The sequence below is a fragment of the Enterocloster citroniae genome, from assembly GCF_040545455.1.
Taxonomy (GTDB): domain Bacteria; phylum Bacillota; class Clostridia; order Lachnospirales; family Lachnospiraceae; genus Enterocloster; species Enterocloster citroniae.
The window spans coordinates 1-57,671 of record NZ_JBEPLZ010000001.1; the positions used below are offsets into that span (position 1 = coordinate 1).

Here is a 57,671-nt window from a genome sequence, read left to right on the forward strand (position 1 = left end):
TGCAGACCTACATCTAGTTTAGCACAGGAGTTGCTTTTATCTGAAGATATTCCCTCCACCTGCAGAGCAGGTGGTTTATTTTTACTGTGACACAATAAAACAGAGCAATCAGAATCAACGATCCTGATCACTCTGTTTTATGCTCATTGCATTATTTCATCGGCGCATGATAATGTCATCCCGTCCCGGTCCATTGGAAACCATGGAGATAGGAGCCTCAATCTCCTTTTCCACGAACTCGATATACTTACGGCAGTTCTCAGGAAGGTCCTCATACTTCCTGATTCCCCGGATATCGCACTTCCAGCCCGCAAGCTTGGTAAGTACAGGTTTTGCCTTTTCCAGCCTGGCTGTGGTGGGGAAATCCCTGGTTACCTGGCCATCGATCTCGTACCCTACACATACCGGCACCTCATCCAGGTATCCCAGCACGTCCAGCACGGTGAACGCCACCTCCGTGGTGCCCTGGATCCGGCATCCGTACCTGGTAGCCACGGCATCAAACCAGCCCACACGCCTTGGGCGGCCTGTGGTTGCGCCATACTCTCCGCCGTCTCCTCCGCGGTGTCTCAGCTCCTCGGCCTCATCCCCGAAGATCTCGCTTACAAAAGCGCCTGCTCCCACTGCGCTGGAATAAGCTTTTACAACCGTGGTGATATCCTTGATCTCATAGGGAGGTATTCCTGCTCCGATTGCTCCGTAAGCAGCCAGTGTGGAGGAAGATGTAACCATGGGATAGATACCGTGGTCCGGATCCTTAAGGGAGCCCAGCTGTCCCTCCAACAGAACCTTCTTTCCCTCTCTGATGGCCTCATACAGATATGCGGAGGTGTCGCACACATATGGCTCGATCATGCCGCGGTAGCTTAAAAGTTCATTGTAGATCTCCTGGGGATCCAGAAGGGGCTTATGATACAGGTGCTCCAGCAGCACATTCTTCTGCTCGCACACCCTGTATGCCTTTTCCTTTAAAAGCTCCTGGTCAAAGAGTTCACTGACCTGGAAACCGATCTTTGCGTATTTATCTGAATAAAAGGGAGCAATGCCCGATTTTGTGGAACCAAAGGACTTGCCGGCCAGGCGGGCTTCCTCATAGGTGTCAAACAGCACATGGTACGGCATCAGGATCTGGGCCCTGTCGGAAACCAAAACCCTGGGCTTTGGAACGCCTCTGTCCACCAGTGCCTGGATCTCATTCACCAGATATGGGATGTTAAGCGCCACACCGTTGCCGATGACACTTGTGGTGTGCTGGTAAAACACTCCGGATGGAAGAAGATGAAGGGCAAATTTGCCATAGTCGTTGATAATGGTATGACCTGCATTACTTCCGCCCTGAAAACGTACTATAATGTCAGATTCCTTGGCAAGCATGTCTGTGATCTTGCCTTTTCCTTCATCGCCCCAGTTAGCGCCTACAATTGCTCTGACCATACTAAAATCCTCCTTCGGGTATCTCCCGTACATGCTCATTAAAAAACAATAATTACTTTACTACATCATGCGTTATAAGTAAAGACGTTCTTTATTATGATTCCCATAATGACTACTTATACCCATCTGAGACTAGAGCGTGTTTTGCGGGAATGAATTTTCACGCGCTCTAATGTAAGATCCCGTTTTCATCCATTTTCTGTCCTGTTATCATCTCCAGTAGTTTTCGCCCGGGCATGGAGATCAGGCCGGATTCCCCTGTCACCACACAGATATGGCGGGAAGGCATCTCCATGTTGAATTTCAGTTCAAACACATCCCCTGCATCCACGGCATCTCTGGCAAACCCTTCCATCACGCATCCCACTCCCATGTTGCGCTTTGCAAACTGCACGATCATGTCACTGATCGCCAGCTCAAACTCCGGCTTCAGTTCAATCCCCTGCTTTAAAAGGAAATCATCCATAAAAGTCCTGGTGCTGGTATTTTTTTCCAGAAAAATACAGGGCAAGCCGGAGAGGGCATGGTAATCCAGGATCTTCCCTTTGAGTCCGCTGAAACTGTTGCCTGCAATAAAAACGTTCCGTATGGCTTTTACCGGAATCTGGTTCATGGTTCCCCTGCACTCACAGGGCGTGGTCACCACCCCAAAATCAATCTTCCCCTCCTCCAGGCTTTTTATGGTTTCCGGCGTGGGGGCATTGGATACATTCACTTTGATTTTGGGATACTCTTTGTGAAACTCCTCCAGATATGGAAGCAGGAAAAATTGCAGCGTCATATCACTGGCACCGATCCGCACTTCCCCCATATCCATGCCGAGCACGCGTTCCACCATCTTTTCCCCCTCCAGAAGGCTCTCCACTCCCGCTTTCACGTAGCGGTACAAAAGTTCTCCTTCCTTTGTGAGCTGAACCCCTTTTGAGGTGCGCAGAAACAGTTTGATGCCGGTTTCCTTTTCCAGCTGCCGCACAGCCTGGCTGACCGCCGGCTGGGAAATGCACAGCTGCCTGGCCGCCGCGGTCAGGCTTCCGTGGGCGCACACATAATAAAACACTTTATAGTATTCCAGATTTACATTCATCCATTCCTCTCCTTCCAATGGAATCCTTTTAGCATCCATTTTCAGCAACACGCGTATCCTGATTCAACTATACCATTCTTCCATTTTAACCACAATACCAAGATTGGGTCACGCTAAGGAAACAAACTGATGCGGATCCACTTTCACATCATACGGCAGCACAGCCGGAAACCGGTCCGCCGCCAGCATTTGCTGACCCTGCGCCCCTGTTTCCGGCTGTGTATTGTATTATATCACTGGTGGGGCCTACACATTGATCTCAGCCCGCATTCCCAGCTCGTCCGCATTTTCTGACAGGATCGGGGAAATGACCTCCTCCAGAAATTCCTCCACCTGCCTGGGTGAACGGCCCACGTACCGGGACGGATCCATGGCTGCCTTCAGATCATCCGGTGAAAGGTTAAAGGCCGGGTCAGCTGCGATCAGCTCCAGCAGATTGTTATCCAGCCCCTTTTCCTTTACATTCCTGCCTGCTTCCATGGACAGCTCCCTGATCCTCTCGTGAAGCTCCTGGCGGTCTCCCCCTGCCTTTACCGCATCCATCATGATATTCTCCGTTGCCATGAAGGGAAGTTCGGCCATCAGGTGCTTTTCGATCACCTTGGGATACACCACCAGACCGTCCACCACGTTCAGATAAAGGTCCAGGATACCATCGATTGCCAGGAATCCCTCGGGAACGGAGAGACGCTTGTTGGCGGAATCATCCAGCGTTCTCTCAAACCACTGGGTGGATGCCACCAGCATGGGATTCATCATGTCGCTCATCACATAGTTTGCCAGTGAGGCGATGCGCTCACTGCGCATGGGGTTGCGCTTGTACGCCATGGCCGAGGAACCGATCTGCTTTTTCTCAAACGGCTCTTCCACTTCCTTCAGGTGCTGGAGCAGGCGGATATCGTTGGAAAACTTGTGGGCGCTCTGGGCAATGCCGGCCAGCACGCTTATGACGCGGCAGTCGATCTTTCTGGAATAGGTCTGCCCCGACACAGGATAGCATCCCTCAAATCCCATTTTCTCGGCAATGCGCTGGTCCAGCCTGCGGCACCTTTCATGGTCTCCGTCAAAAAGCTCCAGGAAACTGGCCTGGGTGCCTGTGGTGCCCTTGGAGCCAAGCAGGCGCATGGAACGGATCACATAGTCCAGATCATCCAGATCCAGCTTCAGTTCCATCATCCACAGGGTGGCCCTCTTGCCTACCGTGGTGGGCTGGGCCGGCTGGAAGTGGGTGAAGGCCAGGGTTGGAAGATCCTTATAGTTATCGGCAAAGCGTGACAGCTCAGAGAGCACATTGAGCAGTTTTTTTCTCACCAGCTTCAGTGCTTCGGTCATAATGATGATGTCTGTGTTGTCCCCCACATAACAGGAGGTAGCCCCCAGATGGATGATGCCCTTTGCCTTTGGGCACTGCGTCCCGTAGGCATAGACATGGCTCATGACATCATGGCGTACTTCCTTTTCCCGTGCCTTTGCCACATCATAGTTAATATCCCGGGCATGGGCTTTCAGCTCTTCAATCTGCTCATCCGTGATCCCCAGTCCCAGCTCCTTCTCGGTCTCAGCCAGGGCAATCCATAGACGCCTCCAGGTCCTGAACTTCATATCCGGTGAAAAGATATACTGCATCTCCCTGCTGGCATAGCGCTCGGAAAGAGGGCTTACGTATCTGTCTGTGTCACTCATGTCATTTCCTCCATATTCAATCATTTCGTGGTCTTTATCTTATCATAACAGGGGCCTGTATTCAACTGCTGTTTACTTTTCGTAGGTTCCCCTGATGTCTGCGGAAGGCGGTTCTATGGGATAAACACCGTTAAAGCAGGCCATACATACGGGCTTTCCGGCCGCCATCTCATGAAGGCGTTCTGTCTGTAAAAAGGAAAGGGAATCCGCCCCTATGATCCTTCGTATCTCATCCACCGTATGTCCATGGGCGATCAGCTGGTCCTCCGATGGAATATCCGTGCCGAAATAGCAGGGATGCAGAAAAGGCGGCGCGCTGATGCGCACATGGACCTGGATGGCGCCGGCGTCCCTGAGCATGTTCACGATCAATGCACTGGTCGTGCCCCGGACAATGGAATCATCGATCATGATCACCCGTTTTCCGGCCACCGCTTCCCTGAGCACATTCAGCTTAATGCGCACTGCCGATTCCCGGCTGCTCTGCTTGGGTTTTATAAAGGTGCGTCCCACATAGGAATTCTTTACAAACGCAGTTCCGTAAGGGACCCCGGATTCCATGGAATAGCCCAGGGCAGCGCCGTTTCCGGATTCCGGAACCCCTACCACCAGGTCTGCCTCCACAGGTGCATCCATGGCCAGGAAACGGCCCGCCTGGATCCTGGCATGGTACACGCTCACCCCGTCAAAGACACTGTCCGGCCTTGCAAAATAGATATACTCAAAAATGCATCTGGCCTCTCTGGCGGGATCCTTGGGACACATCTCCCGGTCGGACACGATCCCGTCCTTTGTGATGGTAACGATCTCCCCGGGTTCCACATCCCGGACAAACTCCGCTCCAATGGTATCCAATGCGCAGGTCTCAGATGCCAGTATATAGGCATTGTCCCGCTTACCGATACACAGAGGCTTAAAACCAAAGGGATCCCTTGCTCCTATGAGTTTTCGCGGGCTCATGATCACCAGGGAATAAGCGCCCTTCAGTTTCTTCATGGCCAGGGACACGGCGCTCTCCACACTGGGGGTGTTCACCCTGGCTCTGGCAATATGGTAGGCAATGACCTCAGAGTCAATGGTGGTCTGGAAAATGGCTCCCGTGTACTCCAGTTCATGGCGCAGCTGCGGTGCATTGACCAGATTTCCGTTATGCGCCAGGGCCAGGGTGCCTTTTATATAATTGAGCACCAGAGGCTGCGCATTCTCCCGGGTACTGCTGCCCGCCGTGGAATACCGCACATGTCCTACCCCGATGTTGCCGTGCATCTGTTCCAATATTTCTGTGGTAAATACCTCATTGCAAAGGCCCATGCCTTTGTGTGTGCCCACCTTCCCCTTTGGTCCCTGTGTATCGCTTACCGCGATCCCGCAGCTTTCCTGCCCCCTGTGCTGCAGGGCAAACAGCCCGTAATAGATCGTAGATGCCACATCATTCCCATCAAAATCATATATACCAAAAACCCCGCACTCTTCGCGCAGCTTGTCTGCCCCAATATCAAAGTCCATCTGATTCTGATCCATGAAGTCATGTCCCTTTCTCTTCCTATGTCCATCGGTTCACGCTGTTAAAGAAGGTAACGCCTGGGTATCAGCCCAGGCGTTATATGTAAATTGATTACTGGATACCCAGTCTGCGGAAAACTTCCTCATAGGCATCCTCTACATTGCCCATGTCCCTTCTGAACCTGTCCTTATCCAGTTTCTCATGGGTGTCCTTATCCCAGAGGCGGCAGGTATCAGGGGAAATCTCATCGGCAAGGATCACCTTTCCGTGGTAACGTCCAAATTCGATCTTAAAGTCGATCAGGTCAATGTTCAGACCGCCGAAATATTCCTGAAGTACTTCATTTACCAGGAATGCATATCTGGTGATATCATCAATCTCTTCCTGGGTTGCAAGGTCCAGCGCCAGCGCATAGTAGCTGTTGATGAAAGGATCTCCCAGATCATCGTTCTTGTAGCTGAATTCCAGGGTGGGGCATTTGAACTTGATCCCCTCCTCCATTCCCATCTTCTTGGCAAAGCTGCCTGCGGAATAGTTGCGGATGATTACCTCCAAAGGTACGATCTCAACCTTTTTCACAACCGTCTCCCTGTCGTTTAACTCTTCAACCAGGTGGGTGGGTACTCCCTTTTCTTCCAGCTTCTTAAAGATAAAGTTTGTCATGCGGTTATTGATAGCGCCCTTACCTACAATGGTTCCTTTTTTTAATCCGTTGAATGCCGTAGCGTCATCCTTATAGGATACGATCAATAAATCCGGATCCTCGGTTGTATAGACTTTTTTAGCTTTTCCTTCATAGAGCATCTCTTTCTTTTCCATGGGTATCCACCTGTCCTTTTCTTTTATTCATATGGTTACGTAGATATAGATTTATAAGCTGACGCTATAAAAGAATACCATTTCAGAAGAAATTATAATACAATATGAATATGAATACAAGCAGGACAATCATTAAAATTCCTAATGAATTCTTTCTTCCCAGCTAATCACTCCCTGATTCCTCATAGGTCCGGACCCTGAAAATAGTGAAACTTCCGTCCTCCAAACGAAAGTTCAGCCCTGTTTTTACCGTAGGCTCCCCTTCCCGGAACATGTCTCCGCCTGTAACACGTTCCTCAATGATATGGAACCCTGTCATATCCTTAAGGATTAAACCAATATATCCCCCTTTGTAAATCCCCCACATGACTCCGCCTGCCGCCAGAAAAAGCAGCCCCCGGCGCATGGCCTGTTTCCCGGGTCCCCGCTCCCTTTTACAGAGTTTCAGCCTCTTAGCCCACCCTTTCACAGCCTGGCGCCTGGCAAAACGGATTCGTACCCCATTAACATAATACAACAGCCTCATCTGCAGTTATTTCCCCCATAACTTTTATGGACTCATTATAATTCAAACCGCACCGGGCCGCAAGACCAAAAGACCAAATGGACCCTTTCCTGGCCTCACCGGCTGAGAAAGGGTCCTCTTTGTATTCACCGCCATATACTCTTTATATTATCGTGTAGCCTCTGTGGTGGATGTGTTGGTGGTTGACTCAGACATGTTGCCTGATTCACCTGTGATGTCCTTAACGCCGTTGCCTACGTCATCCACACCCTTCTCCACATCATCTACAAGTCCATCGATAATGCCCTCATTGGTCTCTGCAGAACCGGACATACCGCTCTCTGCCCCAGTGGTAGAGGTGGCTGCTGATGAGGAAGACTGGCTGGTACCTGTCGTGGACTGGGTCTCGTTATTACTGCTTCCACAGGCCGTAACAGATAAAACCATGACTAACAGTAACATAGCTAAGATAGCAGGTCTGATTTTTTTCATAATCGCATTCTCCTTTCGATTTCTATCTTTATTATGTGCGTTTCGAGAATAGATTATGGTGGAACATCCTGCCATCTATGGAATTAAATGTAAAAATGCAGCTAATCAGAGCCGGACCACATCCGCCATGGTGTAAAGCCCGGGACCCTTGCCTGCCAGGAACTTGGCCGCTTCCAGGGCCCCCTTGGCGAAAATAGCCTTGGAATAAGCCGTATGGCTGAATGTCACCACCTCATCCCTGCCCGCAAATATCACATCATGCTCCCCTACTATGGATCCGCCTCTGACAGCGCTGATCCCAATCTCTTTGGGGCTGCGCTTTTCCCGCTTCCCGCTTCTGTCATAGACATATTCATAGGAATCCCCCATGGCTCCATTCATAGAGTCGGCCAGGGCAATGGCAGTGCCGCTGGGGGCATCCATCTTCTGGTTATGGTGCTTTTCCACGATCTCAATGTCAAAGCCGGAACCAGCCAGCACTCTGGCGGCGTCCTGGACCAGCTTAAGGAGCAGGTTGACGCCCAGGGACATATTGGCTGAACGCAGTACAGCCGCACTGGCGCTGGTCCTCTTTACAGCCGCAAGCTGTTCCTGGGAAAGTCCCGTGGTACACAGGACCACCGGGGTCCCTGTCTCGGCGCTGAATTTTAAAAGCCCGTCCACCGCTTTTGCGGATGCAAAGTCCACGATCACGTCCGCGCTTACATTGCATTCCCCAAGGGAGGTAAATACGGGATAGCCGCAGTCTGTTCCCTGGCGCAGGTCAATGCCTGCCACGATCTCAATGTCCTTGTCATCTGCTGCAAGGCCTGTTATCACCTGGCCCATGGCCCCGTTGCAGCCGTGCATTATCATCCTGACCATTTATCTTACCGTCCTTTCTTAACTGTCTTACAGAATGCCGTAGGCGATCATGGCCGCTCTCAGCTTCGCCTGGTTCTGAGGCTCCATCTCAGTTAGAGGCATGCGCATGGGTCCCACATTCTTCCCCATTATGTTCATGGCCGCTTTAACGGGAATGGGGTTTACCTCGCAAAACAGTTCTGTGATCAGAGGGATCGCAGCCAGCTGAAGTTCTGCGCTGCGCTTTACATCCCCGGACAGATAGGCTGCGCAGATATCGTGGGTCTGGCGGGGCGCCACATTGGATAAAACTGAGATAACGCCCTTTCCGCCCAGGGAAAGGAGGGGCACGATCTGGTCGTCATTGCCTGAATACAGGTCCACTTTGCCATCGGACAGGTTCATCAGGGTGGCGATGGCTGAAAAATTGCCGCTGGCCTCCTTCACTCCCACAATATTATCCACCTCCTTGCAAAGGGTGGCGATGGTCTGGGGAAGAATGTTCACGCCTGTTCTTCCCGGTATATTATAAAGAAGGACCGGAATCTTTACCGCGTCCGCAACCGCCGTGAAATGGGCCATAAGCCCTTTCTGCGTGGCCTTGTTATAATAAGGGGACACCACCAAAAGCCCGTCAGCCCCCCTGCGCTCAGCCTCACCTGAAAGATAGACCGCCGTCTCCGTACAGTTTGAACCTGTTCCTGCAATTACAGGAACCCGCTTATTGGATACCTTGCACACATATCCGATCACATCCAGGTGCTCCTCATGGGACATGGTGGAAGCCTCTCCCGTGGTCCCACAGGCAATGATGGCATCTGTGCCTCCTGCGATCTGCTCCTCCACGATTTCCTCCAGCTTCTCATAATTCACTTCCCCATTTTCCTTAAACGGTGTGACCAGCGCAACACCTGCTCCTTCAAAAATAGCCATACTTTTATTCTCTCCTTTTTTCTTGATTCAATCACAGTATGCTTCCCTTCCCGTAAAAACCATTCACAGCCATGTTCCCAGAAAAGCTGTGCCAGAATAGCAAAAAAGAGCTGAGGTAAATGTCAGCCCTTCCCATGCGTTTCAACTTCGCACTACTGCGAATCCACGTTCTTTGGTAGCTCTCCATCCACCCGGATGACAGTCACATGGTTGTTCACCATGTGCCCAGAAGGATAACTGATTCAGGCGTTCTCCTTCTTCGGCGTCTTTCCCTTTCATCAAACCCTCCCCTGTGCCTGCCACATCGGGCTTGATTACTCTTGATCAACGCAACCTCTACTCTATGATTGTTGGTATTATATTATCATCCCCTGAGGAGGATGTCAACAGGAAATCCCGGGTATTACACCCATTTCCCATTACTGCTCATATCTGGTTTGGATCTTGGTGATCTCATCCACATAAGGGTCCAGTGTCTGGGGATATACATTCCCGGTGAGGATCAGGCGTATCTCGGACTGCCTGGCCTGACTGATCAGATTACACAGCTCTTCCTGCGTGATCACTCCCTCATCCAGGATTCCCAGGATCTCATCCAGGATCAGAATATCACATTCGCCCGTAACCAGGACCTTTTTCGCAAAATTGATTCCGTTGCGGATGCAGATCCTTGCCTCTTCCTTTTCTTCCTCTGACAGCTGATTAAAGAAGACAGGCGATTTCTCAAATCTAAAAATCTTGAATTCCGGCTCCAGACGCTTTATGATCTCCATGTTATCCATATCCATGGAACCCTTTAAAAACTGTACCATGATTACATTGCTGCCCTTGGTCAGCGCACTGATTCCCCTGCCGATCGCACTTGTTGTCTTACCCTTGCCTGGCCCGCAGATAACCTGTATCATGCTTTCTTTCATCATCATGCACCTCATGCTTTATTCGCTTTTTCTTCTGAATGGTCTGTCATTCATAGACTTCGCTCATAATAGCATAGTTTGAACAACTTTGCAAATATTTCTTACATCTTCCGAAAGATTTTCCAAAGAGATTCAAAAAAATCAGGCTTCATCGCATTCCAGTTTACTGATGGAAACTTCATAGGCAATGCGCTTCTCACACTCGGTTTCAGAGAGTTTTTTCGTGTACTCCCTGCTCTGTACGCGTCCCCAGACCCGCACCCTTGCGCCCACCTCAAAGCTGGACGCAAACCGCGCATTGCGGCCCCAGCTGATGCAGGGTATGTAATCAGATTTCCCATAGGGACGGTTTACAGCCAGCAGGATATCGGCAATCTCACGGCCCAGAGGAGTTTTTCGGTAAATTGGCGGTTTGCAGATATAGCCGTCCAGGAATATCTGGTTTGTTTTTGTGTAGTCCGTAAATTCTTCCAGGAAATGGACCTCCCTGACAAAGATGGACAGCATCAGCCTGTTCTTGACGCCCTCGTGACGGTTGTAGGAGCGGAACTGTCCAAGAGCCTCAATGGTGTTACCCGTATAGTCCTGATGGATATCCAGAAGGCGTTCCGACACCATAAGCGGTATGATATCAGCCTGCTCACTCAATCTGTTCACAGCAACATCTACCATATAAAAGCCTTCTCCAAATACCTCGTGGCTAAAGGTAAAGCCTGATACAATCTCACCAATAACGCTTACCTTGTTGTTTTCGATCATTTTTTCTGACATAGTACATCTCCTCTTCGCTTCTTATAAATTCTCATTTTGCCGTTTTATGTTTTTTATCCTGTTTATGCTTGCTTTTGTACGGCACATTGATAGTTTATGAGGAGATTTACCATAATAGACCAAAAAAACAGGCGATTCCCGCCAGAACATTTCGACAGGAATCGCCTTTTGTGTTTAAAATTGTCGTTTTTTACTTCTTAAAGGACGCCCTTTTACGCATGGTGGGATCCAAAATCTTCTTACGGATCCTAAGGCTTTCAGGGGTTACCTCCAGCAGTTCGTCCGTATCAATAAAATCCAGCGCCTGCTCCAGGCTCATGATCTTGGGCGGTGTCAGCTTCAGCGCTTCATCTGCGCTGGAGGAACGGGTGTTGGTCAGCTTCTTGGTCTTGCAGACATTGATCTCAATGTCCTCCGCCTTGGGGCTCTGTCCCACGATCATACCGGAATACACTCTTGTTCCCGGTCCGATGAACAGGGTTCCCCTCTCCTGTGCATTAAACAGGCCGTAGGTAATGGCTTCCCCTGCCTCAAAAGCGATCAGGGAACCGGTCTGGCGGTAGAACAGGTCACCCTTGTACTCCGCATACTCATCAAAGATGGTGTTGAGGATACCATTCCCCTTCGTATCTGTCATGAAATCACCGCGGTATCCGATCAGTCCCCTGGACGGAATGGAGAATTCCAGACGGGAGTAGCCGCCGGCTGCCTGGCTCATGCCCTGCAGGGCTCCCTTGCGGCTGGTAAGCTTCTGGATAACCACACCTGTGTATTCCTCAGGGACATCCACATATGCCAGTTCCATGGGCTCTAATTTGCGGTTTCTCTCATCATATTTGTACAATACCTCTGCCTTGCTCACCGCAAACTCAAAGCCTTCCCGGCGCATGTTCTCAATGAGCACGGACAAATGCAGCTCGCCTCGTCCGGACACCTTAAAGCAGTCGGCGGAATCCGTCTCCTCCACGCGAAGGCTTACATCGGTGTTCAGCTCCCTGAACAGCCTGTCACGCAGATGGCGGGAAGTGATGAACTTTCCTTCCTGTCCTGCCAGCGGGCTGTCATTTACCATGAAATACATGGCAATGGTGGGCTCGGAGATCTTCTGGAACGGGATCGCGTCCGGATTCTCAGGGGAACAGATGGTATCCCCAATATGGATCTCGGCAATGCCGGATATGGCCACAATGGAGCCCACAGACGCCTCCTGTACCTCCACGCGCTTCAGTCCGTCAAACTCATAGAGTTTTCCTATCTTGATCTTTTTAAATTTGTCAGGATCATGGTGGTTCACCAGCACGCATTCCTGATTCACCTTAAGACCGCCGTTGTCGATCTTTCCAATGCCGATACGGCCCACAAATTCATTATAGTCGATCGTACTGATCAGCACCTGGGTATCTGCCTCAGGATCGCCCTCCGGGGCCGGTATGTGCTCAATGATGGTCTCAAACAGGGGACTCATGTCCATGTTCTCATCATTCATATCATATCTTGCAAATCCTCCCCTGGCGGAGGCATAGATAAAGGGACAGTCCAGCTGCTCATCAGAGGCGTCCAGATCCATCATCAGTTCCAGGGTCTCATCGATCACCTCTGCGGGACGGGCCTCGGGCCTGTCGATCTTGTTAATGCACACAATGACAGCCAGATCCAGTTCCAGCGCCTTCTGGAGCACGAACTTAGTCTGAGGCATGGGACCCTCATAGGCATCCACAACCAGAACAACCCCGTTCACCATCTTGAGCACACGCTCCACCTCACCGCCAAAGTCGGCATGGCCTGGCGTATCGATGATGTTTATTTTTGTATCTTTATAAAATACAGCCGTATTCTTGGACAGAATGGTAATGCCGCGCTCCCGCTCGATGTCGTTGGAATCCATCACGCGCTCCTGAACCTCCTGGCCCACACGGAATACGCCGCTCTGCCTTAACAGCTGGTCTACCAATGTTGTTTTGCCATGGTCTACATGGGCAATGATAGCGATATTTCTTACATCTTCTCTTTTCATCTTCATAGTGATTACTCTTCCTTAATTATATATGCATTGGTTCACGTCTACAGCCACGGTTTTATAGTATAGCATTGCTATTTACAGATTGCAAGGGCTTTTGACGGAAAATACAGGCTGTACAGGCATTTTCCGTTAAAAAACAATCAGTTCCCCCTGTCCCATGCCATAGTATACCTCGTCCACTTTCTTTATATGGGCACGTCCGCTGGTTCCCTCCGTGATCTGGGACCGGAAGCGCCCTTCCTCTGATACGGGCACAAGAAACACAAAAACCACCTTGTCCGTGTACTGCACATCCAATGTGTCCATGCCTGCCTGGGCTGCAATGTACTGTATTTTCCCGGAACCATTATAATCAGTCGTCACTTCCAGACGGACCGCCAGCTTTTTTTCCACGATCACACAATCCTCCAGGCCTGCCTTGACCGCTCCCGAATAGGCCCGCACCAGTCCGCCCGTGCCCAGCAGGGTTCCCCCAAAGTACCTGGTTACCACGGCGCATACGTCATGAAGGCCCTCCCCTGCCAGCACATCCATCATAGGCTTTCCCGCTGTCTGTGACGGTTCCCCGTCATCGCTGCACCTGGCTGTCTGCCCCCTGTCTCCTATGATATAGGCAAAACAGTGGTGCCTTGCATCCCAGTATTTTTTCCGTATCTCCTCCACAAAGGCCAGGGCCTCCTCCTCGCCGGACACCGGCCTTATGTCTGCTATGAACCTGGATTTCTTCTCCACCAGCTCTCCGCTTCCGCCTTGATACACGATTTTGTAACTCTCTACCACTTCTGTTGCTCCTTTGCCATGTTTTGTGGACAAGCTTCCCCACAATCCGACCTGTTTCCGCCTGTTTTTTATCATAATATAGAAAAGCGGCGATGGCAAGGCAATATTTAAACCTTTTCATTTTTACAAAACTGGTGTATAATCTACAGGATAAGCTTACCCTCAGTGGACAAGGGTAGACATTACTTGAATAAAGGAGAATCTATGAACTATGGTAAGTACGAGACGGAGCGCAGGCTTAAGTCTCTCCACTCCAAATCAGGCAAATACGCCTCGCGGCTTTTCCTTAATATCTTTAAGGCCCTGTTTGTCCTGTGTTTGTTTTTAGCAGTAGTGGGTGCATCCATCGGTTTTGGTATGGTTAAGGGCATCATTGACAATGCCCCGTCCGTAGATATTTTAAACATTCAGCCCGACCGCTTTGCTACCACTGTCTATGACGCGGCGGGCAATCTGACCGATACCCTGGTGACCAGCGGTTCCAACCGCGAATCGGCCACTTATGATGAATTGCCCCAGAACCTGGTCAATGCCTTTATCGCCATTGAGGACTCCCGTTTCAGGAGCCATAACGGCATTGATATCCGTTCCATTGCCCGTGCCGTGCGGGGCGTGATCAGCGATGATTATGCGGGCGGAGGAAGTACCATTACCCAGCAGCTGATTAAGAACAATGTGTTCTCCGGCGGTATGGAATCCGGATGGGGCGCCAAGATCGAGAGGAAGCTGCAGGAGCAGTACCTGGCCGTCCAGCTGGAGAAAAACTCCGGGATGAGCAAGGAGGAAACAAAGAACCTGATCATCACCAACTACCTGAACACCATTAACCTGGGCAACAATACCCTGGGTGTCAAGGTAGCTGCCAAGCGCTATTTTAATAAGAATGTCTCCGACCTGACCCTCTCCGAGTGCGCGGTGCTGGCATCCATTACCAAGAATCCGTCCAAGCTCAACCCTATCTCCGGCAGGGAGAACAATGCGGAGCGGCGCAAGATCGTGCTCCAGTACATGTATGACCAGGGTTTTATTTCAAAAGAGGAGCAGGAGGAAGCCCTGGCGGATGATGTCTATGACAGGATCCAGAATGTGGACACGGCTACCAAGGAGAGCAATACCCATTACAGCTATTTTACGGACGAGCTCATTGAACAGGTGATTTCCTCCCTGATGGAAAAGCTGGACTATTCGGAAAGCCAGGCCAGCAACCTGCTGTATTCCGGCGGACTTCAGATCTACACCACCCAGGACCCTGACCTGCAGGCCATTGTAGATGAGGAGATCAACAACCCGGACAACTATTCGGCTGCCAAGTACTCCGTTGAATACAGGCTTTCCGTGACCCATGCGGACGGCAGTACCCAGCATTACTCTGAGGAAAACTTAAAGACCTTCCACAAAACAGAACTGGGCAATCCTTCCTTTGACGGCCTTTATAAGACCGAGGAGGCAGTCCAGGCAGATATCGATGCGTTCAAGGCCTGGCTGTTAAAGGACGGGGATGAGATCATCGGTGAACGGCAGAACCTCATCCTTCAGCCCCAGACCTCTTTTGTGCTCATGGATCAGCATACAGGTGAGATCAAGGCCCTTTGCGGCGGCCGCGGCGAGAAAAAGGCCAGCCTTACCCTAAACCGTGCCAGCAACGTATACCGCCAGCCCGGTTCCGCCTTTAAGGTCATCTCAGCCTTTGCACCGGCCATGGATGCCTGCGGCGCCACCCTGGGAACCGTGTACTATGACGCTCCCTACACCATCGGGACCAAAACCTTCAGGAACTGGTGGAATAAAGGGTATGGGTTTGTGGGCTACCACAATATCCGTGACGGCATCATCTACTCCATGAACATTGTGGCCGTAAGGACCCTGATGGAAACCGTTACTCCCCAGCTGGGCATCGAGTACGCGGAAAATATGGGCATCTCCTCCCTGGTCAAGGATGACCTGGGCGCGGCAACCGCCCTGGGCGGACTTACAAAGGGCGTGTCCAACCTGGAGCTGACCGCTGCCTATGCTTCCATTGCAAATGCGGGTGTTTACACAAAACCACGTTTCTTTACAAAGATACTGGACCACAACGGCAAGGTGCTCATAGATAATGAACCGGAAACCAAGCAGGTATTAAAGGATTCCACCGCCTTCCTTTTAACAGATGCCATGTCAGAGTCCATGAAGAGCAACCGGCTGTTTGCACGGTCGGGGATCTCCATCAACTCCACCAGTACAAGGGCTGCCCTCACAGGCATGTCCGCAGCAGGTAAAAGCGGTACCACCACTGCCAACAATGATGTGTGGTTTGTGGGATATACCCCCTATTATACGGCAGGAATCTGGGGCGGATGCGACAGCAACCAGAAACTGAGCAACGGAAACGGAGGCACCAGCTTCCACAAGGACATCTGGAGAAATATTATGAACCGTGTCCACAATGGAATGTCGGATCCCGGCTTCACCATCCCGGACAGCATAGAGACGGCGGAGATTTGCCGCAAGTCAGGGAAACGTGCCGTTGCAGGCGTATGTACGGCTGACCCAAGAGGCAACGCGGTGTACACCGAATACTTTGCAAAGGGCACAGCTCCCACCGAGGTATGCGACAAGCATGTGGCCGTGACCGTGTGCGCTGAATCAGGCATGCGCCCAACGCCCTACTGCCCCACTAAGACAACCCGTGTGTGCATGGCGCTCCCGGACGGTGAAAATGATGCCACGGATGATTCCGCATTTGCCATCCCGGGCTACTGCCCCATCCACACCGATGTGTCCACCATCATTAACCCCAATCCCGATGAGTCTGGCGGCGATGGTCCTGTGGTGACCCCCATTGGACCAGGATACCAGTCCCCCACCTCCCCATCCCCTACAACCGAAGGGTATGGACCGGGTAATATCCCATATTAAGAACGCAATAACAGCCGGAAACAAAGCTGCGGGCCATAACCATCTGGCGGCAGCTCCCCGTTTCCGGCTGTTTTGATATCCGGGCATACCACACCCTACTTCATCTTAGGTTTAAACACAAGGGAAGCCAAATATCCAAACACCAAAGCTCCGCAGATTCCGGCGGAACTGGCCGTAAGTCCTCCCTTAAAGATCCCCAGGATCCCGTCTTTTCCAATGGCCTCCTTGACACCCTTCCACAGCGTGTTTCCAAATCCCAGAAGAGGGACTCCTGCCCCGGCTCCGGCCCATTTTGCAAAGGGCTCATAAATTCCGACCGCTCCCAGTATGGTTCCGCTTACCACCAGCAAAACCATGATACGGCCCGGCATCATCTTGGTTTTTTCCATGAGGATCTGGACCAGGGCGCAGATCAGGCCTCCGATCAAAAATGCTTTTACATAATCCATGACCTCTACCTCCTTAATCGTCAATGTGTTCAATGATGACTCCGTGGGCTATCCCCGGGATGCTCTGTCCCTCATTGAAGCTTACGGTTGATAAAAGGGCTCCTGTGGGCACGAACAGCACCCGCTTCCATGTACCGTCCTGGACCCTGGGCAATATATAGGAGCACAAGGTAACGGCACTGCACCCGCAGCCGCTTCCGCCTGCATGGGTGTCCTGCTGGTCCTTATCATAGATCTCAATGCCGCAGTCCATATGGATCTGGCTTAAATCCCTGCCCTTATTCTTCATAAAATCCAGCAGAATGGTCCTTCCGATCTCGCCCAGGTCACCGGTTATGATCTTATCGTACCATGTCTCATTGACCTGGAAGTCCTCCAGGTTCTGTTCAATGGTATGAAATGCAGCCGGAGCCATGGCAGCTCCCATGTTCATGGAATCCTTGGTTCCCATGTCCACCATCCGTCCCGTTGTAATGCCCGCAATCCTGGCCAGGCCGTCCTTTCTGTTCCCGGCTATGACCACGGCTCCGCAGCCTGTTACGGTCCAGGTAGCGGACATGGGTCTCTGGTTGCCGTAAGCCAGTGGAAAGCGGAACTGCTTTTCAGCCGTGGCAAAGTGACTGGATGCCATGGACATGACCTGATCGGCATATCCTCCGTTCACTGCCATGGCCCCAAGGCTTAAAGCCTCCCCCATGGTGGAGCAGGCTCCATACAGGCCAAAAAGGGGGATCTCCAGATCCACGGTGCCAAAGGAGGTGGCGATCAGCTGCCCCAGCAGATCACCGGCAAACAGATACCGCAGGTCGCCTTTTCTGACGCCCCCTTTTTCGATCACCAGGTCCGCCGCCCTTTTCTGCATGGCGCTTTCCGCCTGCTCCCAGTTGTCCTTGCCAAACATGTCGTCCTGCTCCACCTGGTCAAACATCTGCCCCAGCGGACCATCACCTTCTTTTTTTCCCACTACGGAACCCGCGCTGATGATCACCGGCGGATGTTCAAATTCAATACTAGCCTTTCCTTTCATCTGTCCCATCTCTTGCATTCTCCTTCCTCTGACAGGATATATTCATTAACAGTATCTCTCATTTCCTGAAAATTAGTCATGATCATCCATGAGATGCCCAAAGGATATTCCAATGGCTTTAGGAAATTGACAGAACCGGGAATATCTGATAGTATGGGATTTTAGAAAGACGAGGTATCATAACCGTGAATTCCCATTGGAAACAGACCACTGCGCGCTTTTTGACCGCGCAGACCATATCGCTTTTCGGCTCCTCCCTGGTGCAGTACGCCATTGTATGGTACATCACGCTCTCCACCTCCTCGGGCAGGATGCTGACCATCTCCACCATCTGCGGCTTTGCGCCTCAGATTATCATCTCCCTGTTTGCCGGGGTATGGATTGACCGGTATGACCGCAAAAAACTGATCATGGTATCGGACGCGGTGATTGCCCTTGCAACCCTTGCCCTGGCTGCGGCCTTTTTATCCGGCTGCCGGGAAATACGGCTGCTTTTTATCGTGCTCTTTGTGCGTTCTGCGGGCACAGGGATCCAGACACCGGCAGTGAATGCCGTTATCCCCCAAATTGTTCCGCCGCGGCATCTGATGCGCGTGAACGGTATCCAGAGCACCTTAACCTCCCTTATGATGTTCCTCTCCCCGGCTGCCAGCGGTGCCATTCTGTCCGCAGCCGGTCTGGAGGCCACCCTGCTCATCGATGTGGCCACCGCGCTTATAGGCGTGGGGATCACATCCACCCTGACAATTCCCATGTACCGTAAAAATACGGTTGAGGGAAATGCACAAATTGACAGTTTAAAGGAAGGATTCCGGTATCTGCGCTCCAATACATTTGTGCGCCGGCTGCTGATGTTCCAGATTGCAATCCTTTTCCTCATCAGCCCCTCCGCCTTTCTCACCCCCCTGATGGTAAGCCGTACATTCGGCTCCCAGGTTTGGCGGCTGACCGCTTCTGAAATGACATACAGCATTGGTACCGTACTGGGAGGGCTTCTCATCACTTCCTGGGGCGGGTTTAAAAAGCGGCTGAACACCACCCTCATGGCCGGTGCGGCTTACGGCATACTGATGCTGGGGCTGGGGACAGCTTCCGCCTTCTGGGCCTATCTGGCGCTCAACACCATGATCGGTATCACCGCCCCCTGCTATCAATCTCCGGTCACCGTGTCCATCCAGGAACGGGTAGAGCCCTCCATGCAGGGAAGGGTATTCAGCTTCATGCAGATATCCACCTCCTGTGCCCTTCCCCTGGGCATGATGGTGTTCGGCCCTCTGGCTGATGCGGTCAGAATCCAGTACCTGCTCATAGGCGGAGGCCTGGCTGTTATGGCATGTACGGCCGGTGTGGCTTTAAAGGGCGGCTTAAGCAGCATATAGACAAAAAAACAAGACAACCAAACGTACTCCGTCCCATTGTCTTGTTTCAACCGCCATATCTATTGTTATAGCTGGAAAATCCCCATCCATCCGCCAACCCAGTAGATCAGTCCCAATACCCAGCTGGTAAGGACCCCATATAAGATCACCGGTCCGGCAATTGTAAATATCTTGCAGCCCACGCCAAACACCTCCCCCTCTGCATGGAACTCAATGGCTGGTGCCACCACTGAATTTGCAAATCCTGTAATGGGAACCAGTGCACCGGCACCGCCGAATTTTACGATCTTGGGATAAATATTCAGCCCTGTGAGCACAATGCTTAGAAAGATCAGGGCCAGCAGATTCCATATGGCTGCCGGCTCCTGCTCCATCCCCATCCGGTTCATCAGAAAATTGGTGATAAACTGCCCGATCACACAGATGACGCCTCCCACCAAAAAGGCGCATGCCATGCTTTTAGGCAGGTTGTGGACCGGTGTGATCTCCTTTACATATTCCCCATATTTTTGCTTATCAATTTCCATCGCTTCCCACTCCTTTTCATCACATTCACTTTGGTGCACTCTCTGAGACTCCGGGAGTACGCTTTATCCCATGGAGGCCATACGGAACCAGAAATAGACCAGGGATCCTGTAAGTTTTCCGGCGGCCAGGGCAAAGATCAGGTACTGAAGCCCCACGGCCAGATGGATCCTCCGGCTGATGACCGGCAGCGCCTTCAGCGTCTCCGCCAGGGACATAACCAGGCATCCCACAAAGATCCCCACGCACACGCCGGCCACTGCCAGGAAAATGGTGCCTATAAAGCTTCCCATATAGATGGGAAACTCATAGATATCCACAATATTTCCCAGCACGCCTCCCAGCACGATCACTGTCTCATACAGTATAATATGTTTTCTGGTGCCTGTCTTTCCCATAAGGCGCACGAATACACCGATAATAGCCAGAAAAGCATATACGCCGGCTGCAATGACGCCGCCGGCGCACAGGCCGAAAAAAGCCAGCAGAATCTTTTTAAGTAATATCAATTTTGGACTCCTTTCTGCCGTCCTCGGCAATCAGGGTCTTACTGATATTATCCTCATAAAGACGCATTTCCACCTCCAAAGGAGTGGGATCCGTATTCAGCTTTATAGAAGCAAAATGGTTAAAGAACCCGATGATCCCCACTGCCAGGCCTATGCTGTAGCTGGCCTCCAATACGGTGAATCCTCCTGATTCATATCCCATAACAAGCTTAAAGATCTCGCTGAACACGTCAGTCACGCTGACGTCATTGTTAAAAGTCATGATCGCAAAGGCTGCGCCGAAAAAGCAGATGCCGCAGACAAAGATTGTTTTCGTCCATTCCCAGACATAGGTGGGAGGTGCTGGCGGCTTATATGCAATGATAAAGTCCACTTCCCCCACATGGTTTACATCCAGGGTGGAATCCATCTCAATCAGTTTGCGTGTCACATCCAGGGCGCTCATAATATAGCGCCTTTTTTCATCCAGCTTTACAGTCATGACCTTCATGGAATTGCACTTGTTCATTACGTTCTGGTCATCACAGTAGACCTGGGCCACATCCTTTAAAACCACATCCTTGTGTGTCAGTTCTGTTATCTGACTAAGTTTTACATAGACTGTGTGCTTCATAATCCCCGTCCGCTCCTTGACAGTTCCTGCTCCCCGTACATCCTGGATGCAGGGTCTGTCACAAAGGCCGGATAAGCCTCCTCTTCCGGTACCGTATTCTGCTCCTCCCACACAAGGGTTCCTTCCTTTTCATATCCCCTGTCACCCATGGCGGATGAAAGATACCACACCAGGACCCCTATCAGGACAAGCGCCCCGACAACTGCCAGAATTTCACATACTCGCTTACCAAAACCCATATAGATCACATCCTTTTCGTAAACTGGTTTGATTGGTTCTGATAACTAGTATGGTTTGAAAAATTAAATTTATACTTTTTTATTTTTCATAGCGCATTCGCATTTCTTTTAAGATCCGCTTTTCGAGACGTGAAACCTGTACCTGGGAAATCCCCAGTTCCTTGGCAATCTGGGTCTGGGTCTGGTTGTAAAAATACCTTCTGACAATGATCTCCCTCTGCTCCTCGTTCAAGCCTTCCATGAGCTCCTTTAGCACCATGCGGTTTAGCAGTTCCTCATGGTCATTGTTCTCCTCCTCCAGCCGGTCCATCAGGAACGTGGTATTGTCATCCCCATTGCCCGCGGGCCGGTACAAAGATTCCACCTCGGCGCCTGCCTCCAGGGATGCCGCCACTTCCTCACGGCTGGTATCCAGATGCCTGGCGATCTCCTCAATGGTGGGTTCCCGTCCCAGGCTGTATGTCATCTCCTCCCTGGCAGCCCTGACCCGTATCCCCATTTCCTTGATCGAGCGGCTTACTTTGATCATTCCGTCATCCCTGAGAAAGCGCTTGATCTCCCCGGTTATCATGGGCACCGCGTAAGTGGAGAATTTTACGTCAAATCCCGTGTCAAATTTATCAATGGCCTTTATAAGCCCAATGCTTCCGATCTGGAACAGATCCTCCATCTCGTAGCCCCGGCCTGTAAAACGCCTTACAATGCTCCATATGAGCCCTACATTGTCCATCACCAGCTGATCCCTGGCTGCTTTATCCCCTTCGTGAGCCATACCTATTAATTTCATGGTCTCATCCATCTGCGTCACCTGCCGATGAATTTCTTCATTGATACCAGGGTTCCCTTACCCGGTTCTGACTGTACATCCACCTGATCCATAAATGCCTCCATAAAGGAAAATCCCATGCCGGAACGCTCGCCCTCAGGATCCGTGGTAAACATTGGCTCCATGGCTCTTTTTACATCCGCGATCCCTACCCCGGTGTCCTTTACACACACCTCCAGCACATTTTCCTGTGTATCGGCCGTGATTTCCATATGGATAACCCCTCCCCGGCCCTGGTAGCCGTGGATGACCGCATTGGTCACTGCCTCGGACACAGCGGTCTTCACATCATCCACTTCCTCCAGGGTAGGATTCAGCCTGCTCATGAAAACAGCGGTCACGACCCTGGCAAACTCCTCGTTCTGGGAAAGGCTGTCCATCTCCAGCCTCAAATGTTCCTTACAGTTCCCTGATTGATTGAATCGGGGACTTTCCATCATTGATTCCATTTTCTTATCCTCCATTCTTCCTTCTTCCCTTTCATCCCTTAAGGGCCGATTCCCTGTCGTCATAGCCCTGTATCAGACGGTTCATCCCGCCCATTTCCAGTATCCGCCTCACCTGGGCTCCCGCCCCATAGTAAGCCACCTTCCCCCTGCTTGCGGCCATCTGTTTGTAACGGCTCAGCAGCACTCCGATCCCCGAGGAATCCATAAAAGATGTGTGTGTAAAATCAAACACGATCCTGTTAATATAATTTTCGTCAAGAAGCAGATCCGTATCGCTTTTCAGATTCCTGCAATTGTGGTGGTCCAGTTCCTTTGGAAGATGGATGACCAGCGTCTGTTCCCTGGCTTCATAGGTAAACATTGTATGATCCATGCTCTCATACTCCTTTCTTATGCGATGTAATAATAAAAAAAGATACTACAAAAGACGTATAAAACTTATCTTCTGTAGTATCTTACTGTGTTAATATCCTCTGGCGTTCCTTGCCCTGTCCACATAATCAGAACTGGGGAATTCATTTACCACTTTGTCAAACATGGTATTGGCATTGTCCATATCACCGGCATCCTGGTACAGACGGCCCACATAGAAAAGAGCCTCCGGGTTGTCCGGCCTGATGGTAAGGCTGGCCTGGAAATAATCCATGGCCTCTGTCTTCTTGCCCGCGTTCCAAAGGGTAAGGCCGCGTTCCACCAGGGTCTGATAGATATTGGCCGTCATATCCTGGCGTATGCTTTCCACAATGGCCTGTATGTTCTCATCCTCGATCAGGTCAAAGCTGGCTTCAGCAAATGATTTGGCCGCCGTCACCATATCCCCTGTCCTGTAATTCTGGAGGATCCATATAAGCCCCTGGTACTGGGCCATGACACTGGTATTGCCGTTGGTCAGCTCATCCAGCCTTGACTGCACTTCCTTGGCCTGGGCATCCAGCTTATCATACTCTGATTTCAGCATATCGTACTGCTGGTTGGCATTGCCCAGCTTCTGGCTGTAGGCAATGATCTCCTGATTCTTCTCGCTGTTAAGAGCCTTTGTCCTGGCCGGAAGGATCAGGACAAAGAAGACCGCCACCCCCAAAAACAGGCCTATAATAATATGGAGGATGGTGGAAAGCCCGGTGCTCTCCTTGTAGCTGTTAGGGATGATCACATCATCATCCTCCATCTGCCTGTGGGAAAACGCTTTTACCATCTTCCTCTTTTCCGCGTCCGCCCTGCCCGTGTTCTGCTTTACAATGGACATATAATAAAGGGCTTTCTGATTGCTTTTGTCAATCTGAAGGATCTTGTACAGGGAGCGGCCCGCCTTGTTGTAATCCTCCCTGCTCATATACAGCAGGGCCAGCAGCAGATGGGCCTTCACAAAATGGGGATTCGACTCCACCACCCTTGCCAGCTGCAGGATAGCCAGGTCATCGCTTCCATTCTGTGCGTGCCACAGGGCCTGGTTAAATGTCTTCACATTCTGGCTCTCGCGCTCCAGCTGTCCCGGTTTTCTCTGGATCTCATCCAGATAATGGTCGGCCAGGTTTCCCTCAGGCTGGAGGTTAAGGCTGATGACCCACTGTACCAGGGCATCGGCCACCTCCCCGTTCTCGTAGTATATAAGGCCCAGCAGATTACGGGCGTCCGTCTGAAATTTATTAAAATGAAGGCTTTTCTTCAGACACTGGGCCGCGCCGGACAGATCCCTGATCTTTGCCTTTTCCAGGCCCAGATTATAGAAGCTGTTGGCGATCTGCTGGTTCTTTCTTCCATAGTCTATATTCACCGCTTACTTTTCGCCTCTCTCTTTAATCAGTTCCATCATGATGTCAGTCATATCCGTTAAATCACTTTTTACAATGGCGTCCTCCACTTCCTCCACATCCAGGCTCGGCTTAAAACGCTCAATTTCCTCTTCAAAATCAATCATGTATGTTCAACTCCTTTCAGGCGCCCTTCTGTTTCAGGCGCTCCAAAGCTGCTTTGATCTCCCCGATCAGGTACAGGGATCCTGCGCAGAACAATACCCCTTCCCCGCTGATCTCCCTCATCCTTCTCACCGCTGTCCCTGTGTCCTCAAAGGACAGGACGGGACAATCCGTGTCTTTCTCAAATTCCCTGGCCAGCGCTTCCGAGGACAAGCCACGGTCACTGTTCATATGAACCACTCCAATGGTCTCCCAGGCAATTCCTTTGGAGAGCTGGGACACCATCTCCCCGTAATCCTTGTCCGACACAGCCGCAAACAGTAGATAGGGATGTTTCCCCAACCGCTTTGCTATCTCCCGGGCAGTCTGTATAAAAGCTCCGATCCCTCCCGGGTTATGCGCCCCGTCCAGATAGACGCCCGGGGCCGCCTGCTCCATTCTCCCCGGCCACATGGTCTTTTTGATCCCCCGGACGATCTGCTCATCCGTAATATTCCACGTAATGGCTCCGGCCGCTCCCTCAGGTTTATGGCCTAAAACCCGGCTGTGCTTCCTGCACCTCATCCCCGTGTGTCTCAGCACATCCAGGGTACGCACGGCAAGCATGGCGTTTTCCGCCTGATAAAACGCCTCAAAAGGGATCTGGATCTTTAACCGCTTATCATCCTTCATCCTGGCACTGACCGTAAGCCCGTCCTCCCCCACACCTTCCACACGGTAGTCTTCCCTGCCCACAGGATAGCGGGCAGCGCCCCGGCGGAATGCGCAGCCCTCAAGGATCGTGGATACCTGGGGCTGGTTGTCGTCAAATATAAGAGGAACGCTGCTTTTGATAATACCCGCTTTTTCTGCCGCAATCTTTTGCAGGGTATCCCCCAGATACTTGGTGTGGTCTAAGCTGATGGACGTGATCACACAGGCACAGGGGTGCTCCAGCACATTGGTAGTGTCTAACCTTCCTCCCATCCCGGTTTCCAGGACCATCACATCCACTTCCTGTTTCTTAAACAGTTCCATTGCCATATAGAAAAGAAATTCAAAAAAAGTGGGATGACATTTGCCCGTTTCCACCATTCTTTGGCTGACCCTGAGAACAGTCTCAAAGGCTTCCTCAAAGTCCTGTTCCCCCACCATGGCCCCATTGATCAAAAAGCGCTCCCTTACTTCCACTAAATGAGGAGAAATAAAGGTGCCTGTCCGATACCCTGCTTCCCTGAGCATGGATGTAAGGAAGGCGCACACGGAGCCTTTGCCATTGGTCCCTGCCACATGGATGGCCGGTATATCCCTGTCAGGCGCGCCCATGGCATTCAGCACGCTTCTGACATCTTCCAGAGAATTCTTTTTTCTGGTCCACATAGGAATCTGATTCAAATATTCCTCTGCTCTTCCCATTTCATTACCATTCTTTCTAATAAGCCTGCCATGGACCATTGATCATCCAGAGACAGGCTTTTATAATATTAACCCAATTTTATGTAATTATCAACCGGATATTCTCGCCAGGGTTCGTCACCAACCGACAAGCCTTGCTTTATATGTTCACGGATCTGCTTGCTTTGGCGCGTGCCGTCATGCCTCCTGTGCCTTAGCCGCAGACTTTCTGCCCACGGGCAGCTGTGCAAGGATAATGGCTGCAAACATCAGGACACAGCCGGTTAACTCCTTGGCCGTAAGCTTCTGGTTGAGAATGGCCCATCCCGCCAGTACGGATATGCTGGATTCCAGGCTGAGGATCAGGGACGCCACCGTGGGGTCCGCTCCCTTTTGCCCGATGATCTGCAGGGTGTAAGCCACACCGCATGACATGACGCCTGCGTAGAGCACAGGTGCCCATGCGGCCAGGATCTGCCCCATATCCGGTGTCTCATACAGGAGCATTCCCATTCCCGAAAGTATGCCGCACACAAAAAACTGGATGCAGGACATCTTAACTCCGTCCACCACCGGTGAAAAAAAGTCAATGATCATGATATGCACTGCAAAAAGGGCGGCACAGACCAGCATCAGCAGGTCGCCCTTGTTCACCGACAGGTCGCCTCCTGTCATGCACAGCAGGTACAATCCCGCCACGGAAAGCGCCACTGCGCCCACGATCACAGGGCTGCATTTCTTTTTAAAGAACAGTCCCAGGATCGGAACAATGATAATGTAGCAGGCGGTGATAAATCCCGCTTTTCCAACCGTGGTATACTGTATGCCGAACTGTTGGAAATTGCTGGCAAGACACAGGAACACACCGCAGCAGACGCCTCCGGTCACCAATGTCTTTCCGGCTCCCGGTATGGATACGGTCTGTTGCATTTTCGCCCGCTTCCTGTCAAAATACCAAATACATGGCAGCAGAACCACTCCACCGATCAGGCTTCGGACACAGTTAAATGTCAACGGACCCACATAGTCCATTCCCACGCTCTGTGCCACAAATGCAACTCCCCATATGGTGGCTGTCAAAAGCAGCAGGACCGCATTTCTCATCTTCATGTTAGTTATAACCTCGCTGTAATTTTATTGTAAGATTTCTTCCTGGGGCAGCACCACATTCAGGCTGTAGGAAACAGACACATCCTTGCGCACATAGGCCTTGTTAAAGGCTGACAGGATGCGGTGCATGACCTGCTCCCCGTTCTCATAGGTGGCTGAGGGCAGCAGGATGATAAACTGGCTGACGCTATAGCGGGCAAATGCATCGCTGGAGCGCAGCGAACTGTTGATCACATTCCTGAGACGTTCCATGGCCCTGGCCTGTATCTCCGGCTTTAAGGTGCGCCCCTTCCTGTCACCCACGGTGAGCAGGCACAGATAAACCGAATCGCCGCTGCGTTCCACCCCGCGCCTCTCCAGCTGCACCAGACGTTTGAATACGGCGTATTCGCACTGGTAAGCGCCCCGGTTTTTCTCCTCCCCGCAGCTACTGGTACGGCCCAGGGCCTCCTGGATCACATTCAGGTCCGTGATCACTTCCTGTTCGCTGTCACTGATCACCCGGTACATTTCCTTAAAACGCTCCGAGGGGGTCATCAGCCGCTCACGGTAGAACATCTCCGTGGTATCCCTGTAATTTTGGAGGGCCTTTTTCTGGTCACCTTTTTTGTAAGCCGCATAGATCAGATAATAATGAAAATCCTCTGTAAACCGGTCTATGGAAACAGCCTGTGTACAGATTTCCTCCACCTGTGCGTAGTCCCCCCGCTCCATCAGATCTTCCGAGACAGCCCGTACCAGCTTCTGGTAAAGGGAGTGGTAATATGTATGTAAGGGATTGACCCAGCTTTCATCCGCAGACTTTGGAAGAAAGGTGCCCTTGTAAAGTCCAAGGGCCTCCCTCCACTCCGGTTCCAGATTTCCCATGTCATCCTGGGAGTTTAATATGCGCTTGCACAAAAACTCAAACCGGTCCGTGTCAATGGTCAGCTTCCAGGAGGGGTTCCACATATAGGCCCCCTTCTGGTTCAGGATCAGTTCCTGAGAGGGAAAGCCTGCAGCCTCCATCATCTTCCGCACCCGGAAAACCAGGGTCTTTAAAGCCCCGTAAGGATTGTCCTGCATCCCTTCCTGCCATATGGCATTGAACAGTTCGTTAATGCTCACATCCTTGCGCCGGTTGACGATCAGATAGCTCAGCAGGCTCCAGGCTTTCCTGGAGCGGTTATCGCTGTCGCTCATGGTTCTGTTATCCATGGTGATGGTGAATCCTCCGAACATGTTCACCTGGATCACCGGATTGTTTCCTGATGTATCAATCATGCTTTGTTCTCCCTCTCTGTCCGGTACTTTTCCTACTTCTGAAGCTGTGCCAGACGTGTCTTTACCTGTTCCATCATCTGTGTATATTTTTCAAGCTTTGCCTTTTCCTCAGCTATTTTGGCTTCCGGTGCGCGGCTTACGAACTTCTCATTGTTCAGCATGCCGTTAGACCGGGCAAGTTCTCCTGCCAGGCGCTTTTCTTCAGCCCTGAGCCGTTCAACTTCCTTCTCAATATCCACCAGTTCGGCAAAAGGCATATAGATGACCGCTTTGGGGAGCACGGCAGATACCGCGTCTTCGGCGATTCCCGCCTTATCCCTCTGCAGTATGACTTCTCCCGCATATCCCAGGGTTGCAAAAAAGCTTCTGCTGTGCTCAAATACGGACAGCAGTCCCTCATCCTCAGAAACCACGTACACGGTGGCCTTTTTGCTGGGCGGTACATTCATGGATGTGCGGACGCCGCGGATGGCCCGCACCGCTTCCTTAATGGTTTCCGTGGACCCTTCCTCCTCCCTGAAGTCCCAGTCCTGCCTGTATGCGGGCCACTGGGAAACCATGATGGTCTCCTCCTCTTCCTGAAGGTTGCAGAATATTTCCTCGGAAACAAATGGCATGAATGGGTGAAGGAGTTTTAAAGCCTGGATCAGGACAGTCCTCAGCGTCCAGATCGCCGCTGCTTTTGTCCCGTCCTCTTCATTGTACAGCCTGGGCTTCACCATTTCAATATACCAATCGCAAAATTCTTCCCAAATAAAATCATAAACCTTCTGAAGAGCGATCCCCAGCTCATATTTATCCAGGTTTTCCGTTACATCCTTTGTCAGCGTATTCACCTTGGACAAGATCCATCTGTCTGCCATGGTAAGGCTGTCCGCGTCCACACCGCTTATATCCGGCGCCTTTTCAATATTCATCATAATGAAACGTGATGCGTTCCACACTTTATTTGCAAAATTGCGGCTGTTCTCCACCCGCTCCCAGTAAAAACGCATATCATTGCCAGGTGCATTTCCCGTGATCAGGGTCATGCGCAGGGCATCTGCGCCGTACTTGTCAATGACCTCCAGCGGGTCGATGCCGTTCCCCAAGGACTTACTCATCTTGCGGCCCTGGGAATCCCTTACCAGGCCGTGGATCAGAACCGTGTGGAACGGGTTCCGGCCGGTCTGTTCAATGCCGGAGAACACCATGCGGATCACCCAGAAAAAGATAATATCGTATCCGGTAACCAGCACATCCGTGGGATAGAAATAATCCAGGTCCTCTGTTTTTTCCGGCCATCCCAGGGTTGAAAAAGGCCACAGGGCAGATGAGAACCATGTGTCCAGGGTATCCTCATCCTGCTTAAAGGCGGTGCACCCGCAGTCCGGACAGGTATGGGGCGCTTCCCTTGCAACCACGATACGGCCGCATTCCTGGCAGTAGTAGGCAGGAATCCTGTGTCCCCACCAGAGCTGGCGGGATATACACCAGTCGCGGATCCCTTCCAGCCAGTGGAGATATGTCTTTCCAAAGCTTTCGGGCACAAATTTCAGGCTTCCGTTCTTAAGGGCTTCTATGGCCGGCTTGGCCATCTCCTCCATCTTCACAAACCACTGCTGCTTTACCATGGGTTCTACCGTGGTCTTGCAGCGGTCATGGGTTCCAACATTGTGGGAGTGGGGAACCACCTTCACTAACAAGCCCTGCTTTTCCAGGTCGACCACAATGGCCTTCCTTGCCTCATAGCGGTCCATTCCCTTATATGGCCCGTCCACATTCACGGTGGCGTCATCGTTTAAAATAACAATCTCCTCCAGGTTGTGGCGCTTTCCCACCTCAAAGTCATTGGGATCATGGGCCGGGGTAATCTTAACACAGCCGGTTCCAAACTCCTTGTCCACATAAGCATCGGCGATCACGGGGATCTCCCTGTCTGTCAGAGGAAGTTTTAACATTTTACCCACAATGTCGCTGTAACGCTCATCCTCCGGGTTCACCGCCACTGCCGTGTCGCCCAGCATGGTCTCCGGTCTGGTGGTGGCGATCTCCACAAACCTTCCAGGTTCACCTGCCACCGGGTAATTGATATGCCAGAAAAAGCCGTCCTGCTCCACATGCTCCACCTCTGCGTCTGAGATGGAAGTCCGGCAGACCGGGCACCAGTTGATGATCCTGGATCCCTTATAGATATATCCCTTTTCATAAAGCTTTACAAAGACTTCCAGGACCGCATCGGAGCAGCCCTCGTCCATGGTAAACCGCTCCCTGTCCCAGTCTGCGGAGGAACCCAGCTTATGAAGCTGATTCACGATCCTGGTCCCATATTCATCCTTCCACTTCCAGCACTCCTCCAGGAATCCATCCCGTCCCAGATCTCTTTTGTCAATACCTTCTTTTTTCAGCTTGTCTATGACCTTGACCTCGGTGGCAATGGCTGCATGGTCCGTTCCGGGCTGCCACAGCGCCTCATATCCCTGCATTCTCTTATAACGGATCAATATATCCTGCATGGTGTTATCCAGGGCATGTCCCATATGAAGCTGGCCTGTGATATTGGGAGGGGGCATAACAATGGTAAAGGGCTTTTTGCTGCGGTTCACCTCTGCATGGAAATATTTTCCTTTTAACCACTTCTCGTACAGACGGTCCTCTATGGCCGCCGGATTATAGGTTTTTTCCAGTTCCTTCATCTTTTAATCTCCTTTTTCCCTATGAAATAAAAAACACCCTTTGCTCCTTCGGCTGCATCAGCCGTGCAAAGGGCGAATAACTCGCGGTACCACCTTTATTCTGCCGGAAGCACCTCTTCATCCGGCAATCTCTTTAGCCTGTAACGGAGCCGCCCGTCAGACAGTTACACAAAACCCAGGAGCCACAACTCCCGGTTCCTTCACCGTCCCGGTTCAGAAGCTACCTTCCACCATCCATCCACCCGGGATACCTTTCAGCCCATGGGCCTCCCTCTCTGTCGGCTGTTATGGTGTACTCCTCTTCCTCATAACCTTTGATCTCATTGATTTACTTAACAATCATAAAGATTATTTTACCATTTGTCAAGCTGTTTTCATCTTTGCAGCTCAGCGATAGACTAAGCCGCAGGCTTAGCTGGCCATCACTGCCGTCTGCCAGGCTTTGCACACATCGATCCACTCCAAATAACCGGAGGCCTTTTCCAGTTCCGGTATGGACAGCCGGACCGCGCTGCTGGCGCTTCCGCAGGCAGGATACACTGCGTCAAAGCGCTTTAACGACTCATCCAGATAAACCCTTACCCCCTCCTTCACACCAAAGGGACATACGCCGCCCACGCTGTGTCCTACCAGGTCTGTCACCTCGTCCGGTGAGAGCATCTTGGCTTTTGTCTTAAACTGTTCTTTATATTTGTGGTTGTCCACCTTTGCGTCCCCTGCCGCCACGATGAGCACCGGTCCGCCTTCCACCATAAAAGAAAGCGTTTTGGCTATTCGGGCCGGTTCACATCCCACAGCCGAGGCCGCCAGCTCCACCGTGGCGCTGGAAACCTCAAAGGTATAAATCCTGTCCTCCAGCCCCATTTTTTCAAGATGTTCCTTTGCAATGTCAAATGCCATGTCCTTTTACCTCCATTGATCCGATACGGTCCCGTCAAACCAGCATCACCAGGGACCTAAACCATCATCCTGTACTCCTGCTTCCACCGCTGCACCATCTGGGCCGCCCCGTTGATGCGCTTGATGGGATCCTTTTTAAACAAAGCCCGCAGGGCCCTTACCTCCTCATCCTGTCCGGCGTCCAGGCTGGCCGCATCCATCTCCTTTTTCCACCGGCTCCTCAGCTCCTCTGTAAAAATGGACTGGTAGCGCTCCTTCACATCCAGCTCCGGCGAAAAGACAGAGAGGAAATAGATCCGTTTCAGCACATCCAGATCCTTTCCCAGGCCGTATGCTTTATCGTAGGACGCAAGAGCCCTGCGGAACTGGAACATCATGGCGTAGGACGCACCCAGGTTATTGTAGACCCTGGCCAGGAATAGGTCGTCCACCTTTTTGTCCTTTGGATATTCCAGAACCTTGGTATATCTCTGGGCCGCCTTGCCGTACTGGCGGGCCCGGAACATATAGTCCGCCCTCTCCTTTTCATATTCCGCCGGATGCAGGGCCCGGAGAGCGGCCACGGTCTGCTTAAACTTCTGTATTTCCTTATCACTGTAATAATCGCATTCCGACAAAAACAGCATGAGCACGTCCTCTGAACGGCTGCCTGTCTCTATCAGCTTCTCCATCCTGCCTGCCAGATAATCCATATCCAGCTCCCTGCGTATGAATTCAATGAGAAGCTCATCCATAAAATCATCCATCACAAGGATGGGATGGTTGTAGATCACATAACACAGTTCCTGGGAAGAGTGGATATGGATTCCCAACACATCAATATAGTAGGGATGTTCTACCGGCTCATGCCTGCAAAGTATCAAACTCATAAGCTTACCTCTTGTTTCACCACAGCTTTGGTGGCCGGGAAAAGTTCCCCGAATCCTTTATCTTCTATCACCATCATCATGGTTTCCTCATCAGTAAATCCAACCTTTAGCTCAACTCTGGTGGTTCTGGGCGGCCGTTCCGGAAATCCGCTTAAAGGGATCCGCACCAGTTTCTTTTTCTTGGAATCCAGGGGCGTGATTGTGAATTCAATCTCATTCTGCCCATCCACGATCAGGTCCAGGGAGCTTTTTGACTCATACCAGTTATCCCCATAAGAGGCCACTACCAGATTGCTTTCCCTGCCCCGGCGCAGTACCTTCAGGGCCACCTCAGCCCTGAGCCTGCCTTCGCACACGAATATATAGGGGTAGGATGTATCCTCGTGGGTGTAATCCGCCCCCTTATAGGCAGCCCCTCTGGCAAACAGATAGGACTCCACAAATACCTTTCTCCTGTTGCATGCCAGTCTCATAAAACCGCCGGCCCAGTCCTGGCGCTCAAATCCTTTTCCGGTGAGAAGCACCGTGGAAAAGAGTTTTCTGCTGAGAAGCTTTTCGCCGCAGGAACAAAGTATCTTGTCAGCCAGCTTGCTTCCCGAGGGAGAATCCAGAATATCCAGGTTAAATGCCTCCTCCTGGTTCTGCGCCTCGGCCTGTACCATGTTTCTTCTCATGCCTCTGATGACCTTCATCTCATAATAACACAGACGTTCTGAGGACAGTTCAAACAGCCCCACCTGGTTGGTCCAAAGTTCCTTTTTCTGGCTCAGCACATAATAGATAAAGCTTTCCGTATGGCTGATCACATGAACCCGTTCCCTGGGTATCCCCAGGAAATCCGCACAGTACATCAGGGTATCCAAAAGCCTTGCATCCACATTCTGGAGCGTGATGACCAGCTGCGCCACCTTGTCCTTGCCAAACTCTTTTTTGGGGTATTCCAGCATCTTCTGGATAAACAGCTTCAAAAGCGTGCTTCCGCTGTAGCAGATACCTCCAATGGTGGATGTCCCATCCTTTGCAGCCAGCTTTAAAAGCTTATCTACAATAACCCCTTCCCCCAGGAGAGTAGCTGCGTAAGCGTCCTCCCCTGAGAGCCAGGTTTCCTCTTCCTTCCTGCGGCAGATCACCGTAGGAATGGTCCAGGACTTTTCTTTATCATAACAACAGATCTGAGTGTAATCATCATTCAGATCCAATCCAATCACAAGCCCGTCCATAGACGACTCCTCCATAACTTTACTCTGGGATGTGCCTGAAATTCAGTGTGGAACACTTACTCAATGGGGAACAGCCTGCCAAGTGCGGCTGATTTTTTGAGATAATCCTCCATTGCATCGGACAGCCTGCTGCTGTCCCTTTCCTTCAATGCGGTCCCCATTTCGTTGAGGCAGGCAAAACGGCTGTTCTCCTTGCCCTCCAGCTTATGGTCGCACTCCACCTGTCCTTCTGCCGCCAATATGCGTTTTCCATCCACATGGTCATATATTCTGTACTCCATGGTTTCACCCTCAAAGAGTACTTTTTGTTTTACATAGATTCCCTGATACACCCTTCTGAAATCCTCGCCGTGCCAATCCGTCTCCTCGGGCAGGATCCTGACCTGAAGTTCGGGATGCCCGTCCTTTTTGCCCCTGTATTCCACCATGGCCTTGTCCATGATATCCTCAGGGATGGGAATATGTCTGGACAATTCCCTGGTATAAGGGAATACCAGGCTCTCCTCCAGCAAGACGGACATCATGCTCCTGCACAGAGCCGTATCCTCCTCATCGATCCGATCCAGGGTTGAAAAATAGCGCGTCAGTGCCAGCAGATAAATAGTGGGCATCCTGTCCTTTTCAATGATACCGGCCACCGCATGCTTTAAGTACTCAAACACGCGCTGGTCCATCTCCCGGCCTTCCAGAAAATACTGCACGCTTTTTTGGGTAAAGTATGCCTTTACAATGATCTCCCTGGTGGCCTTTCGTTTCATATAAAGTTCAAAGACCGAATCCATCTGTTCACAGTTGCCTGTAAACAGCATCTGGCAGAGCAGACGCTCCTCCAGATCATAGGTCTCCACATGTTCCTTTACCCCTTGTATAAGCACTTCATACATCTGGGACCCGGTTCCGTTAAAATGCTCACAGAGGTAATCCATTATGACGCTGTCATAAGCGCCTGACCGGAACACCTGGTAAGCCATGTGCAGCAGCAGGTCGTCCTGGTCAAACAAGCGCATCAGGATCGTCTTGGCGCACAGCTTCATCAGCCGGTTGGGGCTTATATACTGGCTTCCATACTCCCGTATCATGTCATATGCTTCCCGCATATAGTTCTGGCTGATCAGTGTCTCGCAGATCTGCTGCCTCTGCTTTACCCCCAGCCGTTTTTTATCCAGCTGGATCAGGTAGGTGCAGTTAAATCCTCCTGTCCCCTCCCTGTCCCCAACCGCCCGTTTGCAGTAATAGTCCGTCACTGCCTGAAGGATGGCTGATTCAAACACGGGAGACAGTTCCATCTGCACCATGGCCTCTTCCAAAAGTTCTGCATGGCGGTCCGTCTCCACGCCCTTGTCCAGTATATTCCTGCACTCCCTGAGCCTGAGCATGGGATGGCCCGGATATACCTTGTAGCACTGGTCCAAAAGTTCCGGCTTATCCATCACCGGGACCTTCCAGTGCTTTACATCCAGATACCGGTTGCCGTATGAGTCCTGGAACAGCAGGACATTCCTGTCGGAAAACAGAGGCACATAAGCTGCCTGGTCCTCCAAAAGATATGCCTCCTCCTCTTCCAGTTCCTCATAGCGCACGATCACATACTTCATCCTTGGGTCATCACACCTGATGCGGCATGACTTTAAGATCCCCGGAAGCACCCTGGCCACCCGGACATCGATCATATCCCTGTAGATCATATGCTCATAGATTACCGCCATGCGGCTGTTGATCTTGGAGCAGAACAGCTGCTCCATGGCAAACTGTTCCATATGCCTTGTATAAGTCTGATAAAGCTCCGATGCCGGATTCATATACAGTAAAATATTCCTGTAGAGCACGGAACGGCTGTGGCTGTCCAGATCCTTGTCATAGGAGAAATACAGCAGCACTTCCTTGGGAAGAAGATGGCCGTAATCCCCGGGCAGGGAGTACAGGAAATATTCATACAGCCTGGTCAGGTTCACTCCCTGCTGCAGCGCCTTTTCATACCACAGGAACGCTTCCCCTGATTTGCGCTCCCCTTTGATCAGGATGCTGCACACCGCCTCCAGAAGGCAGACCTGGGGATAGGCATCATATAACTTTACCATCAGGCGCTCCACCAGTTTCCTGTAATGCTTGATACCCAGGGCCATCCCCGCAGCCTTCACTGCGGTCTGACGGCCTACCATGCCTTTTTGTATTCCCAGATACAGGACCTGTATCTCAAAATCACCCAAATGCACCAAAAGGTCCGGATGCTCCTCCAAAAGCCTGCAGGCCGCGGTGTACAAAAACGGGCTGCTGCACCCGTTCTCAAACAGGGAGGCCATGGATTCATAAAGCTTCAGAGGATTCTGGGCCATGGTCTCATCCAGCCTGATCAGCAAAAGGAAGAGGTAGGGCCTGACCGCCCCGTCCTCCCACAGCAGTTTCCTGATGTAGCGGACCAGGGAATCCTTCTGTTCCCGGTCAGGCTTAACCTGTAGGCGCAGGTACTGGTAAAAGCAGTAGATATCCACCCGTTCCTCGCGTCTTCTCAATACACTGTCCCTGGCCTCGTCCAACACCATGGATGCACTGTCCGTCTTACCGTTGAGGATCAAAAGCTCCGCCTGAAGAAGGCGTGTCCTCTCGTCATCCGGGAAACCGGCGCGCAGGTGCTCCGCCTCCTTTGTCATCTGGTTCAGTATCAGAGCCGGCTCATAGATTCCTGTCTCGTAATTCAGGCGCAGGGAAAGATACCGGAACAGGCTTTCCCTGTCCATGTCCCCCTCTTTCAGGCCCCGCCCGGTGATATCCACCGTGGTATCGCCCTCAGCCTCTATCTCTATTATAAAGTCTTCCCTCAGGGACCGTATCCTGATACGGCCAAAGTTGCGGCCCTTATGAAGCCTTGAGGGTACGATCCTGTAATGTACCCGGCATCTGCCGTTGACAAAATCCCGGTCCGTTATCTTCCGGCTTACCAGTTCAACAAAGGGCACGTCCGCATCGATCTCTGCGGACACATACCCCCAGCCGCTGGAAGCAATATCAATAAAATCCCCCACCGGTTCCAGCGGGTTCTCATATACCCGGCCTCTGGTGTCCAGTGTCAGCTTTACCGGCTCCTTTACATGGAGGGCCACCAGAAATTCTTCCAGAAGATTCCTCCTGCCCGCCCTGCCCTTTAACCCCTCATAGATGGTACGGACGCGGGCGTCCTTCATAAAGGGAGCTTCTGTAAAATCCTGGTATTCAAACATCCTCAGAGCGGACTCCAGATCCCGTTTTGCCAGCAGCCCAAAATCCCTGGGTGTGGCAAGGGCGCCGTACACATCCCCTGTATTTCCGGCCTGAACGCACAAAGAATAAGGAATCTCCCTCTCACCTGCGTTGGTGACAAGATAAAAAGATCCCTTAATGACGTCCCCATGCTCTGTATATCTGCTGTTGACTTCGTATATTATTCGGTTTCGCAGCCCGCCAAATGCATTGTTGACCACCTGCACCCTCTCATGGCTGGAGTACACCAGTCCTTTGATATGCAGATTGTTGGCGCTGCTCACCACAATCTCACCACGGATGACCTCACCCGCCGGAACCACTGTCTCCAACTGATCCGGAGCCAGCACCAGTTCCGGAATCCCGCTGTCAATAATTCCCCTGGCCAGACGGTTAATCCGTTCCCTCATAGTACCACCTGTATCTTTATCCTTATGTGTATATTGTTCACACTTACGTAACATGATACCACATTTTAATATGTTTTAAAAGTTTTAATTGAATCTTTATGTAAATACTATCAAAATTCCAGACAGTAACCTTCCCCCTGCCGGCCATGGACCGTATCTCCTTGCGGTTCATAATTTTTTTATTTGACTACGCACTCTGTCTACTTTATAATTGACGGATATTTGCAAAGGAATCCGCTGCCGCCCATGCAGCAGCCAATTACAACCATGATGATAAAAATACTAGCTTATTTCTTGATCCCAGCCTACACCATCCTTTTTACCAGGGGTTATAACTGGTTTACCACCAACTTTTCCGTGATCGGCAACCTGATTGACCGGAAACTTGCTTTTTTTCTGTGGGGTGTGATGGTAGGTGTATACTATTACATGATCTACAGGGCGATCCGAAAACAGATCCGCCTAAAACCGCTGGCAACCCGGCTGCTCCCCGCCGCCCTGCTCCTTCTTTTCTGCGCGGTCACCACCCCCTATCTGCCGGAGCAGCTGCCCTTAAAATCATTTCTGCACATTATATTTGCATTTGTGTCCACGGTGCTGCTGCTGGTCTTCTTAGCATTAGTCTCCTGGAGCCAGTATCCCTCCGCTCCCAGGGCTTACCGGCCATTCCTCCTTGGCCTTGCCGTGATCGTAGTGGTCTCGGCCGTGCTTCTGGCCGTGGCAGGGATTGTCAGCAGCGCCCTGGAAATATTTCTCACAGTCACCACCGTTATCCTGTCATCACGTCTGGTGGACTGTCTTAGAAAGCTGGGCGGGCCGGATGCAAACAGCACTTGTATCATGAAGTGATTGCGTATATACTAAAATCACACTGATCAAAGGAGATAATTCATTATGACTCATCATGGAAATCCAATTTTTAAGAACCGGTACGGGGAGGTCCGCTCCGGTTGGATCATATTAGCGGTAATGGCCGCCTTTTATGTTTTTGTGTTTCTTTCCGGTACTGCGGTCATTATGGCCCTCAGCGCCCTGTTGGTCCAAACCGGCCATATCAATCCCGCCACCGGCGAGCTGTCTGCTTTTACCAACTGGCTCAATGATACCGTGCTGCCCATCGCCATGCAGATCCTCACTGAAATCATCATGATCGCCGTGCCGCTGATTTCCTGGCGTCTGATCATGGGCCATCCCTGCAAAGAAATGGGGATTACCACAGGTAACCGGGGCAGGCGTGAGGGATGGGCAGGCATGGCCCTTGGAATCATCAACTGTTCCATTGTCTTTCTCCTGGTCGTTACAGTGGGCAATGGCCGCGTGGTATCCTGGGTTCCCCATGTCACAGCCCTCACCTTCTGGTGGATCTTTGTCTTTGTTCTGGTTGCCGCTGCCGAGGAACTGTTAAACCGGGGATTCTTAATGGCAGTCCTGCGCAGGTGCCGGAATCTCTATTTCATCACGCTGGTGCCCTCTGTCATATTCGGCCTGATCCATCTGTCCAATCCGGATGTGACCTTTTTATCCATTTTAAACATCATACTGGTGGGGATCCTCTTTTCCTACATGTTCATCCGGTCAGGCAATCTGTGGATGTGCATGGGGTATCATTTCACATGGAATACCTTTCAGGGCGTCATCTACGGTATGCCGGTCAGCGGACTTACGGTTCCCGGAGTGGTGAAAACGGAATTTACCGCAAACAACCTGCTTAATGGCGGGATGTTTGGGATTGAAGGAGGGATACTCACCACCCTGGCGACTCTGCTGGGTTTTATCTTTGTATGGCGTTATTATAAAAACAGCACCTATGACTTCCTTGCAGACACGGACTCCGCTCCTTCCAAATCTTTGTCATCTGAATAAAACAACTGGCTATTATCTGAAAAGGAACTTGATTCTATTGGTCAAAATTGTTATGATATAGGAAAATGTGTTTTTTGATTCCACAAATAAAATTGAAAAAGGACGGATTTTATCATGACAACCAATGAAAAAGCATTGCTCCTTCACGAAGAGTGGAAAGGCAAACTGGAAACAGTGTCAAAAGCAAAGGTAGCATCCAGGGAGGACCTGGCCCTGGCCTATACGCCCGGTGTGGCTGAGCCCTGTAAGGCCATTGCCCAGGACCCTGAGGCCGCCTATCTCTACACCATCAAGTCCAACACCATTGCTGTTGTATCTGACGGCAGTGCGGTCCTTGGTCTTGGGAATATCGGTCCCCTGGCCGCCATGCCTGTGATGGAAGGGAAATCCGTCCTGTTTAAGGAATTCGGCGGAGTCAACGCGTTTCCCATCTGCCTGGACACCCAGGATACAGAAGAGATCATTGAGACGGTTGTACGCATCGCGCCTGCATTTGGAGGCATCAATTTGGAAGATATCGCTGCTCCCCGCTGCTTTGAGATCGAGGAAGCCTTAAAAGAACGCCTGGATATCCCGGTATTCCACGATGACCAGCACGGAACAGCCATTGTGGTCCTGGCCGGTGTCATCAATGCATTAAAGGTAACCGGCCGCAGAAAAGAAGAGTGCCGTGTGGTTGTAAACGGCGCGGGTTCCGCTGGCGTGGCCATCACCAAGCTGCTTTTAACCTACGGCTTCCCCAACATTACCATGTGCGACAAATCGGGAATCCTGCGCAAGGGGGCCGAAGGCCTTAACTGGATGCAGGAAAAGATGATGGACGTGACCAACCTGGAGCGCAGGACAGGCTCTCTGGCAGATGCCATGAAGGGCGCGGACATCTTGATCGGAGTCTCAGCTCCCGGTATTGTGACCTCTGACATGGTTGCCTCCATGAACAAGGATGCCATTATATTTGCCATGGCCAACCCTGTTCCGGAGATCATGCCGGACCTGGCAAAGGCTGCCGGAGCGCGGGTGGTTGGCACGGGACGTTCCGACTTTCCCAACCAGGTCAACAATGTGGTCGTATTCCCCGGGATCTTTAAGGGGGCCCTGGAGGGGCGGGCAACTGCCATTACGGAAGAGATGAAACTGGCTGCCGCCAACGCGATTGCGGGACTGGTGGATGAAAAGGACCTGAATGAGGACAATATCCTTCCTGAGGCCTTTGACCCCAGGGTTGCCCGCATGGTAAGCCAGGCTGTAAAGGATCATATCTGAGAATAAGGGATAACCTGATGGAGTGTGTATAATATGCTGACTGAACCTATGACTTTATATAAACTGATGAATCTTTATATGTTAAAGCAGGTGAATTTTCCTCTCACCAACGCTCAGCTGACCAACTTTTTTACGGAGCATGAGTACACCACATATTTTACACTCCAACAGGCCTTGAACGAACTGGAGGATGCCGGACTGGTCCGCAAGGAGGCCAGCCACAACAGCACCCGCTATGACATTACCAAGGAAGGGGAGGAAACCCTTAATTTCTTTGGCAAGAATATCTCCTCCGCCATCATAGAAGACATGGACCAGTATCTGAAGGAAAACAAGTTCCGTCTCAGGGAAGAGGTGGGCACCACCGCCGACTTTTACAGAGGGACCAACCAGGACTACATTGTACACTGCGAGGTGCGCGAGAACAAAACCACCCTTATACGGCTGGATCTGTCCGTTCCCGACAAAGAACAGGCTGAATCCATGTGCAATACATGGAAAACAAAAAGCCAGGAGATTTATGCGCATGTAATGCGCTCTCTTCTATCCTGACTTTGTCTTATGATCCTGCCGGTCCTATGTTAGGTGGAGCTGATATGCTCCTTGAGCAGGTCCAGGATCTGCCGTGTACTAAAATCCGGATTCCGCTCACAGATGTCATAGATCATACCGCAGTATTTTAAATCTGTCCCAAGATTTTTTATAATCCAGGTTCTGGATTGGCCGGCGTTTCGCAAACGCTGGATCTTGGCTATAAGGAACAGGCGGTCCCGCTCTTCTCCGGGATCTGCCTGTTTTTGCTTTTTCTGTTTTTGGCCGTCCTGGTCCGGCGCCTTCTTCTCACAGGCCTTCTGCTTATAGCGCTTTTGCTGTTTCTCGTACCTGCTCACCTTGGTCTTTTCCATCTGGGCCATGGCTGCTCCAGGAGTTCCATACCCCTTCTCCAGCCAGATAGTCTCCACCTCATAAGCTCCGTCCTCAATGGTCATCACCGCCATGGACAGAGGCAGGGTGGACCGCTTATAGCCGCAGCTTCCCGGGTTCAGCCAAAGCCTTCCGCTAATCTCCTGCTGATAATACATATGGGAATGACCGAAGACAGCCACCTGCACGCCCTGAAGGGAACTGGGGATATCCACCCTCTCATGGGCCATGATAAACTTAACTCCCCCGATCTCAAACCGCTTCACATTGGGAAGGCCTCCCGACCAGCCCCTGTCATTGTTCCCCCTGACCGCAAACAGGGGCTGGCTGACATCCAGCTTATGATACAGCATCTGATTGTCAAAATCACCTGCGTGGATGACCATGTCACAGGTCTCAAGGATCCTCTCCACCTCAGGACGGAGCACGCCATGGGTATCTGCCATGACTGCCACCCGTATAGGTCCCGCTTCCATCAATCGTACCTCCCGGTCATTTCCCAAACAGTGCCTGGAACAGAGGATCCTGGGAGGGCAGATGGACCACATATCCCACCGGGACCTTGTTTCCTGTTGCCTCGATCACCCTGCGGGCTCCCTCTTCCTCAAAGGCGCCGCAGAGTTCAATGCAGTCCACCCCCTGGTCACATAACTGCCTGGCCGTCCGGCAGGCCTCATCCATGTTTGACACGCCGATCATCTGCACCATTCCCCCATGCATAAGGGCCCTGTCCGTATCCGGGTCAAACTGACCCATGATCATAAATGCAAATTTCATATCACATTTCTCCCCCTCAATTACAGATTGCTCTCAATCAGATCCCAGATCTCATCCCGCCCCTGTTTGGTCTCTGCGGAAAACGGGATAAGGATCCCCTCCTTCTCCATCCCAAGCCCCTGGCGGATCATTTTTACATGCTTTTGGATCTGGCTGCGGTTGATCTTATCCAGCTTTGTGGCAATGATCACTGGATGATATCCATTGTAGATGATCCAGTCATACATCATCTTGTCATTGGCAGACGGCTCATGGCGGATATCCACCAACAGGAACACCATCTTGAGCATGGATGAGTTTTTCAGGTACCGTTCGATCATCTTGCCCCATTTTTCCTTGGCTTCCAGGGCGACCTTTGCATAGCCGTATCCTGGAAGATCCACATAGTACAGGGCGTCATTGATATTGTAAAAATTTATGGTCTGTGTCTTCCCCGGCGATGAGGAAGTCCTGGCATATGCCTTCCGGTTCATCAGCGCATTGATCAGAGAGGATTTTCCCACATTGGATTTGCCTGAAAATGCAAATTCCGGCAGAGTATTCTCCGGCAGCTTGCTGGTGACGCCGCACACAGTTTCCAGATTTACGTCTCTAATAATCATATATTAATCTCCTCACCATTCCCGGAAACCGGAAATGTTCTTTACAACGCGGTATTCGCCGGCAGAAATGCCTCCTTGACCACGTCCTCCATTGCCTTTACAAACACGATCTCCAGGCCTTTTGTTATCTCTTTGGACAATTCGCCAATGTCCGGCCTGTTTTTATCCGGCACCAGCACCTTGGATATATGGGCCATCTTGGCGGCCAGTATCTTTTCCTTCAATCCGCCGATTGGAAGCACCCGGCCTCTTAAGGTGATCTCACCTGTCATGGCCACCTTGGCAAAGACGCGCCTTCCCGTAACAGCGGAAAGCATAGCCGTGGCCATGGTGATGCCGGCGGAGGGCCCGTCCTTTGGCACGGCACCCTCGGGAATATGGATATGGAGGTCATGCTTTTCAAAATAGTCGTCCGTCACCCCATACTGCGGGCAGACGGAACGCACATAGGTCAGGGCTGTCTGGGCCGATTCCTTCATCACATCCCCCAGCTGTCCTGTCATAAGGAGATTTCCCTTACCGGGCATTACATTCACTTCAATCTGCAGGGTGTCGCCTCCCACGCTGGTCCAGGCCAGGCCCCTCACAATGCCCACCTGGTCCTCCTCGTTGGCATCCTCAAAGGTGACCTTTTCCTTGCCCAGGTATTTCTCCAGATTATTCTCCGTGATACGGATGGATTTACGGTTGTCCTCCAGGAACTGTCTGGCGGCTTTCCTGCACACATCCCCAATGCGCCGTTCCAGATTGCGGACGCCCGCCTCCCTGGTATAGTTGTGGATGATCTTTCCCAGGCTTTTATCTGAAAATGTGATCTGGCTGACCTTTAAACCATTGCGCTCCATCTGTTTTCCCACCAGGTAATCCCTGGCAATATGGAACTTTTCATTCTCCGTGTAGCTGTTCACCTCGATCAGCTCCATACGGTCTAAAAGCGGTCCCGGAATGGTCTGCGTGGTGTTGGCAGTTGCTATGAACAGGACCTGGGACAGGTCGATGGGAACCTCCACATAATGGTCCCTGAACTTTACATTCTGCTCACCGTCCAGGACCTCCAAAAGCGCCGATGAAGTATCTCCCTTGTAGTCACTGCTCACCTTGTCGATCTCGTCCAGCAGCATCAGCGGATTGCTGACACCAGCCTGTCTCATGCCCTCCACAATACGGCCCGGCATGGCGCCCACATAAGTCTTTCTATGTCCCCGGATCTCCGCCTCATCCCGCACGCCCCCCAGGCTGATGCGCACATATTTCTTATTCAGTGCACGGGCAACGGAGCGGGCAATGGATGTCTTCCCTGTTCCCGGAGGTCCCACCAGGCAGATAATGGGGCTGGTGCCTTTTTTTGTCAGAGTCCTCACTGCCAGGTATTCCAGGATCCTTTCCTTGACCTGCTCCAGGCCGTAGTGGTCCTCATTGAGTATCTTCTGGGCATGTCGGATATCGTCATTGTCCCTGGACATCTTTTTCCAGGGCAGGTCTAACAGGGTTTCAATGTAAGTGCGCAGCACATTGCCTTCCTGGCTTCCGGCCGGCATGGTGCGGAACCGCTCGATCTCTTTGTGTAGCTTTTCCTTCATTTCCTTGTCGGCTTTTATGTTGTCCAGCTTTTTCTGGTACTCGTCAGCTTCTGAGAGAGGATTGTCCTCGCCCAGCTCCTGGCGGATGACCTTCATCTGCTCCCTGAGGATGTATTCCTTCTGGTTTTGGTCAATATCGGACTTCACCTTTTCCTGGAACTCTTTCTTAATCCTATATATTTCCATCTCTGTCATAAGGGTATGCATCACTACCTCATACCTGGCTGACAGGGAACTGTTTTCCAATACGGTCTGACGGATGGTGTAATCCCACGGAAGCTGGATGGCAATCTGATCCAGCATTTCACCCAGGCCGCCCACCGCCAGTAAATTGGGAAGGATTTCCTTTGTGATCTTAGGATTCACCCTTCCATATTCTTCTAATTTGTCTCTTACGATGCGCAGCATGGCCTCCTGGGTCAGATGGTCCAGCTCGTCCTCCTCCACTTCAATGGAGCCGATCTCGCCAATGAGTGCAGGTTCCTCGGAATCCAGACACAGCAGTTCCCCCCGTTCCAGTCCTTCTACCAGTACCCTTACCACTTTGCCAGGAAGCTTTACCAGCTGCTTTACAACGGCAATGGTGCCCACCTGATACAACTCCCCCAGCTCCGGTTCCACGATCTCAGGATGTCTCTGTGCCACGAGAAAGAGCCTCTGGTCTCCCACCATGGCCTTCTCCACCGCTGCCACGGACTTAGGCCTGTTGACATCAAAATGCAGTACCATTCCCGGAAGTATGGTCAGTCCCCTGAGGGCCACTACCGGCATTATAATCACTTGTTCTCCCATTCTTAAACTTCACCTCTTGTATTTAAAACCATCTAAAAAGCCGCTGCAATACAGGTGCCGGGCGGAGCCATGATCAGCGCTCTCCCCGGGTCATATCTGGTTTGCAACGGCCCTTTCTCTTTGTCTAAATTGTCACAGAAACTTACCGCACCTTTTCCCGTCCAATGGGACCGGGATGGCTTTCTCAGGCAATCTCACCAGTTTTGTTGTCTCCCCGCATTCTGTCAGACAGAGGCTTACGGGCAGAAGCAGGCGGCATATCGCGGTACACAAGTTCCGGCTGTCCTGTCTTTTTTACAACCTCCCTGGTAATGGTACAGATCCCGATGGTATCATCCGATGGGATCTCGTACATCAGATCCATCATCACGGACTCAAGGATGGAACGCAGTCCCCTGGCGCCGATCTTGCGGTCCACTGCCAGCTGTGCGATCTCCTCAAGGGCTTCCCTGGTGAATTCCAGCTTTACATTGTCCAGCTCAAACAGCTTCTGATACTGCCTTGTGAGAGCGTTCTTCGGCTCGGAAAGGATTCGCACCATGGCGTCCTTGGTAAGCTGCTGAAGGGAAACCATTACCGGAACACGGCCGATAAACTCAGGAATCAGACCAAACTTGGTAAGATCCTTTGGCTCAACCTTTCTCAGCAGGTCGTCAATATTCATATCATTCTTATTGACTACCTCCGCATTAAAGCCAATGGAACCGGCGCTGAGGCGCTGTTCCACGATCTTCTCCAGACCATCAAAGGCACCGCCGCAGATAAAAAGGATATTGGTGGTGTCGATCTGGAGGAGCTCCTGGTGGGGATGCTTCCTTCCTCCCTGAGGAGGAACACTGGCAACGGTTCCTTCCAGGATCTTTAACAGTGCCTGCTGAACGCCTTCACCGGATACATCCCTTGTGATGGACACGTTCTCAGACTTCTTGGTGATCTTGTCAATTTCATCAATGTATATGATACCGTACTCAGCACGGGAAATATCATAATCAGCGGACTGGATCAGCTTTAAGAGAATGTTCTCCACGTCCTCGCCCACGTAGCCGGCCTCTGTGAGAGCCGTTGCATCCGCAATGGCAAATGGGACATTCAGGATCTTGGCCAGTGTCTGGGCCAGGTAAGTTTTACCGGAACCAGTGGGACCAACCATGAGAATATTGCTCTTCTGCACATCCACGTCCATGTTCTGGCAGGATGTAACTCTCTTATAATGGTTGTAAACAGCCACAGACAGCACTTTCTTGGCTTCGTCCTGTCCAATGACATATTCATCCAGAAATGATTTGATTTCCTTGGGTTTCAGAAGGCGGATGTCTGCCAGTGAGGGGGATGATGCATCTTCCTGTCCCTCCAGCTCTTCCTCCAGGATCTCTGAGCACAATTCAATACACTCGTCACAGATATACACATTGTTGTTGCCTGCTCCGGCAATCATCTTCCGTACCTGATCCTGAGTCCTTCCGCAGAAGGAGCAGCGGATCGTGTCATCTGGTCTAATCGGCATACTTTACCTAACCTTTCATTCATTTCCGTCTTTTAGTGATGCTCAATGATCTCATCAATAAGACCGTATTCCTTGGCCTCCGCGGCAGACATGTAATTGTCACGCTCCGTATCGCGCTCAATCACCTCAATGGGCCTGCCTGTGTTGGCTGCCAGGATATCATTTAACTTTTTCCTGGTCTTTAAAATATTCTCCGCCACGATCTTGATCTCTGTGGCCTGGCCCTTTGCGCCGCCGGATGGCTGGTGGATCATGATCTCTGAATTGGGAAGTGCGAAACGCTTGCCCTTTGCGCCGCCGGCCAGGAGGAACGCTCCCATGCTGGCTGCCATACCGATACAGATGGTGGACACATCACACTTGATGTAATTCATGGTGTCATAGATCGCAAAGCCTGCGGAGACAGAACCTCCCGGACTGTTGATGTACAAATGGATATCCTTGCCCGGATCTTCAGATTCCAGAAATAAAAGCTGTGCCACCACAAGGCTTGCGGACACGTCATTTACTTCCTCTCCCAGAAATATGATTCTCTCTTTTAACAATCTTGAATAGATGTCGTAGGAACGCTCTCCACGGCTGGTCTGTTCAATGACATAGGGTACTAAACTCATATTAACATCCTCCTGTCCTTAGAACTATTATATGCTTACAGAAACCCGGGAGATTTACAGCACAAAAAAAGCATGCCGTAAACCCCCCGCTTTATATCTTTCCACGATTCTTTTTATCGTGGACTTTCCAGTGTGAATTATACCAGTTTTGCTTCAGCTACCAGGAAATCCACTGCTTCCTGAACAGCAAGATCTTCCTTCATCTGGTCTTTATCATGATCTGACATGTATTCCTTTAACTTGTCAGCTTCCATCTGGTAAGATGCTGCCATCTTGGCGATCTCCTCATCCAGTCTTTCATCTGAAACCTGGATGTTCTCTGCCTTAGCAACCTCTTCCAGAACCAGTCTGGTCTGGATCCTCTTCAGTGCCTGAGGCTGCATCTGCTCCCTCATGGATTCCATGGTCATGCCTGTATACTTCATATACATCTCCATGGACAGGCCCTGACTCTGCATACGGCGGGCGGTATCCTGAACCATGTTGTCGATCTGACCTTCAACCATCTTATCCGGGATCTCCATGGTTGCATTGGCAACAACCTTTTCAATCACCCTGTTCTCATTCTCAGTGGCAGCTTCTTTCTGCTTCCTCTCAAGAATCTTTGCCTCAATATCCTTTTTGTATTCATCCAGGGTATCAAACTCGGAAACTTCACCTGCAAACTCGTCATCCAGTTCAGGCAGTTCCTTTACCTTGATCTCCTTTACGGTCACCTTAAAGGTAGCCGGCTTGCCGGCCAGTTCAGCTGCATGATACTCCTCCGGGAAGGTTACATTTACTTCGCACTCTTCTCCGATGTTCTTGCCAATCAGCTGCTCCTCAAAGGTATCGATGAATGAGTGGGAACCAATGGTCAGAGCATAATCCTCTGCCTTGCCCCCGTCAAATGACTTGCCGTCCACAAATCCCTCGAAATCAATGACAGTCTGGTCACCGTCAGCAACCGGTCTGTCCTCCACGGTGATCTGTCTTGCATTCTGCTCCTGTACTCTCTTAAGCTCTGCATCCACATCCTCGGCTGCAACTGCTGCTTCTGCCTTCTCCACTTCAATGCCCTTGTACTCACCCAGGGTCACCTCTGGTCTGATGGCTACAATTGCGGTATAGATGAATGGCTTGTCCTTGCCGATCTGCTCAACGGAGACCTCTGGTCTGGATACGATCTCCAGTTCGCTCTCGTTCATGGCCTGCATGCAGGTTGCATTGATGGCTTCGTCAGCAGCATCCTCATAAAAAATGCCCTCACCATACATCTTTTCAATCATGGCTCTTGGTGCTTTGCCCTTGCGGAAGCCTGGAATATTGAACTTATTCTTGTTCTTATTGAAGGCTTTTTTCATTGCATCCTCAAACTGCGCTGTATCTACCTCTATAGTCAGTTTGGCCATGTTCTTTTCCAATTTTTCTACTTGTACACTCATTTTTACGGGTTCCTCCTTAAAATATATGTGATTCGCCCATGATCCCTGAGGGCGCTACACTTCAATGTACCATTATAGCATGCTCAAAATAAAAACACCAGCATTTTTTTACAATATCATTGAAAATCATTGAAAATATGTAACAGTTCTGGACGGCTCGTCTTCTTGACCGGAAAAGCCGGTCAAGAAGAATCGGATGTCCATCCGATGTGAAAATGGGTACAAAAACGGACGTATAAGCAAGCTTAACTCCCGCTCTTGCACCCATTTTCCCGCCGTCCTGTACGGTTACGAAAATATCATAAAAAAACTCCCCTTCTGTCCCCGGCCCCACACCGGGGCAATGCAAGAAGTGGAGTTTTCTGGTGCGCACCCTATCCCCGGCTGTGCTGGATGGATGCAGCTATTTTCTGCGCCTGCTGCGGTCCCTGAAGCAAGCGGATCAGTTCAAGGCCAAGATCCAGGGCATATCCAAGCCCTCTGGACGTGGTGATGTTGCCGTCTGTCACAACGCCCTGGCTTGTGTAGGATACCCCGGTGAGCTGTTCTTCAAATCCGGGATAACAGGTTGCCGTCCTGCCCTTTAAAAGCCCCATGGACCCCAGGACGCTGGGAGCTGCACAGATCGCCGCCACTCTTCTGCCCTGCTTGTTGGCCCGTTCGATCGCTTCTCTCAGGCCTTCATGGGCCTTCAGGTTGTTGGTCCCGGGCATGCCCCCGGGCAGGAACAGCACGTCCGCCACATTGGGATTCACTTCCTCAAACAGCGCATCCGCCATAAACCGGATCCCATGGGAACCTGTAACTTCCATTGCTCCTGTAATGGAAACCATTGTTACATCCACTTCAGAACGGCGAAGCACGTCCACTACCGCAAGACATTCAACCTCTTCCAGTCCTTCTGCAAGAAATGCATAAACCTTTGCCATGATTATCTCCCTTTCTTACCACTATGCATATTATTTTATCATTTTAGCCTTTTCCTGAAAATTGATAAATGATATGATAGTAAAATGGAAAAAATATAATTCCTTAGTAAAATCCACTAATTGCATTATGTATACAATATCAGGAGGGTATTTATGGAAATCGAACGGAAATATCTGGTAAAGCAGATCCCTGAAAACTATGAATCATTTCCCTGCCATGCCATTGAGCAGGCTTATCTGTGCACCGGTCCGGTGGTGCGCGTCCGCCGGGAGGACGACAGCTATTACCTCACGTACAAGGGTAAAGGGCTTTTATCCAGGGAGGAATACAACCTGCCCCTGAACGAGCAGGCCTACCGCCATCTGCTGGCAAAAGCCGATGGCATCATACTTACCAAAAAGCGCTATCTCATTCCCGTGGAAGGCGCCGGCCATCTGACCATTGAAATGGATGTGTTTGAGGGCTCATACCAGGGTCTTGTCCTGGCCGAGGTGGAATTCCCCACAGAGGAGGAGGCCATGGCCTTTAAGGCGCCTGAATGGTTCGGAAGAGATGTCACCTTTTCCGGTGAGTTTCAGAACAGCCGTCTGGCCTGTGGAGATACAAACATACCCTGCAAACAGGTTTGATCTCATTCCAAACCGGTTCGCAGGGCACGTTCTTTCCGCTTTTATCAATTTGATTTCATCATCATTATTTCATCATCCCCAGGATGATCACTAAAACAAACAGGGCGCACAAGCAGCCAATGATGATGTTCATGGTCCTTACGGACACATGGATGTGTTCGTACAGGCGCTCTTTGGGCGAGAGATTCTGGAGGCGTTCATTTTCTTCCTTGAGCCTCCGGTTTTCCTCGGCCAGTTCTTCCAGGTTTTTCATTTCATCCATAGTCATTACTTCTTGGCAATGTATTTCCTGATATCCAGGGCAATAGCAACCACGATAACGATACCCTGTGCTATGTACTGGTAGTTGGTGTCAACGCCCAGATACTGGAGACAGGTTTTCAGGATTTCAAATACAAGCACGCCGATCAGTACACCGGACACACGTCCGATACCGCCGTTTACAGAAACGCCGCCGATGGTACAAGCTGCAATGGCTTCCAGCTCCCAGCCCTGGCCCATGTTAACGGAGGAACCGCCGGACTTGGCGCCTACCAGGAAACCGCCCAGAGCGTAAAGGGCCGCTGCCGTAATGTAGATGACGATCTTAGTTCTTTTGGTGTTCACGCCGGATACTTCCGCCGCCTGCTCATTGCCGCCGATGGCGTACATATATTTGCCGTGAGGCGTCTTATTGTAGATGAACCACATCACAATGCCCACCACAAGGGCTATGATGAACAGGTATGGTATCATTCCAAAGAGTTTGCCCTTGGCAACCTCTGTGTAAGCTGCGCGGTATCCGCCGATGGGGGTTGCATCCGTATATACAAGGCAGACGCCGTATACGATCAGCTGCATGCCCAGGGTGCCGATGAATGCGGGAACCTGAAGGAAGGAAACCACCAGTCCGTTGATGCATCCGAAAATACCGCAAACGGCGATACAGATCAAAAGCACTACTAAAACCCACCAGATACCAAAATCAGGAAGGTTCTCCCAGAATTTACCGCTGTAATCCGGCTTCTGCAGCAAAGTACCTGCAATACATGCGGAAAGGCCTACCATACGTCCTGCTGAAAGGTCGGTACCCTTTGTGATCAGACAGCCTGATACACCGCAGGCAATGATAAAACGGGGAGCCACGTTCAAGGCAATATTGTTTGCGTTTCCGGTTGAAAAGAATGTGGGCTGAAGAATACCTGTCACAATGGCAAGTATGATCAGAACCATAATAATACCGTTATTGATAAGGAAATCAACTATATTGAATTTTTTAGCTGTCATGACTTAAACCTCCTGTTTGGAATCGTTCTTTGATTTGCCCTGAAGATCAAACTGTGTCGCATAGGACATGATCCTCTCCTGGGTCGCTTCCCCGCCTTCCAGTTCCCCGGTAATATGACCGTTGCACATAACGATGATCCGGTTGGACATACCTATAAGCTCAGGCATTTCAGATGAAATCATGATAATGGATTTTCCCTGTTTCACAAGGTCGATCATAATTTGGTAGATTTCATATTTGGCGCCTACGTCAATTCCTCTGGTAGGCTCATCCATAATCAGGATATCAGGGTTGTTGGCAAGCCATCTCGCTATGATAACCTTCTGCTGGTTACCACCAGACAAGGACTGGATCAGTGTCTTGCCGCTGGGTGTCTTGATACTCAGTTTCGCAATGCTGTCTTTCACTACCTCATCCACTTTTTTCTTATCGATCTTACCCAGATGAGTGTAATTATTATAGGAGGCAATGGCTGTATTGTCCTCAATGCTCAGGCATCCAATGATCCCGGTACCGCGGCGGTCCTCCGTGATCATTCCCACAGAGTCGTGGATGGCATCCTGAGGCCGCCTGATGGCCGCCTTTTTGCCCAGGATCTCAATCTGCCCGCTGGCAATGTGGCGCATTCCGAAGATTGCTTCCATAAGCTCAGTTCTCTGCGCGCCCACCAGTCCGCCAAAGCCAAGGATCTCCCCACGCTTCAATTCAAATGAACAGTCCTGGAAGGAACGCTCATGAATGCTGCACAGGTGGTCCACCTTGAGCACGGTCTCCTCTGTCCTGTAATCATCCTTGGGAGGATACACATTGGTCAGCTCACGTCCAACCATCTGCTTAACGATCTCATCATCCGAGATATCCTTTACCTCCCAGGAACCCACATAGGTACCGTCACGCATGATGGTGATATCATCTGCGATCTGACGGATTTCCGCCATCTTATGGCTGATGTATATCATAGAAACGCCTCTGGTCTTTAAATCCCTTACGATACGGAAAAGCGCTTCTACTTCGTTATCAGTCAGTGATGAGGTCGGCTCATCCAGAATCACAAGCTTTGCGCTCTGGCTCACTGCCTTGGCTATCTCCACTGACTGCATCTGTCCGATTGAAAGTGTCCCTAATTTTGCCTTGGGATTAAAACTCATTTTAACATCTTTTAACCACTTCTCGGCCTCGCTGTTCATGACCTTGTGGTCTACCATCTTAAAGGGGCCAATTCCCTTCATAGGGTATCTGCCCAAATACATATTCTCTGCAATGGAACGCTCCGGTATGGGCTGCAGCTCCTGGTGCACCATTGCCAGTCCTTTGTGAAGTGCGTCATCCGGGTTCGTGATCTCCACTTTCTCCCCATCGATGAAGATCTGCCCCTCATCCATTTTATAAATGCCGAATAGGCATTTCATAAGAGTCGATTTACCTGCTCCGTTCTCACCCATCAGCGCATGAACGGTTCCGGGACGTACTTTCAAGTTAATACCATCCAGTGCCTTTACGCCAGGGAAGGTCTTGCTGACCCCTACCATTTCCAGTCTGTACTGATCTGCCATCCCGTTACTCCTTTCAAATACATTCTAATTTATATACATGGCCGCATCCCCACAGCCGTCCTTCTTCAAAAAATCGGGTGTGTCGGTGGACACACCCGGTTTCAATCACTAGATGTTAATTATTACTTTAACTGATCCAGAATCTGCTGAGCATTGTCCTTGGTAACCTTGATATAGTCTACCATGTTAACCGGCTCTACTTTCTCGCCCTTCAGGAACTGAACTGCGCTGTCAGCCGCCATACGAGCCTGTGAGAAGTGATCGTTAAATACGGTACCTGTCTGCTTGTCTTCCAGTACGTTCTGAACAGCCTCTGTAAGAGCGTCAACACCTACCAGATAGATGTCTTCGTTAACCTTGCGGTCAGCTGCCTCGATTGCCTGTAATGCGCCCAGTGCCATAGCATCGTTGTTGCAGAAGATAACTTCAATCTTATCGCCGTACTGGTTCAGAGCATCCTGTGCAATCTGCTGAGCCTTAGCCTGATCCCAGTCACCGCGCTGCTTTAACAGTTCTTCTACTTCCACGCCGGCATCGGTAAGAGCCTTAACGGAGAATTCGGTTCTGTACTGAGCATCTACGTTCTCAGGATCGCCCTGGATCATGATGTAGGAAACTTTGCCATCCCCGTTGATATCGCCCTTGTTGGATGTCTCAAGGATTTCCTCGCCCTGGTATGTACCGGACTGTCTAGCGTCACAGCCAACGTAGGTAGCGTTGATGCTTTCGCTTGCCCATCTCTCTTCCTCAGCTACATCCGGCTCACGGTTGATGAATACAACCGGGATCCCGGCATCTTTACACATATCGGTGATCTCAGGTGCGGAAGAAGCCTGCACCAGGTTCAGGATCAGAACATCATACTTCTGTGTGATGAAGTTCTGGATCTGGTTGGTCTGCTCTGCCTGATCGCCCTTGCCGTCCTGGATAACTACGTTCTCTTTCTTGAATCCAAGATCCTCTGTGAGATATCTCTCCAGCTCGGTCCTGTACAGTGTCATGAAGTTGTCATCAAACTTGTAAATGCTGATGCCTACCTTCTTATCAGCAACATCTGTTGCATCTCCAGTCGCCTCTGCCGCTGTGGTAGCTGCCTCGCTGGCTGCTTCTGAAGCCGCCTCGGTTGCTGCCTCGGTCTTTGCCTCTGTTGGGGCTGCCGTGGTCTCTGCCGGTTTGCTTCCGCATCCTGCCATGGACAGAACCATCATGGATGCCATTGCAACTGCTGTTGCCTTCTTAAATAATCTCATGCTATAAATCCTCCCTTACATAAAGTATTATTTTGCCGTGATCAGGAATATCCACAATGGAGTAAACCGCAAACGGGTTTGGTGGTTTTTCCTTAACGACAAGCATATTATACGTCCGGATTATGCATTTTTCCATATGATTTTCTAAGAACCATTATAAAATTTCTTTGATTTTTAGCGTATGATTCGTTTTTTTTTATATTTTCTCTCATTTTTTTCGCATTTTATCTTCCATATATTGCCAAAAACGCCTTGTGCATATGTTTTTTATGCCATATTGCACAAGACGTTCCCATCCATATCCCCTATCTTTGCTTTGTCAATGCAATTTGGGGACACCAGTAATATTTGCCGTCCTCCAGGTCCACCTTGTCCTTCACGTCCTTTCCCATGGCAAGGCTGGAGGCAATATCAAAGATCACACTTGCGTATTTCTGCTTGTCCGACTCCACGGTGCCGAAGAGCTTTCCTTCTTCCAGCGCCTCCTGGCCCACGGGCGTGCCATCGATCCCCACCAGCTTGATGGAATTTCCCACAATCCCCTTCCGCTCCATGGCATCAATGGCTCCCAGGGCCATATCGTCATTGTTGCAGATCACAAGTTCTATCTGACCCGGATATTCGTCCAGCCACTGGTCCATCAGCGCAGATGCCTGGCTGCGTTCCCAGTTGGCGATCCCGCCTGTGATCTTTTCCAGGGGGACGCCGCCGTCCTTTAAAGTCTGGATGGACCACTCGGTGCGGATCAGGGAATCCTGATGGCTGGTCTCCCCCTCCAGCAGCACGTAGCTGACCATGCCGTCCCCATTGATATCCAGGGTTTCCGGATTCTTCCTGTATGCATCAACCAGGATCTGTCCCTGAAGGACCGCGGACTCCTTGGCGTCCGCCCCCACATAGTACAGTTTCTCCCAGCGGTTCATATCCTCCTCCACCGGTTCCCTGTTAAAGAACACCACGGGAATTCCGGCCGCCATGGCCTTGTCAATGATAATGGAGGCCGCGGACCGGTCCACGATATTTACGCATAGGGCATCGCAGCCCAGGGAGATCAGGCGCTCCACCTGGCTGTTCTGGGTATTCTGGCTGCTCTTTGCATCCATAATGTCCAGCGTCACCTTGATCCCGGTCCCCTGTTCGTATTCCTTTGCCTGCTTTTCCAGGGCCGTACGCAGGGTGCTGATAAATGTGTCATCCCCCCTGTACAGCAGAACGCCGATGCGCATGGAGGTTTTTTTCTGCGTACTAGCCTCCTGCCCTTTGCTGTAAGACCATATCCCCCACAGGACAGCTAAAGCAACAAGGCAGACAGCGCCTCCGTAAAACCAGTGTTTTTTCATAACATCCTCCCTGCTCCTTGGCATACTTCTCAATCATTCCGGAAGTACACCTTGTCATTCAATGGGATAAAACATTTTCTCATACTGCTTATCCCACATGTTCTCCTTATTGACATAGACGGCATCCAGCTGCGTCTGCTTTCTCTGCCTGCTGCCCTGAATGGCTTCCACCGCCCGTTTCACGCTGAGATACCCCATATCGAACTGATTGTATGCGGCAAGTCCGTCTATGATCCCCTTGTCCAGTCCCCCCAGTATGGAGGTGGTGCTGCCAACCCCGTAAAGCCCTGCCACATGAGCCTGGTACACCGTACTTCCGTCCACGATCTGGTTGACCTCATTCAGGGACTGGGTGTCCAGGGCTATGACGGTGATTCGCCCGTCCCCCGGATACACGGTCTCCTCAATGGCCTGCCTGTAGGTGTCATCCGTTCTCTTTTCCACCAGCCTGTAGGTAAATCCGTGGTCGTCCAGCACCGACCTCACCCCATCATATACATTGGTATTATCCCCATAGGACAGGCCCTCGGTGAAAAGATATACGGGTACATCGGAAGGCGCCTGGGCCGTCACTGCCCGGGCCGCCATCTGCCCCATCCCAAAGCTGTCCGCCGCAATAGTATCCACCACGCTTTCACTGGGCACCGGCGCCCCCAAAAGGATGATGGGGCAGTTGGGGCTCATGGCATCCAGCGCCATCACGGTTTCCGCCTCATTTACAGGGGACAGAATAATGGCCTTTGCCCCATCGCGTATCTCCCTCTGGACCAGTTCCATCTGCTGTTCCTGGTCATTGGTGGCATAAAGAGTGATAAAGCTGACATCACCGTGAAATTCCTCTGCCGCCATCTCCATTCCCTTCTTAAAATTAACGTAATAATCATCGCTGGCATCCTCTATGATCACGGATATGGGCAGGATCTCCACCTTTTTTTCCTTGATGATCAGGTCCGTGGAGGACATGAGAAAAAGGAGGATCAGCACGCCGGCATAGATGCACCAAAGAAGTTTTTCCTTATTTGACATATCATACCTCCTTCTTCAGGTCCTCGTAGGGCACAGCAGGCAGGTGGGCTGTCACCGTGGTCCCCTCATCCGGCTCCGACCGGATCGCAAGCCCGTAGCCGCTGCCAAAATAGAGCCTGATGCGCTCGTTCACATTCTTAACCCCAATGCCGGACCCTCTGCGGGAAGGCGCATGGTCTGCCGCTGAGAACAGGCGCTCCACCTGCTCCATTGTCATGCCAAGTCCGTTGTCGGACACGCTCATGTACAGATCCCCCTCCCGGCGCCACGCCCGGATCCGTATCTCCCCGTCCCCGTCCATGAACTCCATCCCGTGATAGATGGCATTTTCCACCAGGGGCTGCAGCATCAGCTTCAGGCTGGCCAGATCCATCACATCCTCATCCGCCTCTATGGCGTAGGTGAATTTATTCTTATACCGCATGTGCTGGATCATCAGGTAATTGCGCACATGCTCCAGCTCATCCCTGACAGGGATGATACTTTTTCCTTTGCTCAGGCTGATGCGGAAAAACCTGGCCAGGGCCGTCACCACCTTGACGGCCTCGGACTGCTTTTCATTTTCAATCATCCACACAATGATATCCAGGGTGTTATAGAGGAAGTGGGGATTGATCTGGGACTGGAGGGTGTCAAATTCGCTTTTGCGCTTGGACTCATGCT

Annotated in this window: 54 protein-coding genes and 1 riboswitch (1 of these 55 running past the window's edge); of the genes, 7 read left to right on the plus strand and 47 right to left on the minus strand. The window is 51.1% G+C overall.

Going from position 1 to position 57,671, the window contains the following annotated elements:
• Window positions 1-156: 156 nt before the first annotated feature.
• The 13 genes from ABID13_RS00005 to ABID13_RS00065 all read right to left on the minus strand — a co-directional run bounded on the left by ABID13_RS00005 (window position 157) and on the right by ABID13_RS00065 (window position 13,785).
• Complete coding sequence (locus tag ABID13_RS00005) at window positions 157-1,434, minus strand: adenylosuccinate synthase (RefSeq protein WP_007864087.1); 1,278 nt, start codon at window positions 1,432-1,434, stop codon at window positions 157-159.
• Between the two features lie 169 nt (window positions 1,435-1,603).
• Window positions 1,604-2,518: a LysR family transcriptional regulator gene (locus ABID13_RS00010; RefSeq protein ID WP_045093260.1), complete on the minus strand. Its 915-nt coding sequence runs from the start codon at window positions 2,516-2,518 to the stop codon at window positions 1,604-1,606.
• A gap of 246 nt (window positions 2,519-2,764) precedes the next feature.
• Complete coding sequence (gene purB, locus ABID13_RS00015) at window positions 2,765-4,201, minus strand: adenylosuccinate lyase (protein ID WP_048930678.1); 1,437 nt, start codon at window positions 4,199-4,201, stop codon at window positions 2,765-2,767.
• A 72-nt stretch (window positions 4,202-4,273) separates the two neighbouring features.
• Window positions 4,274-5,722 (minus strand): amidophosphoribosyltransferase, encoded by a 1,449-nt coding sequence (gene purF, locus ABID13_RS00020; protein WP_007864080.1) that lies wholly within the window; start codon window positions 5,720-5,722, stop codon window positions 4,274-4,276.
• Between the two features lie 94 nt (window positions 5,723-5,816).
• Window positions 5,817-6,524 carry a phosphoribosylaminoimidazolesuccinocarboxamide synthase gene (gene purC / locus ABID13_RS00025; protein WP_007864078.1) on the minus strand — a complete coding sequence of 236 codons (708 nt, stop codon included), beginning with the start codon at window positions 6,522-6,524 and terminating at the stop codon, window positions 5,817-5,819.
• Window positions 6,525-6,687: 163 nt separating this feature from the next.
• The gene (locus tag ABID13_RS00030) at window positions 6,688-7,050 is read right to left on the minus strand and encodes a hypothetical protein (protein ID WP_048930677.1); all 363 of its coding nucleotides are present in this window, start codon (window positions 7,048-7,050) and stop codon (window positions 6,688-6,690) included.
• A gap of 147 nt (window positions 7,051-7,197) precedes the next feature.
• The gene (locus ABID13_RS00035) at window positions 7,198-7,521 is read right to left on the minus strand and encodes a hypothetical protein (RefSeq protein ID WP_007864073.1); all 324 of its coding nucleotides are present in this window, start codon (window positions 7,519-7,521) and stop codon (window positions 7,198-7,200) included.
• A 105-nt stretch (window positions 7,522-7,626) separates the two neighbouring features.
• On the minus strand, window positions 7,627-8,385 hold the full coding sequence (gene dapB, locus ABID13_RS00040) for a 4-hydroxy-tetrahydrodipicolinate reductase (RefSeq protein ID WP_040416635.1): 759 nt from the start codon (window positions 8,383-8,385) through the stop codon (window positions 7,627-7,629).
• A 27-nt stretch (window positions 8,386-8,412) separates the two neighbouring features.
• Window positions 8,413-9,297, minus strand: coding sequence for a 4-hydroxy-tetrahydrodipicolinate synthase (gene dapA / locus ABID13_RS00045; RefSeq protein WP_007864067.1), 885 nt, complete (start codon window positions 9,295-9,297; stop codon window positions 8,413-8,415).
• 168 nt (window positions 9,298-9,465) lie between these two features.
• Window positions 9,466-9,644: riboswitch (Lysine riboswitch) on the minus strand.
• 72 nt (window positions 9,645-9,716) lie between these two features.
• The gene (locus tag ABID13_RS00050; RefSeq protein WP_007864066.1) at window positions 9,717-10,217 is read right to left on the minus strand and encodes a cob(I)yrinic acid a,c-diamide adenosyltransferase; all 501 of its coding nucleotides are present in this window, start codon (window positions 10,215-10,217) and stop codon (window positions 9,717-9,719) included.
• A gap of 138 nt (window positions 10,218-10,355) precedes the next feature.
• A complete protein-coding gene (locus tag ABID13_RS00055; protein WP_007864064.1) occupies window positions 10,356-10,985 on the minus strand; it encodes a single-stranded DNA-binding protein in 630 nt (209 codons plus the stop codon).
• A 190-nt stretch (window positions 10,986-11,175) separates the two neighbouring features.
• Window positions 11,176-13,005: a translational GTPase TypA gene (gene typA / locus ABID13_RS00060; RefSeq protein ID WP_045093263.1), complete on the minus strand. Its 1,830-nt coding sequence runs from the start codon at window positions 13,003-13,005 to the stop codon at window positions 11,176-11,178.
• A 129-nt stretch (window positions 13,006-13,134) separates the two neighbouring features.
• On the minus strand, window positions 13,135-13,785 hold the full coding sequence (locus tag ABID13_RS00065; RefSeq protein ID WP_007864062.1) for a YigZ family protein: 651 nt from the start codon (window positions 13,783-13,785) through the stop codon (window positions 13,135-13,137).
• 204 nt (window positions 13,786-13,989) lie between these two features.
• Here ABID13_RS00065 and ABID13_RS00070 point away from each other — a divergent pair, with 204 nt between their 5' ends.
• On the plus strand, window positions 13,990-16,683 hold the full coding sequence (locus tag ABID13_RS00070) for a transglycosylase domain-containing protein (protein WP_007864058.1): 2,694 nt from the start codon (window positions 13,990-13,992) through the stop codon (window positions 16,681-16,683).
• Between the two features lie 95 nt (window positions 16,684-16,778).
• On the opposite strand, the gene ABID13_RS00075 is transcribed toward ABID13_RS00070, so the two are convergent.
• The gene (locus ABID13_RS00075; RefSeq protein WP_007864056.1) at window positions 16,779-17,132 is read right to left on the minus strand and encodes a SpoVA/SpoVAEb family sporulation membrane protein; all 354 of its coding nucleotides are present in this window, start codon (window positions 17,130-17,132) and stop codon (window positions 16,779-16,781) included.
• A gap of 13 nt (window positions 17,133-17,145) precedes the next feature.
• The gene (gene spoVAD / locus ABID13_RS00080; RefSeq protein WP_007864054.1) at window positions 17,146-18,168 is read right to left on the minus strand and encodes a stage V sporulation protein AD; all 1,023 of its coding nucleotides are present in this window, start codon (window positions 18,166-18,168) and stop codon (window positions 17,146-17,148) included.
• A 176-nt stretch (window positions 18,169-18,344) separates the two neighbouring features.
• Between spoVAD and ABID13_RS00085 the strand changes: the two genes are divergently transcribed.
• Window positions 18,345-19,538, plus strand: coding sequence for an MFS transporter (locus ABID13_RS00085; RefSeq protein ID WP_007864053.1), 1,194 nt, complete (start codon window positions 18,345-18,347; stop codon window positions 19,536-19,538).
• Window positions 19,539-19,603: 65 nt separating this feature from the next.
• On the opposite strand, the gene ABID13_RS00090 is transcribed toward ABID13_RS00085, so the two are convergent.
• The 17 genes from ABID13_RS00090 to ABID13_RS00170 all read right to left on the minus strand — a co-directional run bounded on the left by ABID13_RS00090 (window position 19,604) and on the right by ABID13_RS00170 (window position 37,670).
• Window positions 19,604-20,065: a SpoVA/SpoVAEb family sporulation membrane protein gene (locus ABID13_RS00090; RefSeq protein WP_007864052.1), complete on the minus strand. Its 462-nt coding sequence runs from the start codon at window positions 20,063-20,065 to the stop codon at window positions 19,604-19,606.
• 63 nt (window positions 20,066-20,128) lie between these two features.
• Entirely contained in the window at window positions 20,129-20,572 is a 444-nt protein-coding gene (locus ABID13_RS00095) for a stage V sporulation protein AB (RefSeq protein WP_007864051.1), read from the minus strand.
• Entirely contained in the window at window positions 20,559-21,185 is a 627-nt protein-coding gene (locus ABID13_RS00100) for a stage V sporulation protein AA (protein WP_007864049.1), read from the minus strand. The genes ABID13_RS00095 and ABID13_RS00100 overlap by 14 nt, the downstream gene beginning before the upstream one ends.
• Window positions 21,182-21,424: a hypothetical protein gene (locus ABID13_RS00105; RefSeq protein WP_007864047.1), complete on the minus strand. Its 243-nt coding sequence runs from the start codon at window positions 21,422-21,424 to the stop codon at window positions 21,182-21,184. Before ABID13_RS00105 ends, ABID13_RS00100 begins: the two co-directional genes overlap by 4 nt.
• Window positions 21,425-21,503: 79 nt before the next feature.
• Window positions 21,504-22,223 (minus strand): SigF/SigG family RNA polymerase sporulation sigma factor, encoded by a 720-nt coding sequence (locus ABID13_RS00110; RefSeq protein WP_007864045.1) that lies wholly within the window; start codon window positions 22,221-22,223, stop codon window positions 21,504-21,506.
• A gap of 5 nt (window positions 22,224-22,228) precedes the next feature.
• On the minus strand, window positions 22,229-22,699 hold the full coding sequence (spoIIAB, locus tag ABID13_RS00115; protein WP_007864044.1) for an anti-sigma F factor: 471 nt from the start codon (window positions 22,697-22,699) through the stop codon (window positions 22,229-22,231).
• A 31-nt stretch (window positions 22,700-22,730) separates the two neighbouring features.
• Window positions 22,731-23,072 carry an STAS domain-containing protein gene (locus ABID13_RS00120; protein WP_007864043.1) on the minus strand — a complete coding sequence of 114 codons (342 nt, stop codon included), beginning with the start codon at window positions 23,070-23,072 and terminating at the stop codon, window positions 22,731-22,733.
• 90 nt (window positions 23,073-23,162) lie between these two features.
• Complete coding sequence (locus tag ABID13_RS00125) at window positions 23,163-24,473, minus strand: tetratricopeptide repeat protein (protein WP_007864042.1); 1,311 nt, start codon at window positions 24,471-24,473, stop codon at window positions 23,163-23,165.
• Window positions 24,474-24,476: 3 nt separating this feature from the next.
• Complete coding sequence (locus tag ABID13_RS00130; RefSeq protein ID WP_007864040.1) at window positions 24,477-24,617, minus strand: hypothetical protein; 141 nt, start codon at window positions 24,615-24,617, stop codon at window positions 24,477-24,479.
• 16 nt (window positions 24,618-24,633) lie between these two features.
• Window positions 24,634-26,010 carry a bifunctional folylpolyglutamate synthase/dihydrofolate synthase gene (locus ABID13_RS00135; protein WP_040416703.1) on the minus strand — a complete coding sequence of 459 codons (1,377 nt, stop codon included), beginning with the start codon at window positions 26,008-26,010 and terminating at the stop codon, window positions 24,634-24,636.
• Between the two features lie 177 nt (window positions 26,011-26,187).
• On the minus strand, window positions 26,188-27,099 hold the full coding sequence (locus ABID13_RS00140) for a DMT family transporter (protein WP_048930676.1): 912 nt from the start codon (window positions 27,097-27,099) through the stop codon (window positions 26,188-26,190).
• Window positions 27,100-27,123: 24 nt separating this feature from the next.
• Window positions 27,124-28,362 (minus strand): AfsR/SARP family transcriptional regulator, encoded by a 1,239-nt coding sequence (locus tag ABID13_RS00145; protein ID WP_048930675.1) that lies wholly within the window; start codon window positions 28,360-28,362, stop codon window positions 27,124-27,126.
• Window positions 28,363-28,394: 32 nt separating this feature from the next.
• Complete coding sequence (locus ABID13_RS00150) at window positions 28,395-31,037, minus strand: valine--tRNA ligase (protein WP_048930674.1); 2,643 nt, start codon at window positions 31,035-31,037, stop codon at window positions 28,395-28,397.
• Between the two features lie 411 nt (window positions 31,038-31,448).
• Window positions 31,449-31,937 (minus strand): YbaK/EbsC family protein, encoded by a 489-nt coding sequence (locus ABID13_RS00155; RefSeq protein ID WP_007864031.1) that lies wholly within the window; start codon window positions 31,935-31,937, stop codon window positions 31,449-31,451.
• A gap of 56 nt (window positions 31,938-31,993) precedes the next feature.
• The gene (locus tag ABID13_RS00160; RefSeq protein ID WP_007864030.1) at window positions 31,994-32,806 is read right to left on the minus strand and encodes a hypothetical protein; all 813 of its coding nucleotides are present in this window, start codon (window positions 32,804-32,806) and stop codon (window positions 31,994-31,996) included.
• On the minus strand, window positions 32,803-34,026 hold the full coding sequence (locus tag ABID13_RS00165) for a DUF5716 family protein (RefSeq protein ID WP_048930673.1): 1,224 nt from the start codon (window positions 34,024-34,026) through the stop codon (window positions 32,803-32,805). Before ABID13_RS00165 ends, ABID13_RS00160 begins: the two co-directional genes overlap by 4 nt.
• Before the next feature lie 56 nt (window positions 34,027-34,082).
• Entirely contained in the window at window positions 34,083-37,670 is a 3,588-nt protein-coding gene (locus ABID13_RS00170; protein WP_007864026.1) for a DUF5717 family protein, read from the minus strand.
• Window positions 37,671-37,916: 246 nt separating this feature from the next.
• On the opposite strand from ABID13_RS00170, the gene ABID13_RS00175 reads away from it, so the two are divergent.
• The 4 genes from ABID13_RS00175 to ABID13_RS00190 all read left to right on the plus strand — a co-directional run bounded on the left by ABID13_RS00175 (window position 37,917) and on the right by ABID13_RS00190 (window position 41,348).
• Window positions 37,917-38,519 (plus strand): hypothetical protein, encoded by a 603-nt coding sequence (locus ABID13_RS00175; protein ID WP_197092203.1) that lies wholly within the window; start codon window positions 37,917-37,919, stop codon window positions 38,517-38,519.
• A 45-nt stretch (window positions 38,520-38,564) separates the two neighbouring features.
• Window positions 38,565-39,533 (plus strand): CPBP family intramembrane glutamic endopeptidase, encoded by a 969-nt coding sequence (locus tag ABID13_RS00180; RefSeq protein ID WP_045093270.1) that lies wholly within the window; start codon window positions 38,565-38,567, stop codon window positions 39,531-39,533.
• 114 nt (window positions 39,534-39,647) lie between these two features.
• Window positions 39,648-40,796, plus strand: coding sequence for an NAD(P)-dependent malic enzyme (locus tag ABID13_RS00185; RefSeq protein ID WP_007864020.1), 1,149 nt, complete (start codon window positions 39,648-39,650; stop codon window positions 40,794-40,796).
• 33 nt (window positions 40,797-40,829) lie between these two features.
• Complete coding sequence (locus ABID13_RS00190) at window positions 40,830-41,348, plus strand: DUF4364 family protein (protein WP_007864018.1); 519 nt, start codon at window positions 40,830-40,832, stop codon at window positions 41,346-41,348.
• A gap of 29 nt (window positions 41,349-41,377) precedes the next feature.
• On the opposite strand, the gene ABID13_RS00195 is transcribed toward ABID13_RS00190, so the two are convergent.
• The 8 genes from ABID13_RS00195 to ABID13_RS00230 form a co-directional block, all read right to left on the minus strand.
• Window positions 41,378-42,196: a metallophosphoesterase family protein gene (locus ABID13_RS00195; RefSeq protein WP_045093271.1), complete on the minus strand. Its 819-nt coding sequence runs from the start codon at window positions 42,194-42,196 to the stop codon at window positions 41,378-41,380.
• A gap of 16 nt (window positions 42,197-42,212) precedes the next feature.
• The gene (locus ABID13_RS00200) at window positions 42,213-42,497 is read right to left on the minus strand and encodes a DUF6506 family protein (RefSeq protein WP_048930672.1); all 285 of its coding nucleotides are present in this window, start codon (window positions 42,495-42,497) and stop codon (window positions 42,213-42,215) included.
• 20 nt (window positions 42,498-42,517) lie between these two features.
• On the minus strand, window positions 42,518-43,099 hold the full coding sequence (yihA, locus tag ABID13_RS00205; protein WP_007864012.1) for a ribosome biogenesis GTP-binding protein YihA/YsxC: 582 nt from the start codon (window positions 43,097-43,099) through the stop codon (window positions 42,518-42,520).
• Window positions 43,100-43,140: 41 nt separating this feature from the next.
• Entirely contained in the window at window positions 43,141-45,471 is a 2,331-nt protein-coding gene (gene lon, locus ABID13_RS00210) for an endopeptidase La (protein WP_007864010.1), read from the minus strand.
• Between the two features lie 184 nt (window positions 45,472-45,655).
• Window positions 45,656-46,975 carry an ATP-dependent Clp protease ATP-binding subunit ClpX gene (clpX, locus tag ABID13_RS00215; protein WP_007864007.1) on the minus strand — a complete coding sequence of 440 codons (1,320 nt, stop codon included), beginning with the start codon at window positions 46,973-46,975 and terminating at the stop codon, window positions 45,656-45,658.
• A gap of 32 nt (window positions 46,976-47,007) precedes the next feature.
• Complete coding sequence (gene clpP, locus ABID13_RS00220) at window positions 47,008-47,589, minus strand: ATP-dependent Clp endopeptidase proteolytic subunit ClpP (protein ID WP_007864005.1); 582 nt, start codon at window positions 47,587-47,589, stop codon at window positions 47,008-47,010.
• A 137-nt stretch (window positions 47,590-47,726) separates the two neighbouring features.
• On the minus strand, window positions 47,727-49,013 hold the full coding sequence (tig, locus tag ABID13_RS00225; protein WP_007864003.1) for a trigger factor: 1,287 nt from the start codon (window positions 49,011-49,013) through the stop codon (window positions 47,727-47,729).
• Between the two features lie 374 nt (window positions 49,014-49,387).
• A complete protein-coding gene (locus ABID13_RS00230) occupies window positions 49,388-49,942 on the minus strand; it encodes a DJ-1 family glyoxalase III (RefSeq protein ID WP_007864002.1) in 555 nt (184 codons plus the stop codon).
• Window positions 49,943-50,095: 153 nt separating this feature from the next.
• Here ABID13_RS00230 and ABID13_RS00235 point away from each other — a divergent pair, with 153 nt between their 5' ends.
• Window positions 50,096-50,572 carry a CYTH domain-containing protein gene (locus ABID13_RS00235; protein ID WP_007864001.1) on the plus strand — a complete coding sequence of 159 codons (477 nt, stop codon included), beginning with the start codon at window positions 50,096-50,098 and terminating at the stop codon, window positions 50,570-50,572.
• A 64-nt stretch (window positions 50,573-50,636) separates the two neighbouring features.
• On the opposite strand, the gene ABID13_RS00240 is transcribed toward ABID13_RS00235, so the two are convergent.
• The 7 genes from ABID13_RS00240 to ABID13_RS00270 form a co-directional block, all read right to left on the minus strand.
• Window positions 50,637-50,834 (minus strand): hypothetical protein, encoded by a 198-nt coding sequence (locus tag ABID13_RS00240; RefSeq protein WP_227161075.1) that lies wholly within the window; start codon window positions 50,832-50,834, stop codon window positions 50,637-50,639.
• A gap of 5 nt (window positions 50,835-50,839) precedes the next feature.
• A complete protein-coding gene (locus ABID13_RS00245; protein WP_007863999.1) occupies window positions 50,840-51,838 on the minus strand; it encodes a galactose/methyl galactoside ABC transporter permease MglC in 999 nt (332 codons plus the stop codon).
• 3 nt (window positions 51,839-51,841) lie between these two features.
• Complete coding sequence (locus ABID13_RS00250) at window positions 51,842-53,392, minus strand: sugar ABC transporter ATP-binding protein (protein WP_007863998.1); 1,551 nt, start codon at window positions 53,390-53,392, stop codon at window positions 51,842-51,844.
• A 122-nt stretch (window positions 53,393-53,514) separates the two neighbouring features.
• The gene (locus tag ABID13_RS00255; protein WP_045093276.1) at window positions 53,515-54,642 is read right to left on the minus strand and encodes a galactose ABC transporter substrate-binding protein; all 1,128 of its coding nucleotides are present in this window, start codon (window positions 54,640-54,642) and stop codon (window positions 53,515-53,517) included.
• A 305-nt stretch (window positions 54,643-54,947) separates the two neighbouring features.
• The gene (locus ABID13_RS00260) at window positions 54,948-55,982 is read right to left on the minus strand and encodes a galactose ABC transporter substrate-binding protein (RefSeq protein WP_007863996.1); all 1,035 of its coding nucleotides are present in this window, start codon (window positions 55,980-55,982) and stop codon (window positions 54,948-54,950) included.
• A 54-nt stretch (window positions 55,983-56,036) separates the two neighbouring features.
• Complete coding sequence (locus tag ABID13_RS00265; RefSeq protein ID WP_007863995.1) at window positions 56,037-57,008, minus strand: substrate-binding domain-containing protein; 972 nt, start codon at window positions 57,006-57,008, stop codon at window positions 56,037-56,039.
• 1 nt (window position 57,009) lies between these two features.
• On the minus strand, window positions 57,010-57,671 hold the end of the coding sequence (locus ABID13_RS00270) for a sensor histidine kinase (RefSeq protein WP_048930671.1). Its footprint extends 1,123 nt past the window's final position; only the last 662 of its 1,785 coding nucleotides appear in the window; its start codon lies beyond the right edge, outside the window; its stop codon occupies window positions 57,010-57,012.

What these genes read in the sequence shown, in the direction of transcription:
- ABID13_RS00005 (WP_007864087.1), bottom strand. Translation starts at nt 1,434, where the DNA reads ATGGTCAGAGCAATTGTAGGCGCTAACTGGGGCGATGAAGGAAAAGGC.
- ABID13_RS00010 (WP_045093260.1), bottom strand. Translation starts at nt 2,518, where the DNA reads ATGAATGTAAATCTGGAATACTATAAAGTGTTTTATTATGTGTGCGCC.
- purB (WP_048930678.1), bottom strand. Translation starts at nt 4,201, where the DNA reads ATGAGTGACACAGACAGATACGTAAGCCCTCTTTCCGAGCGCTATGCC.
- purF (WP_007864080.1), bottom strand. Translation starts at nt 5,722, where the DNA reads ATGGATCAGAATCAGATGGACTTTGATATTGGGGCAGACAAGCTGCGC.
- purC (WP_007864078.1), bottom strand. Translation starts at nt 6,524, where the DNA reads ATGGAAAAGAAAGAGATGCTCTATGAAGGAAAAGCTAAAAAAGTCTAT.
- ABID13_RS00030 (WP_048930677.1), bottom strand. Translation starts at nt 7,050, where the DNA reads ATGAGGCTGTTGTATTATGTTAATGGGGTACGAATCCGTTTTGCCAGG.
- ABID13_RS00035 (WP_007864073.1), bottom strand. Translation starts at nt 7,521, where the DNA reads ATGAAAAAAATCAGACCTGCTATCTTAGCTATGTTACTGTTAGTCATG.
- dapB (WP_040416635.1), bottom strand. Translation starts at nt 8,385, where the DNA reads ATGGTCAGGATGATAATGCACGGCTGCAACGGGGCCATGGGCCAGGTG.
- dapA (WP_007864067.1), bottom strand. Translation starts at nt 9,297, where the DNA reads ATGGCTATTTTTGAAGGAGCAGGTGTTGCGCTGGTCACACCGTTTAAG.
- ABID13_RS00050 (WP_007864066.1), bottom strand. Translation starts at nt 10,217, where the DNA reads ATGATGAAAGAAAGCATGATACAGGTTATCTGCGGGCCAGGCAAGGGT.
- ABID13_RS00055 (WP_007864064.1), bottom strand. Translation starts at nt 10,985, where the DNA reads ATGTCAGAAAAAATGATCGAAAACAACAAGGTAAGCGTTATTGGTGAG.
- typA (WP_045093263.1), bottom strand. Translation starts at nt 13,005, where the DNA reads ATGAAGATGAAAAGAGAAGATGTAAGAAATATCGCTATCATTGCCCAT.
- ABID13_RS00070 (WP_007864058.1), top strand. Translation starts at nt 13,990, where the DNA reads ATGAACTATGGTAAGTACGAGACGGAGCGCAGGCTTAAGTCTCTCCAC.
- ABID13_RS00075 (WP_007864056.1), bottom strand. Translation starts at nt 17,132, where the DNA reads ATGGATTATGTAAAAGCATTTTTGATCGGAGGCCTGATCTGCGCCCTG.
- spoVAD (WP_007864054.1), bottom strand. Translation starts at nt 18,168, where the DNA reads ATGGGACAGATGAAAGGAAAGGCTAGTATTGAATTTGAACATCCGCCG.
- ABID13_RS00090 (WP_007864052.1), bottom strand. Translation starts at nt 20,065, where the DNA reads ATGGAAATTGATAAGCAAAAATATGGGGAATATGTAAAGGAGATCACA.
- ABID13_RS00100 (WP_007864049.1), bottom strand. Translation starts at nt 21,185, where the DNA reads ATGAAGCACACAGTCTATGTAAAACTTAGTCAGATAACAGAACTGACA.
- ABID13_RS00105 (WP_007864047.1), bottom strand. Translation starts at nt 21,424, where the DNA reads ATGGGTTTTGGTAAGCGAGTATGTGAAATTCTGGCAGTTGTCGGGGCG.
- ABID13_RS00110 (WP_007864045.1), bottom strand. Translation starts at nt 22,223, where the DNA reads ATGGATGAGACCATGAAATTAATAGGTATGGCTCACGAAGGGGATAAA.
- spoIIAB (WP_007864044.1), bottom strand. Translation starts at nt 22,699, where the DNA reads ATGGAATCAATGATGGAAAGTCCCCGATTCAATCAATCAGGGAACTGT.
- ABID13_RS00120 (WP_007864043.1), bottom strand. Translation starts at nt 23,072, where the DNA reads ATGGATCATACAATGTTTACCTATGAAGCCAGGGAACAGACGCTGGTC.
- ABID13_RS00130 (WP_007864040.1), bottom strand. Translation starts at nt 24,617, where the DNA reads ATGATTGATTTTGAAGAGGAAATTGAGCGTTTTAAGCCGAGCCTGGAT.
- ABID13_RS00135 (WP_040416703.1), bottom strand. Translation starts at nt 26,010, where the DNA reads ATGGGAAGAGCAGAGGAATATTTGAATCAGATTCCTATGTGGACCAGA.
- ABID13_RS00140 (WP_048930676.1), bottom strand. Translation starts at nt 27,099, where the DNA reads ATGAAGATGAGAAATGCGGTCCTGCTGCTTTTGACAGCCACCATATGG.
- ABID13_RS00145 (WP_048930675.1), bottom strand. Translation starts at nt 28,362, where the DNA reads ATGATTGATACATCAGGAAACAATCCGGTGATCCAGGTGAACATGTTC.
- ABID13_RS00150 (WP_048930674.1), bottom strand. Translation starts at nt 31,037, where the DNA reads ATGAAGGAACTGGAAAAAACCTATAATCCGGCGGCCATAGAGGACCGT.
- ABID13_RS00155 (WP_007864031.1), bottom strand. Translation starts at nt 31,937, where the DNA reads ATGGCATTTGACATTGCAAAGGAACATCTTGAAAAAATGGGGCTGGAG.
- ABID13_RS00160 (WP_007864030.1), bottom strand. Translation starts at nt 32,806, where the DNA reads ATGAGTTTGATACTTTGCAGGCATGAGCCGGTAGAACATCCCTACTAT.
- ABID13_RS00165 (WP_048930673.1), bottom strand. Translation starts at nt 34,026, where the DNA reads ATGGACGGGCTTGTGATTGGATTGGATCTGAATGATGATTACACTCAG.
- ABID13_RS00170 (WP_007864026.1), bottom strand. Translation starts at nt 37,670, where the DNA reads ATGAGGGAACGGATTAACCGTCTGGCCAGGGGAATTATTGACAGCGGG.
- ABID13_RS00175 (WP_197092203.1), top strand. Translation starts at nt 37,917, where the DNA reads ATGCAGCAGCCAATTACAACCATGATGATAAAAATACTAGCTTATTTC.
- ABID13_RS00180 (WP_045093270.1), top strand. Translation starts at nt 38,565, where the DNA reads ATGACTCATCATGGAAATCCAATTTTTAAGAACCGGTACGGGGAGGTC.
- ABID13_RS00185 (WP_007864020.1), top strand. Translation starts at nt 39,648, where the DNA reads ATGACAACCAATGAAAAAGCATTGCTCCTTCACGAAGAGTGGAAAGGC.
- ABID13_RS00190 (WP_007864018.1), top strand. Translation starts at nt 40,830, where the DNA reads ATGCTGACTGAACCTATGACTTTATATAAACTGATGAATCTTTATATG.
- ABID13_RS00195 (WP_045093271.1), bottom strand. Translation starts at nt 42,196, where the DNA reads ATGGAAGCGGGACCTATACGGGTGGCAGTCATGGCAGATACCCATGGC.
- ABID13_RS00200 (WP_048930672.1), bottom strand. Translation starts at nt 42,497, where the DNA reads ATGAAATTTGCATTTATGATCATGGGTCAGTTTGACCCGGATACGGAC.
- yihA (WP_007864012.1), bottom strand. Translation starts at nt 43,099, where the DNA reads ATGATTATTAGAGACGTAAATCTGGAAACTGTGTGCGGCGTCACCAGC.
- lon (WP_007864010.1), bottom strand. Translation starts at nt 45,471, where the DNA reads ATGGGAGAACAAGTGATTATAATGCCGGTAGTGGCCCTCAGGGGACTG.
- clpX (WP_007864007.1), bottom strand. Translation starts at nt 46,975, where the DNA reads ATGCCGATTAGACCAGATGACACGATCCGCTGCTCCTTCTGCGGAAGG.
- clpP (WP_007864005.1), bottom strand. Translation starts at nt 47,589, where the DNA reads ATGAGTTTAGTACCCTATGTCATTGAACAGACCAGCCGTGGAGAGCGT.
- tig (WP_007864003.1), bottom strand. Translation starts at nt 49,013, where the DNA reads ATGAGTGTACAAGTAGAAAAATTGGAAAAGAACATGGCCAAACTGACT.
- ABID13_RS00230 (WP_007864002.1), bottom strand. Translation starts at nt 49,942, where the DNA reads ATGGCAAAGGTTTATGCATTTCTTGCAGAAGGACTGGAAGAGGTTGAA.
- ABID13_RS00235 (WP_007864001.1), top strand. Translation starts at nt 50,096, where the DNA reads ATGGAAATCGAACGGAAATATCTGGTAAAGCAGATCCCTGAAAACTAT.
- ABID13_RS00240 (WP_227161075.1), bottom strand. Translation starts at nt 50,834, where the DNA reads ATGGATGAAATGAAAAACCTGGAAGAACTGGCCGAGGAAAACCGGAGG.
- ABID13_RS00245 (WP_007863999.1), bottom strand. Translation starts at nt 51,838, where the DNA reads ATGACAGCTAAAAAATTCAATATAGTTGATTTCCTTATCAATAACGGT.
- ABID13_RS00250 (WP_007863998.1), bottom strand. Translation starts at nt 53,392, where the DNA reads ATGGCAGATCAGTACAGACTGGAAATGGTAGGGGTCAGCAAGACCTTC.
- ABID13_RS00255 (WP_045093276.1), bottom strand. Translation starts at nt 54,642, where the DNA reads ATGAGATTATTTAAGAAGGCAACAGCAGTTGCAATGGCATCCATGATG.
- ABID13_RS00260 (WP_007863996.1), bottom strand. Translation starts at nt 55,982, where the DNA reads ATGAAAAAACACTGGTTTTACGGAGGCGCTGTCTGCCTTGTTGCTTTA.
- ABID13_RS00265 (WP_007863995.1), bottom strand. Translation starts at nt 57,008, where the DNA reads ATGTCAAATAAGGAAAAACTTCTTTGGTGCATCTATGCCGGCGTGCTG.